At 64.9% G+C, this 57,165-nt stretch carries 50 protein-coding genes and 4 pseudogenes (2 of these 54 running past the window's edge); 30 read left to right on the top strand and 24 right to left on the bottom strand.

What is annotated here, in order from left to right; genetic code table 11:
- Positions 1 to 359, bottom strand: the 5' portion of a protein-coding gene (locus ALC15_RS25850) for a flavin-containing monooxygenase (RefSeq protein WP_050629694.1). It extends 1,276 nt beyond the left edge of the window; 359 of the gene's 1,635 nt are visible here — the first part of the coding sequence; the start codon lies at positions 357 to 359; its stop codon lies beyond the left edge, outside the window.
- Positions 360 to 588: 229 nt separating this feature from the next.
- Between ALC15_RS25850 and ALC15_RS25845 the strand changes: the two genes are divergently transcribed.
- From ALC15_RS25845 to ALC15_RS46505, 10 genes and pseudogenes are all read left to right on the top strand, one after another.
- Positions 589 to 1,812, top strand: coding sequence for a cytochrome P450 (locus ALC15_RS25845; protein WP_050629693.1), 1,224 nt, complete (start codon positions 589 to 591; stop codon positions 1,810 to 1,812).
- A gap of 64 nt (positions 1,813 to 1,876) precedes the next feature.
- On the top strand, positions 1,877 to 3,478 hold the full coding sequence (locus tag ALC15_RS25840; protein WP_050629692.1) for a GMC family oxidoreductase: 1,602 nt from the start codon (positions 1,877 to 1,879) through the stop codon (positions 3,476 to 3,478).
- Positions 3,479 to 3,485: 7 nt separating this feature from the next.
- Positions 3,486 to 3,935, top strand: coding sequence for a hypothetical protein (locus tag ALC15_RS25835; RefSeq protein ID WP_050629691.1), 450 nt, complete (start codon positions 3,486 to 3,488; stop codon positions 3,933 to 3,935).
- 80 nt (positions 3,936 to 4,015) lie between these two features.
- Positions 4,016 to 5,036: pseudogene (locus ALC15_RS25830) on the top strand (S1C family serine protease).
- A 336-nt stretch (positions 5,037 to 5,372) separates the two neighbouring features.
- A complete protein-coding gene (locus ALC15_RS25825) occupies positions 5,373 to 5,576 on the top strand; it encodes a CsbD family protein (RefSeq protein WP_028341777.1) in 204 nt (67 codons plus the stop codon).
- 69 nt (positions 5,577 to 5,645) lie between these two features.
- Positions 5,646 to 5,825: a DUF2934 domain-containing protein gene (locus ALC15_RS25820; RefSeq protein WP_050629690.1), complete on the top strand. Its 180-nt coding sequence runs from the start codon at positions 5,646 to 5,648 to the stop codon at positions 5,823 to 5,825.
- A gap of 267 nt (positions 5,826 to 6,092) precedes the next feature.
- Positions 6,093 to 7,559, top strand: coding sequence for an anaerobic sulfatase maturase (locus tag ALC15_RS25815; RefSeq protein WP_200914696.1), 1,467 nt, complete (start codon positions 6,093 to 6,095; stop codon positions 7,557 to 7,559).
- Positions 7,560 to 7,681: 122 nt separating this feature from the next.
- Positions 7,682 to 9,087: pseudogene (locus ALC15_RS47955) on the top strand (arylsulfatase); the annotation flags it as partial.
- Complete coding sequence (locus ALC15_RS47660) at positions 9,070 to 9,786, top strand: alkaline phosphatase family protein (RefSeq protein ID WP_347336318.1); 717 nt, start codon at positions 9,070 to 9,072, stop codon at positions 9,784 to 9,786. The pseudogene ALC15_RS47955 and the gene ALC15_RS47660, both read left to right, overlap by 18 nt.
- Positions 9,783 to 10,133: a hypothetical protein gene (locus ALC15_RS46505; protein WP_244486261.1), complete on the top strand. Its 351-nt coding sequence runs from the start codon at positions 9,783 to 9,785 to the stop codon at positions 10,131 to 10,133. Before ALC15_RS47660 ends, ALC15_RS46505 begins: the two co-directional genes overlap by 4 nt.
- 303 nt (positions 10,134 to 10,436) lie before the next feature.
- On the opposite strand, the gene ALC15_RS25805 is transcribed toward ALC15_RS46505, so the two are convergent.
- From ALC15_RS25805 to ALC15_RS25785, 5 genes and pseudogenes are all read right to left on the bottom strand, one after another.
- Positions 10,437 to 11,216 carry an alpha/beta fold hydrolase gene (locus ALC15_RS25805; protein ID WP_050629688.1) on the bottom strand — a complete coding sequence of 260 codons (780 nt, stop codon included), beginning with the start codon at positions 11,214 to 11,216 and terminating at the stop codon, positions 10,437 to 10,439.
- Between the two features lie 4 nt (positions 11,217 to 11,220).
- Positions 11,221 to 12,515: pseudogene (locus ALC15_RS25800) on the bottom strand (O-acetylhomoserine aminocarboxypropyltransferase).
- A 44-nt stretch (positions 12,516 to 12,559) separates the two neighbouring features.
- Positions 12,560 to 13,864: a nicotinate phosphoribosyltransferase gene (gene pncB, locus ALC15_RS25795; RefSeq protein WP_050629687.1), complete on the bottom strand. Its 1,305-nt coding sequence runs from the start codon at positions 13,862 to 13,864 to the stop codon at positions 12,560 to 12,562.
- Positions 13,865 to 13,924: 60 nt separating this feature from the next.
- Positions 13,925 to 17,426 (bottom strand): annotated as a pseudogene (locus ALC15_RS25790) (molybdopterin cofactor-binding domain-containing protein).
- 29 nt (positions 17,427 to 17,455) lie between these two features.
- A complete protein-coding gene (locus tag ALC15_RS25785; RefSeq protein WP_050629686.1) occupies positions 17,456 to 17,923 on the bottom strand; it encodes a (2Fe-2S)-binding protein in 468 nt (155 codons plus the stop codon).
- Positions 17,924 to 18,199: 276 nt separating this feature from the next.
- Here ALC15_RS25785 and ALC15_RS25780 point away from each other — a divergent pair, with 276 nt between their 5' ends.
- From ALC15_RS25780 to ALC15_RS25745, 8 genes are all read left to right on the top strand, one after another.
- Complete coding sequence (locus ALC15_RS25780) at positions 18,200 to 19,648, top strand: hypothetical protein (protein WP_050629685.1); 1,449 nt, start codon at positions 18,200 to 18,202, stop codon at positions 19,646 to 19,648.
- A complete protein-coding gene (locus ALC15_RS25775; RefSeq protein WP_094194096.1) occupies positions 19,645 to 20,553 on the top strand; it encodes a UPF0280 family protein in 909 nt (302 codons plus the stop codon). The genes ALC15_RS25780 and ALC15_RS25775 overlap by 4 nt, the downstream gene beginning before the upstream one ends.
- A gap of 16 nt (positions 20,554 to 20,569) precedes the next feature.
- Complete coding sequence (locus ALC15_RS25770) at positions 20,570 to 21,154, top strand: amino acid synthesis family protein (protein ID WP_050629684.1); 585 nt, start codon at positions 20,570 to 20,572, stop codon at positions 21,152 to 21,154.
- 28 nt (positions 21,155 to 21,182) lie between these two features.
- Entirely contained in the window at positions 21,183 to 22,382 is a 1,200-nt protein-coding gene (locus ALC15_RS25765) for an ABC transporter substrate-binding protein (RefSeq protein ID WP_050629683.1), read from the top strand.
- Positions 22,383 to 22,618: 236 nt separating this feature from the next.
- A complete protein-coding gene (locus ALC15_RS25760) occupies positions 22,619 to 24,508 on the top strand; it encodes an ABC transporter permease (RefSeq protein WP_050629682.1) in 1,890 nt (629 codons plus the stop codon).
- On the top strand, positions 24,505 to 25,296 hold the full coding sequence (locus ALC15_RS25755) for an ABC transporter ATP-binding protein (RefSeq protein WP_050629681.1): 792 nt from the start codon (positions 24,505 to 24,507) through the stop codon (positions 25,294 to 25,296). Before ALC15_RS25760 ends, ALC15_RS25755 begins: the two co-directional genes overlap by 4 nt.
- Complete coding sequence (locus ALC15_RS25750; RefSeq protein ID WP_018270449.1) at positions 25,293 to 25,997, top strand: ABC transporter ATP-binding protein; 705 nt, start codon at positions 25,293 to 25,295, stop codon at positions 25,995 to 25,997. The genes ALC15_RS25755 and ALC15_RS25750 overlap by 4 nt, the downstream gene beginning before the upstream one ends.
- A gap of 16 nt (positions 25,998 to 26,013) precedes the next feature.
- Positions 26,014 to 26,469 (top strand): MarR family winged helix-turn-helix transcriptional regulator, encoded by a 456-nt coding sequence (locus ALC15_RS25745; protein WP_050629706.1) that lies wholly within the window; start codon positions 26,014 to 26,016, stop codon positions 26,467 to 26,469.
- A gap of 154 nt (positions 26,470 to 26,623) precedes the next feature.
- Here the strand turns inward: ALC15_RS25745 and ALC15_RS25740 are convergent, their stop codons facing one another.
- Positions 26,624 to 27,820, bottom strand: coding sequence for an amidohydrolase family protein (locus ALC15_RS25740; protein WP_050629680.1), 1,197 nt, complete (start codon positions 27,818 to 27,820; stop codon positions 26,624 to 26,626).
- Positions 27,821 to 27,993: 173 nt separating this feature from the next.
- On the opposite strand from ALC15_RS25740, the gene ALC15_RS25735 reads away from it, so the two are divergent.
- Positions 27,994 to 28,767, top strand: coding sequence for a ferredoxin--NADP reductase (locus ALC15_RS25735; protein WP_050629679.1), 774 nt, complete (start codon positions 27,994 to 27,996; stop codon positions 28,765 to 28,767).
- Positions 28,768 to 28,914: 147 nt separating this feature from the next.
- Here the strand turns inward: ALC15_RS25735 and soxA are convergent, their stop codons facing one another.
- The 8 genes from soxA to ALC15_RS25695 all read right to left on the bottom strand — a co-directional run bounded on the left by soxA (position 28,915) and on the right by ALC15_RS25695 (position 36,442).
- On the bottom strand, positions 28,915 to 29,688 hold the full coding sequence (gene soxA, locus ALC15_RS25730; protein ID WP_050629678.1) for a sulfur oxidation c-type cytochrome SoxA: 774 nt from the start codon (positions 29,686 to 29,688) through the stop codon (positions 28,915 to 28,917).
- On the bottom strand, positions 29,685 to 30,005 hold the full coding sequence (soxZ, locus tag ALC15_RS25725) for a thiosulfate oxidation carrier complex protein SoxZ (RefSeq protein WP_050629677.1): 321 nt from the start codon (positions 30,003 to 30,005) through the stop codon (positions 29,685 to 29,687). The genes soxA and soxZ overlap by 4 nt, the downstream gene beginning before the upstream one ends.
- On the bottom strand, positions 30,005 to 30,466 hold the full coding sequence (locus ALC15_RS25720; RefSeq protein WP_050629676.1) for a SoxY-related AACIE arm protein: 462 nt from the start codon (positions 30,464 to 30,466) through the stop codon (positions 30,005 to 30,007). The genes soxZ and ALC15_RS25720 overlap by 1 nt, the downstream gene beginning before the upstream one ends.
- Before the next feature lie 8 nt (positions 30,467 to 30,474).
- Entirely contained in the window at positions 30,475 to 30,903 is a 429-nt protein-coding gene (gene soxX, locus ALC15_RS25715) for a sulfur oxidation c-type cytochrome SoxX (RefSeq protein ID WP_050629705.1), read from the bottom strand.
- Between the two features lie 13 nt (positions 30,904 to 30,916).
- Complete coding sequence (locus ALC15_RS25710) at positions 30,917 to 32,191, bottom strand: NAD(P)/FAD-dependent oxidoreductase (protein WP_050629675.1); 1,275 nt, start codon at positions 32,189 to 32,191, stop codon at positions 30,917 to 30,919.
- Between the two features lie 57 nt (positions 32,192 to 32,248).
- Positions 32,249 to 34,429, bottom strand: coding sequence for a xanthine dehydrogenase family protein molybdopterin-binding subunit (locus ALC15_RS25705; protein WP_050629704.1), 2,181 nt, complete (start codon positions 34,427 to 34,429; stop codon positions 32,249 to 32,251).
- A 10-nt stretch (positions 34,430 to 34,439) separates the two neighbouring features.
- On the bottom strand, positions 34,440 to 34,889 hold the full coding sequence (locus ALC15_RS25700; RefSeq protein ID WP_050629674.1) for a (2Fe-2S)-binding protein: 450 nt from the start codon (positions 34,887 to 34,889) through the stop codon (positions 34,440 to 34,442).
- A gap of 155 nt (positions 34,890 to 35,044) precedes the next feature.
- The gene (locus ALC15_RS25695) at positions 35,045 to 36,442 is read right to left on the bottom strand and encodes an MFS transporter (RefSeq protein WP_050629673.1); all 1,398 of its coding nucleotides are present in this window, start codon (positions 36,440 to 36,442) and stop codon (positions 35,045 to 35,047) included.
- 401 nt (positions 36,443 to 36,843) lie between these two features.
- Here ALC15_RS25695 and ALC15_RS46500 point away from each other — a divergent pair, with 401 nt between their 5' ends.
- The 4 genes from ALC15_RS46500 to ALC15_RS25680 are packed head-to-tail and all read left to right on the top strand — an operon-like array spanning position 36,844 to position 40,787.
- Positions 36,844 to 37,608, top strand: coding sequence for an ABC transporter permease (locus ALC15_RS46500; protein ID WP_244486259.1), 765 nt, complete (start codon positions 36,844 to 36,846; stop codon positions 37,606 to 37,608).
- A gap of 2 nt (positions 37,609 to 37,610) precedes the next feature.
- Complete coding sequence (locus ALC15_RS46495) at positions 37,611 to 38,618, top strand: ABC transporter permease (RefSeq protein ID WP_244486258.1); 1,008 nt, start codon at positions 37,611 to 37,613, stop codon at positions 38,616 to 38,618.
- A 24-nt stretch (positions 38,619 to 38,642) separates the two neighbouring features.
- Entirely contained in the window at positions 38,643 to 39,668 is a 1,026-nt protein-coding gene (locus ALC15_RS25685) for an ABC transporter substrate-binding protein (protein WP_244486257.1), read from the top strand.
- A 15-nt stretch (positions 39,669 to 39,683) separates the two neighbouring features.
- A complete protein-coding gene (locus ALC15_RS25680; RefSeq protein WP_050629672.1) occupies positions 39,684 to 40,787 on the top strand; it encodes an ABC transporter ATP-binding protein in 1,104 nt (367 codons plus the stop codon).
- A 7-nt stretch (positions 40,788 to 40,794) separates the two neighbouring features.
- On the opposite strand, the gene ALC15_RS25675 is transcribed toward ALC15_RS25680, so the two are convergent.
- The 3 genes from ALC15_RS25675 to ALC15_RS42165 are packed head-to-tail and all read right to left on the bottom strand — an operon-like array spanning position 40,795 to position 42,605.
- Entirely contained in the window at positions 40,795 to 41,775 is a 981-nt protein-coding gene (locus ALC15_RS25675; RefSeq protein ID WP_050629671.1) for a Bug family tripartite tricarboxylate transporter substrate binding protein, read from the bottom strand.
- Between the two features lie 42 nt (positions 41,776 to 41,817).
- Entirely contained in the window at positions 41,818 to 42,138 is a 321-nt protein-coding gene (locus ALC15_RS42170) for an IclR family transcriptional regulator (protein WP_244486264.1), read from the bottom strand.
- Positions 42,096 to 42,605, bottom strand: coding sequence for an IclR family transcriptional regulator (locus tag ALC15_RS42165; RefSeq protein ID WP_050629669.1), 510 nt, complete (start codon positions 42,603 to 42,605; stop codon positions 42,096 to 42,098). The genes ALC15_RS42170 and ALC15_RS42165 overlap by 43 nt, the downstream gene beginning before the upstream one ends.
- Positions 42,606 to 42,722: 117 nt before the next feature.
- Here ALC15_RS42165 and ALC15_RS46490 point away from each other — a divergent pair, with 117 nt between their 5' ends.
- Genes ALC15_RS46490 through ALC15_RS25650 form a run of 5 tightly spaced genes read left to right on the top strand, consistent with a single transcriptional unit; the run spans position 42,723 to position 47,826 of the window.
- Positions 42,723 to 43,040: an acyl-CoA dehydrogenase family protein gene (locus ALC15_RS46490; RefSeq protein ID WP_244486256.1), complete on the top strand. Its 318-nt coding sequence runs from the start codon at positions 42,723 to 42,725 to the stop codon at positions 43,038 to 43,040.
- Positions 43,037 to 43,543, top strand: coding sequence for an acyl-CoA dehydrogenase family protein (locus ALC15_RS46485; RefSeq protein ID WP_244486263.1), 507 nt, complete (start codon positions 43,037 to 43,039; stop codon positions 43,541 to 43,543). Before ALC15_RS46490 ends, ALC15_RS46485 begins: the two co-directional genes overlap by 4 nt.
- A complete protein-coding gene (locus ALC15_RS46480) occupies positions 43,513 to 43,965 on the top strand; it encodes an acyl-CoA dehydrogenase family protein (protein ID WP_244486255.1) in 453 nt (150 codons plus the stop codon). The genes ALC15_RS46485 and ALC15_RS46480 overlap by 31 nt, the downstream gene beginning before the upstream one ends.
- 47 nt (positions 43,966 to 44,012) lie before the next feature.
- Positions 44,013 to 45,833, top strand: coding sequence for a flavin-containing monooxygenase (locus ALC15_RS25655; protein WP_094194093.1), 1,821 nt, complete (start codon positions 44,013 to 44,015; stop codon positions 45,831 to 45,833).
- A 49-nt stretch (positions 45,834 to 45,882) separates the two neighbouring features.
- The gene (locus tag ALC15_RS25650; protein WP_050629668.1) at positions 45,883 to 47,826 is read left to right on the top strand and encodes an alkyl/aryl-sulfatase; all 1,944 of its coding nucleotides are present in this window, start codon (positions 45,883 to 45,885) and stop codon (positions 47,824 to 47,826) included.
- A 166-nt stretch (positions 47,827 to 47,992) separates the two neighbouring features.
- Here ALC15_RS25650 and ALC15_RS25645 read toward each other — a convergent pair whose 3' ends face one another.
- The 6 genes from ALC15_RS25645 to ALC15_RS25620 form a co-directional block, all read right to left on the bottom strand.
- The gene (locus ALC15_RS25645; protein WP_050629667.1) at positions 47,993 to 48,697 is read right to left on the bottom strand and encodes an ABC transporter ATP-binding protein; all 705 of its coding nucleotides are present in this window, start codon (positions 48,695 to 48,697) and stop codon (positions 47,993 to 47,995) included.
- On the bottom strand, positions 48,690 to 49,439 hold the full coding sequence (locus tag ALC15_RS25640; RefSeq protein ID WP_050629666.1) for an ABC transporter ATP-binding protein: 750 nt from the start codon (positions 49,437 to 49,439) through the stop codon (positions 48,690 to 48,692). The genes ALC15_RS25645 and ALC15_RS25640 overlap by 8 nt, the downstream gene beginning before the upstream one ends.
- 10 nt (positions 49,440 to 49,449) lie before the next feature.
- On the bottom strand, positions 49,450 to 50,436 hold the full coding sequence (locus tag ALC15_RS25635) for a branched-chain amino acid ABC transporter permease (RefSeq protein WP_050629665.1): 987 nt from the start codon (positions 50,434 to 50,436) through the stop codon (positions 49,450 to 49,452).
- Positions 50,436 to 51,305 (bottom strand): branched-chain amino acid ABC transporter permease, encoded by an 870-nt coding sequence (locus ALC15_RS25630; RefSeq protein ID WP_050629664.1) that lies wholly within the window; start codon positions 51,303 to 51,305, stop codon positions 50,436 to 50,438. The genes ALC15_RS25635 and ALC15_RS25630 overlap by 1 nt, the downstream gene beginning before the upstream one ends.
- Before the next feature lie 16 nt (positions 51,306 to 51,321).
- On the bottom strand, positions 51,322 to 52,575 hold the full coding sequence (locus ALC15_RS25625) for an ABC transporter substrate-binding protein (RefSeq protein WP_050629663.1): 1,254 nt from the start codon (positions 52,573 to 52,575) through the stop codon (positions 51,322 to 51,324).
- Positions 52,576 to 52,877: 302 nt separating this feature from the next.
- Complete coding sequence (locus ALC15_RS25620; RefSeq protein WP_050423402.1) at positions 52,878 to 53,945, bottom strand: glycosyltransferase family 4 protein; 1,068 nt, start codon at positions 53,943 to 53,945, stop codon at positions 52,878 to 52,880.
- A 313-nt stretch (positions 53,946 to 54,258) separates the two neighbouring features.
- Between ALC15_RS25620 and ALC15_RS25615 the strand changes: the two genes are divergently transcribed.
- Together ALC15_RS25615 and ALC15_RS25610 are read left to right on the top strand one after the other, a co-directional pair.
- Positions 54,259 to 56,022: an ABC transporter ATP-binding protein gene (locus ALC15_RS25615; RefSeq protein WP_050629662.1), complete on the top strand. Its 1,764-nt coding sequence runs from the start codon at positions 54,259 to 54,261 to the stop codon at positions 56,020 to 56,022.
- A gap of 84 nt (positions 56,023 to 56,106) precedes the next feature.
- A protein-coding gene (locus tag ALC15_RS25610) for an amylo-alpha-1,6-glucosidase (protein WP_050629661.1) crosses the window boundary here: on the top strand, positions 56,107 to 57,165 show its 5' portion. 1,143 nt of this gene lie beyond the right edge of the window; only the first 1,059 of its 2,202 coding nucleotides appear in the window; it begins with the start codon at positions 56,107 to 56,109; its stop codon lies beyond the right edge, outside the window.

The raw sequence follows: 57,165 nt of genomic DNA, 5'->3' as shown, positions 1-57,165 counted from the left end.
GTAACGCGGCTCTCGAACTGGATGTCGCGGCGCAGGTCGAATTTGTCAGCGACGAAATTGCAGTAGCGCAGGGTCTCGGGCTGGCCGGCAAAATGCTCCGACCATTCCCATTCCTGCAACAGCTCCTTCGAGAACGAATAGCCGTAGGAATAGCTTTCGGAATCGAAGCGCGCGCCGGGATAGCGGTTCCAGTACCAGGTGCCGCCGACGCCGGTGCCGGCCTCGAACACCCGTGCCGTAAGCCCAAGCTCGCGCAGCCGGTAGAGCTGGTACATGCCGGACAGGCCGGCGCCGATGATGATGACATCGTAGTCCAGCGCAGCCGTCTGGGCGCTGTTGTCCTGGCGCGATGCGGCCACCTGTCGTTGCTCCCTAAGTTGATTGCCGGCAAGGCTAGCCGGTCTTGCTGCTACCGACAAACATCGGAGCGCGGGGCTGCCATCGCGATTTGCCTGGGGCTGCCTGCCTGCATTCCGCGCGGCGGACGGTTCGCCGCGCGGCTTTACTCGGCCGCGGGATACCCGCTATCGTCGGCCCGACAAGACGATCGCCCGCCAAGCGGCGACGGAACCAGACGGGAGTGAGGCGATGGGAGAGGCGCTGCGTAGGCCGACACCGATCGATGTCAGCAATCCCCGGCTCTATCAGGACGACACCTGGCGGCCGCTGTTCGCGCAGCTTCGCCGCGACGACCCCGTGCATTATTGCGAGGCTTCACCTTACGGCCCGTACTGGTCGGTGACGCGCTACGACGACATCTTCGCGGTCGAACTGGATCACCAGAACTACTCCTCGGCCTCCGAGCTCGGCGGTATCCAGGTCGCCGACCAACCGAAGGGGCAGGAGCGGCCGAGTTTCATCCGCATGGATCCGCCCGGCCACACCGCGCAGCGCCGCACGGTGGCGCCGATCGTGGCGCCGTCGAACCTCGCCAATTTCGATGCCTTGATCCGCCAGCGCACCTCCGCCGTGCTCGATGCATTGCCGCGCAACGAGACCTTCGACTGGGCCGAGCGGGTCTCGGTCGACCTCACCAACATGATGCTGGCGACGCTGTTCGACTTTCCCTCGGAGGACCGCGCCAAGCTGACCTGGTGGTCGGACGTCGCGATCGCCAACATCGAGTCTCCCGACGCGGTGGTGCATTCGGAGGCCGAACGCACCGCCGAACTGATCAAGATGGGAGAATCCTTCCGCAAGCTATGGGATGCGCGGGTTGACGCAGCTCCGACCTTCGACCTGATCTCGATGCTGGCGCATTCGCCGGCGACGCGGAATCTGGATGCGCGCGAGTTCATCGGCACGATCGGGCTTCTGATCGTCGGCGGTAACGACACCACGCGCAATTCGATGTCGGCCGGGCTGATGGCGCTATGTGAGAACCCCGCGCAGTTCGAGCTGGTCCGCGCCAGGCCGGAGCTGATCCCGAACCTGGTGTCCGAGACCATCCGCTACCACACGCCGGTGCTGCACATGCGCCGCACGGCGCGCAACGATGTCGAGCTTGCCGGCCGTCATATCAAGAAGGGCGACAAGGTGGTGATGTGGTACATCTCCGGCAACCGCGACGAGGACAAGATCGAGCGCGCCGACGAATTCATCATCGACCGCGCCAAGCCGCGCCAGCATCTCGCCTTCGGCGCCGGCATCCACCGCTGCGTCGGCGACCGCCTCGCCGAGCAGCAACTCCGCATCCTCTGGGAGGAGGTTCTGGCGCGCGATCTGCGTTTTGAGATCATGGGCCCACCGCAAAGGCTCTATTCCAATTTCATCCGCGGTATACGAAGCTTGCCGGTGAGAATCGTCAATTGAGCCGCCGGCCCCGTCATTGCCATCTTCCTCGCAATGACGGAAAGCGAGCCACCAGGAAATAACAATGAAGAACGATCCCGTTGACGTCCTGATCATCGGCGCCGGCGCCTCCGGTGCCGCAGTGGCCTGGAGCCTTGCCGATACCAAGATGCACATCCTCTGCCTCGATCAGGGCGGCTGGATGAATCCGGCCGAATATCCGAGCACGGGCCGCGACTGGGAGGCCAAATTCTACGGCGAGTGGTCGTCGAGCCCGAATGTCCGCAAACGGCCCGAGGACTACCCGATCAACGACGACAATTCGCCGATCAAGGTCGTCAACTTCAACGCCGTCGGCGGCTCGACCGTGATGTACACCGCGCACTGGCCGCGGCTGCATCCGTCCGACTTCAAGGTGAAGACGCTCGACGGCGTCGCCGACGACTGGCCGATCGATTACGACGCGCTGACGCCGTTCTTCGAGGAGAACGATCGCATGATGGGCGTCTCGGGCCTGTCCGGCGACCCGCTGTCGCCGCTCAGCCACCCGCCGATGCCGCCGCAGCCGCTCGGGCTGTCAGGCCCGCTGCTCGGCAAGGCCCTGAACAAGCTCGGCTGGCACTGGTGGCCGTCGGACACCACGGTCGCGACGATGGATTACGAGGGCAGGGCGCGCTGCATTAATCTCGGCCACTGCACGCCGGCCTGCGCGCAGGGCGCCAAGGCCTCGACCGACATCACCTATTGGCCGCACGCGATCCGCGCCGGTGTCGAGCTGAAGACCCATTGCCGGGTGCGCGAGATCCTGACCAACGAGCACGGCATGGCCTCCGGCGTCGTCTATTACGACAAGGACGGCGTCGAGCAATTCCAGCCCGCAGAGGTCGTGATCATCGCCTGCAACGGCGTCGGCACGCCGCGGCTGCTGCTCAATTCGGTGTCGGGGAAATTCCCCAATGGCCTCGCCAACTCATCCGGCCTTGTCGGCAAGAATCTGATGTTCCATCCCTATGCGCAGATCTACGGTTTCGTGAAGGAGCCGACCGACAGCAACCGCGCGCCGCCGACCTGCCTGTGGAGCAAGGAGTTCTACGACACCGATCTGTCGCGCGGCTTCGTCCGCGGCTACGGCATCCAGTTCGGCCGCGGCGCCGGGCCGGTATTCGAGGCGGTCGCGAGCGAGCAGAAGGGCATCCTGCCCTGGGGCAAGGATCATCACCGCGTGTTCCGCAGGCTGAACGGGCATCGCCTCGCGGTCTCGGCGATCTGCGAGGATCTGCCCGAGGAACACAATCGCGTCACGCTCGATCCCGTGCTGAAGGACAGCCATGGCATCCCTGCGCCGAAGATCGACTACACGATCTCGGCCAACAGCCGGAAGATGATGGACCACGCGCTGGCGCGCGGCCGGGAAGTCCTCGATGCCGCCGGCGCCACCGACATCTGCATTAACGATCCGATCCCGTGGGGCGGCTGGCATCTGCTCGGCACCGCGCGGATGGGCACGGACCCTTCGCGCTCCGTGGTCAACGAATGGGGCCGCTCGCACGATGTGAAGAACCTGTTCATCGTCGACGGCAGCATCTTCGTCACCTCGGGCGGCGTGAACCCGACCTCCACCATCCAGGCCCTCGCGCTCTACATCGCCGACCAGATGAAGCAGCGCCTCGCCAATCTGTTCGATTGAGTCCGACATGTCCGATGTAAAACAACTGACCGCAGCCCAGCGCGCCGATCTCCGCACCGTCGCCGCGATGATCGTTCCCGAAAGCGCCGAGTACAGAGTTCCGGGCGCGGACGACCCCGCGATCCAGGCCGACATGCTGGCGACGCTCGGCCGCGACACCGCGCTGGCGGCGCAGGCGCTGGATCATCTGGCGCAGCTTGCCGGCAAGCCGCTCGCCGAGCTCGACGAGGCCAGGCGCGATGCGGTGGCGCAGGAGTTTCGCAAGCACGGCGGTGCTGCCGCAGCGACGCTCGTCCGCGTCGTGCTGCAATGCTACTACCGCGACGACCGCGTGCTGCGCTCGCTCGGGCTCGAGCTGCGCGCGCCATTCCCCAAGGGTCACGTGCTGCCGGAGGGCGACTGGTCGCTGCTCGATCCGGTGAGGGAGCGGGGCGGCACGCTGCGGCGGGCGACCTAGCCAGCCGGGCAGGTGCCGAGCGTAACCACTTGCAGCAGCGGGAGCCGGTCACCATCTGAGGGGACCAAAGGACTCTCGCCATGTTGGATTTTACCTCAGATACCGCCGGTGACAGGCCGTCACTGCGAACGGCCGATGCTGCCCGGGAGGATGACCGGGTCTTGCTGGATGCCTATTCCAATGCCGTGATCGACGTCACCGACCGGGTCGGCCCCGCCGTGGTCCGGGTCGAGACCGGGCCGAAGGCGCGCAATGCGCGCGAGCGCGGCGGGCTCGGCTCGGGCATCGTGATCTCGCCCGACGGGCTCGTCGTGACCAACAGCCATGTGGTCGGATCGTCGAAGGAGATCCGGCTGCGCGACACCGAGGGCTTCGTCACCGACGCCCATGTGCTCGGCGTGGATCCCGACACCGACCTCGCATTGCTGCGGGCCAATGGCGCGCGCGATCTGCCTTACGCCTCGCTCGGCAATTCCAAGACGCTGCGGCGCGGCCAGCTCGTGGTCGCGATCGGCAATCCGCTCGGCTTCGAATCGACGGTCACCGCCGGCGTGGTGTCGGCGCTCGGCCGCTCGATCCGCTCGGTCAGCGGACGGACCATCGAGGACGTGATCCAGACCGACGCCGCGCTCAACCCCGGCAACTCGGGTGGGCCGCTGGTGTCGTCGAAGGGCGAGGTGATCGGCATCAACACTGCGATCATCAACGGTGCGCAGGGCATCTGCTTTGCGGTCGCCAGCAACACCGCGCAATTCGTGCTGTCGGAGATCATCCGCCACGGCCATGTCCGCCGCGCCTATATCGGCGTCGCCGGGCAGACCGCGCCGGTGCCGCGGCGGCATGCGGTGCTGGCCGGCGCGAGAACAAGATGGGTGCGTTGTTGATGCAGATCGAGCCGGACAGCCCGGCGGCGCGCGCGAGCCTGTTGCCGGGTGACGTCGTGATCGGGCTCGACGGCGTCGAGATCAACGGCGTCGACGACCTGATCCGCGCGCTCGATCACAGCCGGATCGACCGCACCTTGTCGATGGACATCCTGCGCCTCGGCCGCCTGCGCGCGATCGAGATCCACCGATCGGGAGGAAGCCGGCGAAGCAATGAGCGTTACTCTATCCGCGTGCGAGCTGCACCCTCTTCCCTTGTGGGAGAGGGTGGCGCGATCGAGCGCAGCGAGATGAAGCCGGGTGAGGGGTTCTATCCGCGAGTTCATCTGTGGAGATAACTCCTCATCCGCTAGCCACGGGCGTACGATCCAGATTTCTGTCGCAATGTCGCAAGATGGACGGCAGCTGATTGCCTTACCTCGCCGACTGAGTGAGGCGTTCCTATGTTCACTTTGAAACACAACGTCCCTTGTAGCCAATGTGACGCAGCGTCGGTAGGAACGACCATAGCCAAGCCTAGTTGCCTATCCATTACTCGCAAAGGAGGCTAGCGATGGATTGGAATCGCGTTGAAGGCAACTGGAAGCAGGTTAAGGGCAAGGTCAAGGAGCAGTGGGGTAAGCTGACTGACGACGATCTCGACGTGATCGCCGGCAAGCAAGACCAACTTGAAGGTCGGCTGCAGCAACGTTACGGTTACGCCAAGGACCAGGCGCAAAAAGAAGTAAACGACTGGTACGGTCGCCAAAAGTGGTAAAACCCGGAGGGCCCTGTGTAAGGCAGGGCCCTTCGCTTTTCAGAATCGGGGCTATTTCCGGAGCAATTGATGTCGGGGCCAACTGAACAAGAGATTCGTACGAAAGCATATCAACTCTGGAAGGAAGCTGGCGAGCCGGCTGGCAATATGGATACGTTCTGGTACCAGGCCGAGAAGGAGCTGCTGCTGAAGGAAAGGTCCGAGCTCGGTGACCCTCCGCCTGGATTGACGGATAACCTTCCGATTTAGGCCAGCTCCAGTCAGGCACTCCTCTTTCGCCGCTGCTCGCTATCGACCCGCGGAAACAATACCCGGCGATCGTGCATGGGGCACAGACAACGAAGCGAACTGAAGCCGGGTGAGGGGGCAATCCGCGAGTTCACCTGTTGAGAGAACCCCTCATCCGTCGCGGATTGCGTCCGCGCCCCCTTCTCCCACAAGGGGAGAAGGAAGGGGAGTTCGCGGCAGCGCTATTGCAGTGCGGTCTGCAACTCGTCGGGCTACGCGACCACCATCATGTGGCAGGCACCCGCAGCCGCGCCGTCGAGACGGTACGATGCGCAGTTTGACTTAAATCAAAGCTATCCCACGTGCTTTGACGCTTGCTGGGGCGTCCAACGCCTCGCAATTTGGCCAGCCGGTCCCGCCATATCGTGGCCTGACAGGAGGCGCCGGCCACTGCTGGGTAGCAACGGACTTCGGTTGAGCGCTATGGCAGACAAGTACAGCATCCCGCAGCAGCTCGGCGCCAAAGCTCGGCGGTCTTTTCATGTCATGGCGAAGCCCGCCGGTTCGACCTGCAACCTCGACTGCCAGTACTGCTTCTATTTGAGCAAGGAACGGCTGCCAAAGGGGCCCGGCACTGGATCGATGAGCGATGAGACGCTCGAACTGTTCATCCGGCAGTACATCGAAGGCGTGACCGGTCCGGAGGTGGTGTTCTCGTGGCAAGGCGGAGAACCGACACTACGCGGGCTCGACTTTTTCCGCAGCGTGGTCGCCTTGCAGAAGAAATACGCAAAGCCCAATCAGCGCATCGAAAATGACCTGCAGACGAACGGCGTTCTGATTGACGAAAGCTGGGCCGCGTTCCTCAAGGACAATCGCTTCCTGGTCGGCCTCAGCATAGACGGTCCGCGCGAACTACATGACAAATACCGGGTCAACAAAGGCGGTGCGCCGACTTTCGACAAGGTGATGGCTGCCGCCAATCTGCTGCGCAAGCACGGGGTGCGTTTCAACACGCTCACTTGCGTTCACCGCGGCAATGCTTCACGTCCGCTCGATGTCTACCGCTTCCTCAGGCGCGAACTCGACTCGACTGCGATCCAGTTCATCCCGATCGTCGAACCGAAGGATTTCGAAACGCATGCGCCGCAATCCCGCGACCAGTTGCAATTGCCGATCCTCGGCAGTCCCGAAGCGCGTCCTGGTCACCCTCGTTCCGTCGTGACGGATTGGTCGGTCGATCCCGACGAATACGGCTACTTCCTGTCGCGCGTATTCGACGAATGGGTGCGCAAGGACTTGGGGAAAGTGCTGGTCAGCCAATTCGAGACGCTGGTGGCGCAGCATCTCGGCCTGCCATCGCAAATCTGCATCTACAGCGAAGTCTGCGGCAAGAACGTCGCCATCGAGCACGACGGCTCGCTCTATTCGTGCGATCACTATGTCTATCCCGAACACCGCCTGGGATCGCTGCGTGAGACGCCACTCGACCAAATGGTGTTCTCCCCGACGCAGGTGAAATTCGGCTACGCCAAATCGGAAACGCTGCCGCGTTATTGTCGCGAATGCCCGTTCAAGACAGACTGCTGGGGCGAATGTCCGCGTAATCGCTTGATCCGAACACCGGAAGGCGAGCCTGGGCTGAACTATCTTTGCTCGGGCCTGCGGCGCTTTTTCAAGCACGCGATCCCTGAAGTCGAGCAGATGGTCAGGGACATTCGGCGGGAGGCGAAGTCCGTTCTGCCACGCGCTTGACGGCCGATAACGAGGGTGTCGGCCGGCTACGGCATTGATTTGCGTCAACGACAACAGGCTTGGGACGTACAAACAGGTAGTTCCATATTCTCACACTTGGCCCCGAACCGGAGCAAAAGGCGATGACACGAACAGCGAAGACCGTTGGACTTGGCATCCCGATGCTGATCGTTGGCCTGCTTTCGACGACCGCGCTCGTCGCTGCCCAGCAGGCCGCGCCGGCTGGCATTGTGCTCCCGACCGACCGCACGGTGTTGCCCATTCCGGAGCCTCAGTACCCGCATAGCACTGTGCTGGACGCGCGGAATGCTGTGCCGCCGCCGCGGTTCGAGGTCAAGGCACCAGGTAACGCGCCGAACGTCCTCATTGTGCTGATCGACGATATGGGCTTCGGCCAGTCGAGCGCCTTCGGCGGCCCGATCCGCATGCCGACAGCAGAGCGCCTTGCCAACGAAGGTCTGCGCTACAACGAATTTCATACGACTGCGCTGTGTTCGCCGACGCGTGCGGCGCTGCTCACCGGTCGCAACCACCACACGAACAATTTTGGCTCGATAGCAGAGACAGCCACGAGCTTCCCCGGGCAAACGGGACAACGCCCCAACAGCGTTGCCTCGGTCGCAGAGATGCTGCGGCTGAACGGCTACAGCACCGCGCCTTCGGCAAGTCACACGAAACGGCCGCCTGGGAGGTCAGTCCGTCGGGCCCAACCGACCGCTGGCCGACCCGTCAGGGCTTCGACAAGTTTTATGGCTTTATCGGCGGAGAGACAAATCAGTGGGCGCCGCTGATCTATGACGGCATGACGCAGGTGGAGCCGCCGAAGGATCCGAACTACCACTTCATGACGGACATGACCAACCAGGCGATCAAGTGGGTGCAATCCGAGAAGTCCCTGACGCCTGACAAGCCGTTCTTCATCTACTTCGCGCCCGGCGCCACCCATGCACCGCACCATGTGCCGAAGGAGTGGATTGCCAAATACAAGGGCAAGTTCGACCAGGGTTGGGACAGCCTTCGTGACGAGACGCTGGCCCGCCAAATCAAGTTGGGCGTGGTGCCCGCTGGTACGAAGCTCGCGCGGAAGCCGGAAGCCATCAAAGATTGGAGCGCACTGACCCCGGATGAGAAGAAGGTGTTTTCACGCCAGATGGAGGTTTTTGCCGGGTTTGGCGAGTATGCCGACACCGAGGCCGGGCGACTGGTTGAAGCCATCAAAGCGACCGGTCAGCTCGATAACACGCTGATCTTCTACATCGTGGGAGACAACGGCGCGAGTGCCGAAGGAGGGATGAGCGGTCTCTTTAACGAGATGACCTACTTCAACGGAGTGCAGGAGACGGTCCAGGACATTCTCAAGCATTACGACGAGCTTGGTAGTCCGACCACCTATCCGCACTACGCTGCTGGATGGGCGGTCGCGGGTGACACACCGTTCCAATGGACGAAGCAGGTCGCATCCAGCTACGGCGGTACCCGCAATCCAATGATCGTCCATTGGCCGAAAGGGATCGCGGCAAAGGGTGAGATACGCTCGCAATGGCACCACGTCGTCGATATCGCACCGACGATCCTGGAAGCGGCGGGCCTGCCCGAACCGAAGAGCGTGAACGGAACAATACAGACACCGATCGAAGGCGTGAGCCTGGCCTACACGTTCGCGGATACCAAGGCTGCAAGCAGGCATACGACGCAGTACTTCGAGATTTTTGGCAATCGCGCCGTCTACAGCGATGGTTGGTTGGCCGGCACTGTTCACCGGGCACCGTGGGAGTACAAGCCTCGCGCAACGTTCGAAAATGACAAGTGGGAGCTCTACGATACGCGGTCGGATTTCAGCCTGGCGAATGACCTCGCTGCAGCGAATCCCGACAAGCTAAAGCAGCTGCAAGACGTCTTCTTGACGGAAGCGGTCAAATACCAGGTGCTGCCACTCGATGACCGAACCTTGGAGCGGTTGAATCCCGCTCTCGTCGGACGGCCTGACCTGATGGCCGGTCGCACCTCGCTGACGGTGCACGAGGGAATGACCGGCATGTCCGAGAATGTCTTCATCAACATAAAGAACCGCTCGCATACAATCACCGCCGAGGTGGACATTCCAAAGCAGGGCGCGGACGGCGTCATCTTGGCCCAAGCCGGACGCTTCGGCGGCTGGAGCTTGTACATCAAGGACGGCAAGCAACGTACACTTACAATTGGCTTGGTCTGCAGCGCTACACGGTGACATCGAAACAGGCACTTGCTCCGGGGAAAGCAACTATCCGCTTCGAGTTCGCCTATGATGGCGGTGGAGTCGGCAAGGGTGGAACGGGAACACTCTTCGTCAATGACCAGAACGTCGCCGTCGGTCGGATCGACAAAACCCAGTGCTGTGGCTTTTCGGCGGACGAAGGGACTGACGTGGGAATGGATGAAGGCACGCCTGTCACCGAGGCCTACAAGGTCCCATTCAAGTTTAGCGGCAAGATCGCCGCGGTGACGATTGAATTGAAGGAAACGAAGAGAGCGGACATCGACGCTGCCGAACAAGCTCGCAAGTCAGCGGCGTTGAAGAAGGGATTGTCCGACTGACGACGACCTGATGGCTGCCGGCAAGGTGGGCAAATCCTTATGCGGGCGTCATTTCGGCGCCCGTATGATTTTCCGTGCAGGCATGGTGGGTGAGAATAGTCAGTCGCGATCGCGGTGGACGCCGTACGCTGTTTGTGAAATTTCGGAATAATAGAAGATATCGCTGATTTGCCCGACGTGTCAAGTTGCTTGTCCGGGTGCCGGCGGTCGGCCGGCACCTTTGCATGGGGTTGTTTTCGATATTTTGGGGACTGTCGCTGCACGCCACCTTCTCCCACAGCGGGAGAAGGCTTCGCGGCGGCCCTACTGCAGCGCTGCCAGCAGTTCGTCCGGCGTCTCGACCATCATCATGTGGCCGGCGCCCGGCAGCACGACGGTCCGCGCGTTCGGCGTCGCGGCGGCGAGGGCCTTGCCGGCCTTGGCCGGGGTCATCATGTCGCGCTCGCCGAGGACGAAGGTCGCCGGCACCTTGACCGCGGCAGCGGCCGCGAGCGCGTTTTGGTAGGCGTTGCAGGCGTTGAGGTCGTTGTAGAGCACGCCGGGCTTGGCCTCCTGCAGCACACGCTGCGCGCCCTGGTGCATCCACAGGCCGGGCGCTAGGCTGCCGCCGAGCTCGGCCTTGAAGCCGAGGCCCCAGATCGAGACCATGTCGATCGCGGCGACGTCATTGGCCTCGGCGGCCTTCAGGAGGTCGGGTCCGACCGTCATGGTCGCGGCGGTGCCGATCAGCGCGAGGCCGGAGACCTTGTCGGGATGCCGCGCCGAGGTCTCGATCGCGATCAGCGAGCCCATCGAATGGCCGATCAGCCGCGCCTTCGACGCACCGGCCGCTGATATCAGCGCCGCGATCCAGTCGGCCATCTCGGCGATGGTCGCAAGCGGCTTGCCGGCGGAGCGGCCGTGGCCGGGCAAATCGGGTGCCAGCACGGAATAGCCATGATGGGCGAACCAGCGGCTGTGCAGTGCCCAGGTCGAGGAGTCGAAGCCGGCGCCGTGGATCATCACGACAGCCGGCAGCGATGGGTCGAACGGCTTGCCGCCGGTCGCGATGAAGGTGTCTGCCCCGTTCACTGAAAGCTGCATGGCCTTAAGTCCTTTGCGAGGCGCGCAGCGCCTGGCCGAGATCGTCGGTGATATCGTCGGCGGTTTCGATGCCGACCGACAGCCGCACCAGCTCTTCGCCGATGCCGGCGGCCTTGAGCTGTTCGGCGTCCATCTGCTGATGCGTGGTGCTGGCGGGGTGGATCACCAGCGTCTTGGCGTCGCCGACATTGGCGAGATGGCTGATCAGCTTCAGCTGCTCGATGAACTTCTTGCCGGCGGCGCGGCCGCCCTTGATGCCGAAGCTGATGATCGAGCCGGCGCCGCGCGGCAGCAGCTTCTTGGCCAGCGCGTAGTCCGGATGCGTCTCCAGCGACGGATGCAGCACCCAGTCGACCGCCTTGTTCGCGGTGAGGAAATCCAGCACCTTATGGGTGTTGCTGACGTGGCGGTCCATGCGGACGCCGAGCGTCTCGATGCCCTGCAGCAGCTGGAACGCATTGGTCGGCGACAGGCAGGCGCCGAAATCGCGCAGGCCCTCGGTGCGGGCGCGCATGATGAAGGCGGCCTTGCCGAACTGCTCGTCGAAGACGATGCCGTGATAGCCGGCATAGGGCTCGGTCAGCTGCGGGAATTTGCCGGAGCCGCGCCAGTCGAACCGGCCGCCGTCGACGATGACGCCGCCGATCGCGATGCCGTGGCCGCCCATCCACTTGGTCGCCGAGTTCATCGTGATGTCGGCGCCGAGCTCGATCGGCTGGCTCAGATACGGCGTCGCGAAGGTGTTGTCGATCAACAGTGGGATCTTCGCATCATGCGCGACCTGCGCCACCGCAGGGATATCGAACACCTCGAGGCCGGGATTGCCGATGGTCTCGCCGATCACGAGCCTTGTGTTCGGCCTGATCGCGGCGCGGAATTCGTCCAGCGCGCGCGGCTTCACGAAGGTCGTGGTGATGCCGAACCGCGGCAGCGTATGTGCGAGGAGATTGATGGTGCCGCCATAGAGTGAGGCGGAGGCGACGATATGGTCGCCGGCGTGAGCAGGGTTGCGATCGCAAGATGCATCGCGGCCATGCCGCTCGCGGTGCAGATCGCGCCGACGCCGCATTCGAGCGCGGCGATGCGCTCCTCCAGCACCGCGGTCGTCGGGTTGGAGATCCGCGTGTAGATATGGCCGGCGCGTTCCAGGTTGAAAAGCGCTGCGGCGTGGTCGGCGTCCTGGAACACGTAGGACGTGGTCTGATAGATCGGAACCGCGCGTGCGCCGGTTAAGGGATCGGGCCGCTGGCCGGCATGCAGGCTCAGGGTTTCGAAGGCAGGCGGCTTGGGTGCGGGCATGCGAAGCTCGTCAGGTCAGTCGATGAAAATGGTGAGTCCGAAGATTAGACGTGAACTGCGGTGCGAACGCGGCCGACATTGCCGAACACGCGCAAATAGCGCTCGACCTCCGAGGGGATGCCGGTCGCCTTCTCCGGATTGTCGGAGAGCTTCACGGCCGGACGTCCGTCGACCGACGTCACCTTGCAGACGATCGAGATCGGATCGAGCTCGGCGGTGCCGTCGGGGGCGCAGCCGACGAAATCATTGGTAAGGTTGGTGCCCCAGCCGAAGCTGACGCGCACGCGACCCTTGAAGTGATGGAATGTCTCCTCGATCGAGCCGACATCCATCGCGTCGGAGAACACCAAAAGCTTCTCCTTCGGGTCGCGGCCCTTCTGCTTCCACCATTTGATGATCTCTTCGCCGGCGGTGATTGGCGGCGCGCTGTCGGGACGAAACCCGGTCCAGTCGGCGACCCAGTCCGGCGCGTCGCGCAGGAACGGCTTGGTGCCGAAGGCGTCGGGCAGCGCGATCAGGAGGTTGCCGCCATAGGTGTGGCGCCACTGGTCGAGGATGCGATAGGGCGCCCAGCGCAGCGCCTCGTCGTCATTGGCGAGCGCCGCGGCGACCATCGGCAGTTCGTGCGCGTTGGTGCCGATCGCCTCGAGGTCGTTGTCCATCGCCAGCAGCACGTTGGAGGTTCCGGTGAAGGACGGGCCGAGGCCTTCCTTCACCGCCTCGACGCACCAGCGCTGCCACAGGAAACCGTGGCGGCGGCGCGTGCCGAAATCGGACAGCCGCAATCCATCCAGCTTGCGCAGCCGTTCGACCTTGGCCCACAGCTTGGCCTTGGCGCGGGCGTAGAGCACGTCGAGCGCGAAACGGCCATAGGTCTTGGTGGCAGCGCGCGAGCGCAGCTCGTTGAGGATCGCGAGTGCCGGGATCTCCCACATCGTGGTGTGGGTCCACGGGCCGTGGAAATGCAGCTCATACTGGCCGTCGACCTTGTGCAGCTCGTATTCGGGCAGGCGGAAGGTCGAGAGCCAGTTGATGAAATCGGGCGAGAACATCTGGGTCTTGCCGTAGAACGTGTTGCCGGCGAGCCAGATCAGTTCCTTCTTGGAAAAGCGGATGGTGCGGGCGTGGTCGAGCTGGGCGCGCAGCTCGCCCTCGTCGATGACCTCGGCGAGCTTGATATGGGTCGAGCGGTTGATCACCGAAAAGGTCGTGCGGGTGTCCGGATAGCATTCCCGGATCATCTGCAGCATCAACAGCTTGTAGAAATCGGTGTCGAGCAGGCTGCGCACGATCGGGTCGAGCCGCCAGCCGTGGTTGTAGGTCCGGGTCGCGATATCTGTCACGGTCATGCGGGAACTTAGCCTGCCCCGCGCCGCCCGCCCAGTGGGTATCGGGCGGAACATGGCAGGTCAGCGCGCTATGGTCTGCCGTATACGGCCGACCGTGGCGGCGAGATCGGTCCAGGCTGGCTTGCCGGGGGCAAACTGGCTGCGGAGGAAGGAAGCAAGCTCGGCGACCTGGCCGTCGCTCATGCTGTCCTTGAAGGCCGGCATGTAGCCGAGGTCGGTCACCGCTGGCTTGGCGATGCCGTGCAGGATCACCTGGATCAGATTGTCGGGCACATCGCTGTGCAGATTGCTGTTCAGCGCCAGCGACGGCCGGCTGCCGAACAGCGGCGGGCCGCCGACCTCATGGCAGACCGCACAGGCGCCTTGGTAGATGCGGGCGCCGCCGAGGCGGCGGTGGTCGCAGTGGTCGTGGTCTCGAGCCGCGCGGCAAGGGCATCGTGGGCAGAGCGGTCGACGGGCGTGTTGAACGAGGCGAGGTAGACCGCCATCGCGCGGATGTCCTGGTCGGGCAGTGCCGCGAGTTCACGCACGACCGGCGCCATCGGCCCCGCCGCAACGCCGTGCAGGCGGGACTCGCCGGTGCGCAGATAGGCGTACAGCTCGTCCTCGCTCCAGGGGACCGGCGCCTTCGACAGCGAGGTCAGCGCCGGCGCCTCCCAGCCCTCGGCGAAGCCGCCGGCGAGATAGGCCGCTTGCCGTTCGGCGCCGAGCGCATTGCGCGGCGAATGGCAGGCGCTGCAATGGCCGAGGCCCTCGATCAGATAGGCGCCGCGATTCCAGGTCGCCGATTTCGATGGATCGGGCTGGAATATCTGCGGCTGATGGAACAATGCATTCCATCCAGCGAGCAGCGGCCGCAGGTTGAACGGAAAGGCGAGTGCGTTTGCCGGCGTCGCCGCGCGCACCGGCGCCTGCGCCATCAGATAGGCATAGAGCGCCTGCAGGTCGGCATCACTGGTCCTGGCGAAATGCGTGTACGGGAATGCCGGGTAGAGATGGCGCCCGTCGCGATGGATGCCTTCGCGCATCGCGCGCTCGAACGCGGGATAGGACCAGGCGCCGATCCCGGTGTCGACATCGGGCGTGATGTTGGTCGTATAGATGGTGCCGAACGGCGTCTCCAGCGGCCGGCCGCCGGCATTCGCGACGCCATGCTCTGAGGTGTGGCAGACGGCGCAGGCGCCGAGTGCCGCGAGCTCCTTGCCGCGCGCGATCGTTGCCGCAGAATAGACCGAAGCATCGGGCCGGGCGATCGGCGCGATCGCGCGCCAGGGCAGTGCGGCCGCGCCGATCCCAATCGCCGCGGCGAAGAGTGCAGCAATGCCGGCGAGCATGCCGCCACGCTTGGCCAAGGGATTCTGCCATCGATTGAGGTCAGCTGGCTGCACGGGCGGCGCTAGCGATGCGGGCGCTGCGGGCTGTTCGCCGTGCAACCCCTTCAGGATACGCTCCGGCGTGAACGGCAACTCGCGGAAGCGGACGCCGGTCGCATCATAGATCGCATTGGCGATCGCGGCCGCACTCGGCACCGAGGCGGATTCGCCGACGCCGAGCGGCGGCTGGTCCTGCCGCGGCAGCATCAGCACGTCGATCTTGGGCAGCTCTGGAAACTTGATGATGGGGTAGGCGCCCCATTCCCGCGCCGCTACCGCGCCGCGCTCGAAGGAGACTTCCTCCATCAGCGCGCGGCTGGTCGACTGGATCACGTTGCCTTCGATCTGGTGCCGCACGCCGTCCGGATTGATCATCAATCCGGAGTCCTGGCCGGCGACGACACGGGTCACGCTGACATCGCCGGTCGCCTTGTTGACGGCGACGTCGGCGATCCACGCCGACCATGCCGCGCCGTAGCCGGGAAACTTGCTGTGCACGTACAGCGCATAGGCAAAGCCGCGGCCGCGCACGATATCGCCTTCCGCTTCCGGTTCTTGCCGTATCGGGCGGGGTGTCCAGCCGGCGCGTTCGGCGACTGCATTGACGAGATCGATCGCGCGCTTGTCTTTCAAATAGCGCAGCCGGTATTCGATCGGGTCGACCTCGGCCTCGGCGGCAAGCTCGTCGATATAGGATTCATGCGCAAAGGTGTTCGGCAGTGCCGAGACGCCGCGAAACCACGACGCGCGCACGATCGGCGGCATGTCGTTGGCGATCACGCGCATGTTCTCGTAGTCGTAGGGCGGGATCGCTGTGCGGTCGCCCATCTCGAACACGGCCGCTTCAGGCGCGATCCGTCCGGTGAGCAGCAGCGCCAAGGTCGGCGCGCCGTTCGACGGGTAGCGCGTGGCAAAGTCATAACCGGCGACGCTGCCGTCGGCGTTGAGCCCGCCGTTGACGTCCATCAGCTGCGCGGTGCCCTTCGGCTCCCACGCATGCTCCTGCTCGCGGGTGAGCTGGACGCGTACCGGGCGGCCGACCGCGCGCGACAGCAGCAGTGCATCGGCGGTGACGTCGTCGGCGCAGTTTCGGCCGTAGCAGCCGGCGGCCTCCATCCGGATCACGTCGATCTCGGATTCCGGCCGCTGGATCAGGAGCGCCAGGTCGCCGCGCAGGATGTGCGGGTTCTGGGTGCCGGACCAGACCCGGATCGCGTCCTCGCCGTAGTCGGCGACCGCGCAGGACGGGCCGATCGAGCCGTGCATCTGGTAGGGCCAAATGTAGGTCCGTTGCATCGGCTTGGCCGCCGCCTTGATCGCGGCATCGACATCGCCCTTGTCGATCAGCTGCCGCGGCGTCGATGGACTGGCGCGCAGCGCCTGCTCGATATCGGAGAGGTCGGTCAGATCAGGTCCCGGCTTCCAGCTCACCTTGAGCTGCGCGGCGGCCTTGATCGCATTCTCCTCACGCTCGGCGACGACGCCGATGAAATCGCCGATCCGCACCACCGCGACGAGGCCGGGAATATCGTGCACCGAGGCTTCATCGACCGCGATCAGGCTGGTGCCGACGAACGGGCCGGCATCGACCCCGGCATAGGGTGGACGCACGACACGGCCATGCAGCATGCCCGGCACGCGCACATCATGGACATAGACCAGCTCGCCGGTGGCTTTCGCCGGCAGGTCGACGCGCGGCACCGACTTGCCGACGACCGAATAGGCGCTCACCGCCTTGACCTGAACGTCGTCGCGAGCTCGAGCCGAATGGTCTCGTCCGCGATCAGCTCGCCATAGCTGACGCTGCGGTTGTCGTGACCGCGGATCAGGCCGTCCTCGATCGTGAGGTCACTGGCCGGCAGCTCCAGCCGCTCGGCCGCGCGCGCGAGCAGAAAATGCCGTGCTTGCGCGGCGGCCTTGCGCAGGGGAACGGCGGTGATCTGGATGGTCTCGCTCGCGATCGTCGCGCCCTGGTTCGGCACCACAGCGGTGTCGCCGAGGATCACGACCACGCGGGCAAAGGAGACGTCGAGCTCTTCGGCGACGATCTGGCCGAGCGCGGTGCGAATGCCGGTGCCGAGATCGACATGGCCGTTATAAGCGTTGACCGAACCGTCTGACGTGATGGTGATGAAGGTCTCGAAAGCGCCTTCCGCACCCAGCACTGCGGGGCGAATGACCGATAGCATGCCGCGTTTGGAGTGCTCCGGACCCGCCATCAATCGCGCGCCTCAAGCGCGTGGCCGGCGGCACGCATCGCTGCGCGGATGATCTCGATATGGGCGCCGCAACGGCAGAGATTGTAGCGCAGCGCTTCCAGCACCTCATGCTCGGAAGGACTTGGATTGCGCGTGAGCAGCGCCTTGGTGGTGATGATCATGCCGTTGAGGCAGTAGCCGCACTGTGCGGCCTGCTCGCGGATGAAGGCATCCTGCACCGGATCGGGATGCTCGCGGGTGCCAAGTCCTTCGAGCGTGACGATGCTGCGCCCCGCGCAGCCCTCGATCGGAATCACGCAGGCGCGCGCGGCGACGCCGTCGATCAACACCGCGCAGGCGCCGCACTCGCCGAGCCCGCAGCCATATTTCGGTCCGTTCAATGCGAGGTCGTTGCGCAGCACGTAAAGCAATGCGGTGTCGGGAGCGGCGTCGACATCATGATTCCTGCCGTTCACGGTCAGGCGCATTGCCCCGGTTCTCCCCTGATGTTTGCGCTGCAACGTCAGCGTCCAATCGCGGGCGAGGATAACGTTTGTATACAAACGTGCAAGCGGCGGCATGCCGCGCTGCAGCGAGTGCACGCTTTATGAACAGGGTGCGCAAGCGAATGGCAGGGTTTGATTGCAAAGGCCGCTTGACAGGCTTGAGGCCCGCGCGCAGGATCATTCGTATACGAACGATATAGGCAGAGAGGCGGAAGCGCAGTATGATCGACCGCCACCACAAGTCCAGGCTTGGTCACGATGGCTGACACAATGACCGTCGCCGCCGGCGACAAGATCCGCTGCGATGCCTGTCCGGTGATGTGCTACATCAAGCCGGGCGCGGCCGGCGCGTGCGACCGTTATGCCAATCATGACGGCACGCTGGTGCGGGTCGATCCGCATGTCGTGCTGGAGCGCACCGTCTCGCATGGCGGCAAGCTGGTGCCGTTCCAGGTGAGCGGCGACTGGGATGGCAAGATCGTCAGCCAGCCCGACCTCTTCGTCACCGCGATCGGCGCCGGAACCACCTATCCGGACTACAAGCCGGCGCCCTTCATCGTGTCGTCGGAAGTCGACGGCGTCGACATGGTCACCGTGGTGACTGAGGGCATTTTCTCCTATTGCGGCGTCAAGGTGAAGATCGACACCGACCGCTATCTCGGTCCGGAGACCGCGACCGTGCGCGCGGATGGCGAGGCGGTCGGCCATGTCACGACCAGCGAATACGGCTCGCAGATGCTCTCGCTCGGCGGCGTGCATCATCTGACCGGCGGCTCCAAGAAGGAAGGCCGCGTCACTTGCGACACGCTGATGGACCTCTCCAACTGCAAGGCGGTCGAGTTGACCATCGACGGCGGCGCCAGTGTCGTGGTGCAGGCGGGCAAGCCGCCGATCGTCAACGGCGTGGCGGAAGAGCGCATGCGGGTCGGCTGCGGCTCGGCGACCATCGGCATGTTCGCCAAGCAGTGGCACGGCAAGGTCGATGAGGTCGTGGTGGTCGACGACCATATCACTGGCGTGCTCAGCGAGCACCAGGCCGGCAAGCTGCTCGATATCGCCGACACCGGCATCAAGATGAAGGGGAGGCGCTCGACGCCCGGCCGCTATTTCCAGGTCGCCGATCCCGGCACCGGCTGGGGCGGCACCAACATTTCCGATCCGCTGTCGATCCTCGGCCCCTTCAATGCCAAGGAAGCGCGACCGGGTTTGACCATGCTGATGGTTTCGACCACCGGCGAGCACGCGTCATACTACGTGCTCGACGAGGCCTTGCGGCCGGTCGAGACCGAGATGCCGGCCGACCTCAGATTCTCGGTCGAGCGCATCCAGGAGAATTGCGAGCCGGCGTTGTGCACCGTGCTGTTCATGGGTGGCGCGGGCGGATCGCTGCGCGCTGGCGTCACCGACAATCCGGTGCGGCTGACCCGCTCGGTCAAGGATGCGCTCACAAGGGTGACCAGTGGCGGTGCGCCGGTCTATGTCTGGCCCGGCGGCGGCATCACCTTCATGGTCGATGTCACGCAGATGCCGGCCGGAGCTTTCGGCTACGTGCCGACGCCGGCGCTGGTGGCGCCGATCGAGTTCACGATGAAGCTGTCGGATTACGCGGCACTCGGCGGCCATATGGATTATGTCCGGCCGCTGTCATCGCTGCGCGACAGCGCCGACATCCGGCCGGTGCCGTATCTTCCCGGGCGGCGCGCATGACGCGGCTTCCGCAAATCGCGCTTCTTCCTGACGGCAAGCGGCTGCATTTGCAGGATGGGCCCATTGACTTGATCATCGAAGCCAAGGGCAGGGATGCGGATGTTCGGTCCGCCTATCAGGCGGCGGCGGAGCGCTTTACCGGTCTGCTCGATGAACTCTGCACTGAACTCGCCGAACTGCGCAGCGCGGCGGGTCCCGATCGCTGCCTGCTGAAGGGCGTCGTCGCGCGGCGTATGCATGCGGCGGTCGCGCCGTTTGCCACCGATTGCTTCATCACGCCGATGGCCGCGGTCGCGGGCTCGGTTGCCGAGGAAATCCTCGGTGAGATGCTGCGCACAACGACGCTCGATCGCGCCTATGTCAACAATGGCGGCGACATCGCGCTGCATCTCGGCGAGGGCGAACAATTCACCGTCGGCCTGATGGATCGGCCGGACCGCCACGGTGTGATGCGCACGATGTCGGTCGATGCCGACATGCCGGTCCGCGGAATCGCGACCAGCGGCCGCCACGGCCGCAGCTTCTCGCTCGGCATTGCCGACGCCGTCACAGTGCTGGCGCGGACGGCGTCGCGGGCCGACGCGGCTGCGACCGTGATCGCCAATGCGGTCGATCTGCCTGATCATCCCGCGATCATGCGCGTTCCGGCCAACGAATTGCAGCCCGACAGCGACCTCGGCGGGCGACCGGTGACGCGCGATGTGGGGCCTTTGGCGGACCACGAGATCGACCGGGCGCTCGAGGCGGGGGCGGCACGGGCGCGGATGCTCCTGATGTCGGGATTGATCGAGGGCGCGGCATTGCGTCTACTGGGCGAAACGCGGCTTGTTGGTGCAACTGGGGACGGCACGCCGGCGTCGCACGCGTTTCAGGAACCAACGATAGAGCACATGCTGCAGGCATGACCGGGAGCGAGGCAAGATGAGCGCCGTCATTCGCAAGATCGTCACCGTGGTCGAGGAGACCCATCTGGAGATGGGCAAGAGCATCGCACCGCCCACCCGCCGCGCCGCCGCGATCGCCGTGATCGAAAACCCCTTTGCCGGCCGCTATGTCGAGGACCTGTCGCCGCTGATCGCGATCGGCGAGGAGCTCGGCGAATTGCTGTCGAAGCGGGCGGTCGCCGCGCTCGGCATCGACGGCGCCAAGGCGCATAGCTACGGCAAGGCCGCCGCGGTCGGCGAGAATGGCGAGCTCGAGCACGCGGCCGCGATCCTGCATCCGAAGATGGGCGCGCCGGTGCGCAAGGTGCTCTCGAAGGGCGCGGCGCTGATTCCGTCCTCGAAGAAGCGCTCCGGTCCCGGCACCACGCTGGATATTCCGCTCGGGCACAAGGACGCGGCTTTCGTGCGCAGCCATTTCGACGGCATGGAAGTGCAGATCAACGATGCGCCGCGCGCCAACGAGATCATGGTCGCGGTGGCGGTGACCGACAGCGGCCGGCCGCTGCCGCGGGTCGGAGGGCTGACGGTCGACGAAGTCAAAGGCGAAGACGGATTGCGATAATCTCTTTGAAGAAAAACTGGAGGACGGGATGCGTGGTTATTTCGTAGGGGCGGGATTGGCGATCGCGGTCGCGACCATGGCGACGCAGGCTATGGCGCAGGCCGAGATCAAGATCGGCGAGATCAACTCGTATTCGCTGCTGCCGGCATTCACCGAGCCCTATCGCAAGGGCTGGCAGCTCGCGGTGGAGGAGATCAATGCGGCGGGCGGCATCAACGGCAAGAAGCTCGTCGTCATCTCCAAGGATGATGGCGGTAAGCCGGCGGATGCGCAGACCGCGGCGAACGAGCTGGTGTCGAGCGAGAACGTCGCGATGCTCACCGGCACGTTCCTTTCCAATATCGGTCTGGCGGTCTCTGACTTCGCCAACCAGAAGAAGGTGTTCTTCCTCGCCGCGGAGCCGTTGACCGACGCGATCACCTGGTCGAAGGGTAACCGCTACACATTCCGCTTGCGGCCATCGAACTACATGCAGGCCGCGATGCTGGTGGAGGAGGCGGCAAAGCTTCCCGCAAAGCGCTGGGCGACGATCGCGCCGAATTATGAGTACGGCCAGTCGGCGGTCGCGGTGTTCAAGAAGCTGATGTCGGAGAAGCGTCCCGATATCCAGTGGGTCGACGAGCAGTGGCCGCCGCAGGGCAAGATCGACGCCGGTCCGGTGGTGCAGGCAACTGCCGCGGCGAACCCGGAGGCGATCCTCAACGTCACCTTCGGTGCCGACCTCGTCAAGCTCGTGCGCGAAGGCAACACCCGCGGCCTGTTCAAGGGGCGCACGGTGGTGAGCTTTCTGACCGGCGAGCCGGAATATCTCGATCCGCTGAAGGACGAGACGCCGGAAGGCTGGATCGTCACCGGCTACCCCTGGTATTCGATCAAGACGCCGGAGCACGACGCGTTCCTGAAGGCCTATCAGGCCAAGTACAACGACTATCCGCGGCTCGGCTCGATCGTCGGCTACCAGACCATCAAGGCGGCGGCGGCGATCCTCGCCAAGGCCGGCTCCAGCGATCCGGAGAAGCTGATCGCGGCGGCCGAAGGCATCTCGATGCCGTCGCCATTCGGCGAGATTACCTTCCGCAAGATCGATCACCAGTCGACGCTTGGCGCCTTCACCGGCAAGACCGCGCTGAAGGACGGCAAGGGCATCATGGTCGATACCGCTTATCGCAAGGGCTCGGACTATCTGCCCAGTGATGCCGAGATCGAGAAGATGCGGCCGAAGGATTGATTTTCTTCTCCCTCGCCCCGCTCTTGCGGGGAGAGGGCGTAGGCGGCCTTGGCCGCCGTCTAGAAACAACGCCGATGCGAAGCATCGGCTCCGGTGAGGGGCTGTCTCCGCGAGCGAGTGCGCGGAGAGTTCTCTCCTCACCCGAAACTCAAGCTCGCGCTTGAGTTTCGACCTCTCCCCGCGGGCGGGGCGAGGTGAAGGAAAGTGACGCTTGTAAACTCCAACGCGGACCGTCCATGGCTTTCTATGTCGTCCAGTTCCTGACCGGTCTTGCCAGCGCGGCGTCGCTGTTCCTGGTCGCTTCGGGTCTGTCGATCATCTTCGGCGTGACGCGGATCGTGAACTTCGCGCATGGTGCGTTCTACATGCTCGGCGCCTATGTCGCCTTCACCCTGACCGAGCGCCTCGAAGGCGCGTTCGGCTTCTGGGGCGGCATCGTCATCGCGGCCCTCGTCGTCGCCGCGATCGGCGTGCTGGTCGAGATGGTGCTGCTGCGCCGGATCTACCATTCGCCCGAGCTGTTCCAATTGCTTGCCACCTTCGGCCTCACGCTGATGGTCGAGGACCTCGTGGTGCTGATCTGGGGGCCTGACGACCTGGTCGGTCGCCGCGCACCGGGCTTCAAGGGCGCGATCGATTTCTTCGGCCAGAATATTCCAAGCTACGACCTGTTCCTGATCGTGCTCGGGCCGGTTGTGCTCGGCGTGCTCTGGCTGTTGTTCCAGCGCACCCGCTGGGGCGTGCTGGTACGCGCGGCGACGCAGGACCGCGACATGGTCGCAGCGCTCGGCGTCAATCAGAAATGGCTGTTCACCAGCGTGTTCGCGCTCGGCGTCTTCCTCGCCGCGCTCGGCGGCGCGCTGCAGATTCCGCGCGATGCGGTCAACCACGCGATGGATTTGCGGGTCATCGTCGAGGTCTTCGTCGTGGTCGTGATCGGCGGCCTCGGCAGCATCATCGGCGCCTTCGTCGCGGCGGTGCTGGTGTCCGAGCTCAACGCATTCGGCATCCTGATCTTCCCGAAGATCTCGATCATCCTGGTGTTCCTGGTGATGGCGGTGGTGCTGATCGTCCGGCCGTGGGGCCTATTCGGCAAGCCCGAGGCGCCGGCGCGGCGTACGCCAGGCCTGACCGTCAATCCGTGGCGGCCGCTGACGACGAACGAACGGCTCGCCGCGATCGCCGTCCTTGTCGTCGCCGCCGCGCTGCCCTTCATCGCCGGAAATTATGTGCTCACCGTCGGCTCCGAGATCGCGATCTTCGTGATCTTCGCGGTCAGCCTGCACTTCCTGATGTCGGTCGGCGGGCTCGCCTCGTTCGGGCACGCCGCCTATTTCGGCCTCGGCGCCTATGGCGTGGCGCTGCTCGCCAAGATGGCGGGCCTGCCGATGATCGCCTGCCTGCTGCTCGGCCCGCTGCTCGGGCTGATGGGCGCCGGCGTGTTCGGCTTCTTTGCGGTGCAGCTCTCCGGCGTCTATTTCGCGATGCTGACCCTGGCTTTTGCCCAGATCGTCTGGTCGATCGCGTTCCAGTGGGTGTCGGTCACCGGCGGCGACAACGGCATTCTCGGGGTCTGGCCGGAAAAATGGGCGGCGAGCCCGTCGCATTTCTACTGGCTGTCGCTCGGCATTGCCGCGTTCGCGGTCGTGATCCTGCGCATCATCGTGTTCTCGCCGTTCGGTTTTGCGCTGCGCGCCACGCGGGATTCTCCGCTGCGTAGCGAGGCGATCGGCATCAACGGCAAGCGGATCCAGTGGACCGCCTTCGTGATCGCGGGCACGGTCGCCGGCCTTGCCGGCGCGCTGTTCGCCTATCTCAAGGGCAGCGTCTTTCCCGACAATATGGGCATCTCGCTGTCGGTCGACGCGCTGGTCATGGTGCTGCTCGGCGGCGTCGAGACGGTGTCGGGCGCGGTGGTCGGCGCCATCGTCTACAAGGCGCTCAATATCTGGCTGGTCAGCCAGACCGACTGGTCGAAGCTCGTGCTCGGTGCCTTCGTGGTGCTGATCGTGGTCGCGTTCCCGAAGGGCATCGTCGGCACGCTGGAAGCCCTCATGCACCGGCGGCGCAAATCCTCGTCAGCGGCGTCGCCCTTGCTCACCTCCCGCATCGAGACCGCCGAATGAGCATGGTTCCAACATTGCTGTCGGTCGAGGGGTTGACCAAGTCCTATGGCGGCGTGCACGCGGTGCGCGGCGTCTCGTTCGAGTTGCGCGCCGGCGAGATCCTGGCGCTGATCGGGCCGAACGGGGCGGGCAAGAGCACCTGCTTCGACATGCTCAACGGCCAGAACGTTCCGGATAGCGGCCGCATCCGCGTGCTGGGCGCGGAGACCACCGGCAAGAAGCCGCGCGTGATCTGGCGCATGGGGGTGGGGCGCACGTTCCAGATCGCAGCGACGTTCCCGACCATGACGGTGCGCGAGAACGTGCAGGTCGCGCTGGTCTCGCATGGCGACCAGCTGTTCAATCTATGGACCTCGACCGCGCGTCATGCTCGCGATGAGGCCGGGCGGCTGCTCGATCTGGTCGGCATGGGCGCCTATGCGGAACGGCCCTGCGGCGAGCTTGCCTATGGCGACGTCAAGCGGCTGGAGCTTGCGATCGCGCTGGCGAACCAACCCAAACTGTTGCTGATGGACGAGCCGACCGCCGGCATGGCGCCGCGCGAGCGCGTCGAGCTGATGCGGCTGACGGCGCGGATCGCGCGGGAGCAGTCGATTGGCGTGCTGTTCACCGAGCACGATATGGACGTGGTGTTCGAGCATGCCGATCGTATCCTGGTGCTGAACCGCGGCACGTTGATTGCGGAAGGCTCGCCCGAGGAGGTGCGCGGCAACGCCCAGGTGCGGGCGATCTATCTCGGCGAGGGCCTCGTCTACGACGCGCGGCACCGCGAGGGGGCATCGGCATGAAGCTCACGGTGAAGGACCTCAACAGCTTCTACGGTCCGGCGCATATCCTGTTCGACATCGCGCTCGAGGTCGGCGAGGGCGAGGTGGTGGCATTGCTCGGCCGCAACGGCGCCGGCAAGTCGACCACGTTCCGCTCCATCGTCGGCCTGGTCGAGAACCGTTCCGGCCGCGTGATGTTCGAGGGCCGGGACGTCTCCGATCTGCCGACGCATGCGATCGTGCGCGGCGGGCTCGGCTATGTGCCGGAGGAGCGCCGTATCTTCACGGATCTCACGGTCGAGGAGAATCTCGAGGTCGGCCGGCAGCCGAAGCGGCCGGGCGCGCCGCAATGGGACCGCGAGAAACTGTTCAAGCTGTTTCCCAATCTCGGCGAGATGCGCGGGCGACCCGGCGGGCGCATGAGCGGCGGCGAGCAGCAGATGCTGACCATCGCGCGCACGCTGATGGGCAATCCGTCGCTGGTGCTGCTCGACGAGCCGTCGGAAGGCCTGTCGCCGAAGATCGTCGAGCAGATGGTCGATGCGATCCTGGCGATGAAGAAAGAGGGCGTCAGCATCGTCGTGTCAGAGCAGAATCTGCATTTCGCCCGGCTGATCTCCGATCGCGCCTACATCATCGAGCGGGGCCGGATCTGTTTTGGCGGCACCATGGCGGAACTCGATGCGCGTCCGGATATCCGTGACGCGCATCTGTCGCTGTAAAGGGCGGGGTGGAATGATGGCGAGGAGTGCTGCACCGAAGCGGAGCGTGAAGGCCGCGAAGCCGGGCTACGTGCTGGACGAGCAGATCGGTTTCATCCTCCGCCAAGTGTCGCAGCGCCACGCCGTGATCTTCGCCCGCGAGATCGGCATCAGCCTGACGCCGACGCAATGGGCCGCGCTGTCGAAGCTGTCCGAGGTCGGCGCCTGCTCGCAGAACCAGCTCGGGCGGCTGACCTCGATGGATGTCGCGACCATCAAGGGCGTGATCGATCGGCTGACCGCGCGCGGCCTGACCGAGACCTCGCCCGATCCGAATGACGGCCGCCGGCTGCTGGTGAGCTTGACGCGCGCCGGCCAGCAGATGGCCGACAAGGCCGCGCCGAATGCGCTGGTCATTTCCAGGGAAACGCTGGCGCCGCTCGACGCCAAGGAGCGTGAGACCCTGATGGCGCTGCTGGGGAAATTGCGCTGACGCAAAGGTAGTACCGTCACCCTGAGGTGCTCGCCTCTTTGGCGAGCCTCGAAGGGCGACGGCCCGGCTGTCTCATCGCAGACCTAGCCGGGCCGTGCATCCTTCGAGGCTCGCAAGAGCTCGCACCTCAGGATGACGGGCATCTATCGCCCGCCTACTTCGCGACGATCTCCGGCACCTTGCCCGCGGGCGGGGTGTTGCGGCTGCGCTGGGTGCGGACGATGCCGTCGATGATGGTCATGCCGATGCCCGGGAGATCGCCGAGCTGAACGCTTTCCAGGATATTCTTGCCCGGTGAATGCTGCGCCTTGTCCATCAGCACGAAATCGGCGGAGCGGCCGACTTCGATCAGGCCGCAATCGAGCTCGCGCATCCGCGCGGTGTTGCCGGTCGCAAGGCAGAACGCCAGCTCGGCCGGCAGCTCGCCGAGCGAGGACAATAGCGAGACCATGCGCAGGATGCCGAGCGGTTGCACGCCCGAGCCGGCAGGCGCGTCGGTGCCGAGGATGACGCGGTGCAGATCGCCCATCTCGCGTGCGGTTCGCAGCGTGAACAGCGCCGAGCGCTCATTGCCATTGTGCACCAGCTCCAGCCCGCGCTTGCAGCCCTCGCAGATGCAGCGGATCTGGTCGTCGGGCAGCGCGGTGTGGCCGCCATTGATATGGCCGACCACGTCGGTGTCGGCCTCCAGCACCACGTCCTTGTCGATCAGGCCCGAGCCCGGGATCGACGGTCCGCCGGTGTGGATCGTGCTTTGAATGCCGTATTTGCGGGCCCAGCCGACCATCTTGCGCGCCGTCGGCCCGTCCTTCACGCCACCGAGCCCGACCTCGCCGAGCAGCTTGACGCCGGCGGCGGCCATTTCCTTGAAATCGTCCTCCACCATCTCGCATTCGATCACGGGCGCGCCGGCATGCACCTTCACGCCGCCGGGCCGCAGCGTCCAGAACGCGCGCTGCGCGAAGATCGCCATCGCCTTCACGCCGACCACGTCGCGCGGCCGGCCCGGCATGTGCACCTCGCCGGCGGAGATCATGGTGGTGACGCCGCCATGCAGATAGCTGTCGATCCAGTTGATCTGGTTCTGTCGCGGCGTCCAGTCGCCGGCGACGGGGTGGACGTGGCTGTCGATCAGGCCGGGTGCGACCGTCGTTCCCATGGCATCGACGATCGTGGTGGCGCCTTCGGTGTCGACATCCTTGAAGCGGCCGATCGCTGATATCTTGCCGTTCTCGGCGACGATGGTATCGGCATCCAGGATCGGCCTCTCCAAAGCTCCCGACAGCAATAGCCCGATATTGCGGATCACCAGCTTGCTGGGGCCGGTGGCCTGGGGCGCGTCGTGAGCCATGGGTGTTTTCCTTCTGTTTTCGTTCCGAAATTGCCCGGGAATTTGAGCCCGGCTTGACTTTTCGATCAAGCCGGATTATTCGTTTGTATACGAATGATCGTATACAAACGATCCGGCCGGTCAACGGGGGTCCAAGTCCTCCTCCGCCGCAGCACAAATCAGGGGTTGGTGCGATGAGCAATTTCAACCAGGAAAGCGTCCTCAGCGTTCATCACTGGACCGACACGCTGTTCTCCTTCAAGACCACGCGCAATCCGTCGTTCCGCTTCCGCAACGGCGAGTTCACCATGATCGGGCTCAAGGTCGGCGAGAAGCCGCTGCTGCGCGCCTACAGCGTCGCCAGCGCGAACTACGAGGACACGCTGGAATTCTTCTCGATCAAGGTTCCGGACGGCCCGCTGACCTCGCGTCTCCAGCACCTCAAGGAAGGCGACGAGATCATCGTCAGCCGCAAGGCCACCGGCACGCTGGTCATCGACAACCTCGAGGACGGCCGCAACCTCTATCTGATCGGCACCGGCACCGGCCTCGCGCCGTTCCTGAGCGTGATCAAGGACCCCGAGACCTATGACCGGTTCGAGAAGGTCGTGCTGCTGCACGGCTGCCGCCGCGTCAAGGAGCTCGCCTATGGCGAGATGATCACCGAGACGCTGCCGCAGGACGAACTGATCGGCGAATTGGTGCGCGACCAGCTGATCTATTACCCGACCGTGACGCGCGATCCGTTCCGCAACCGCGGCCGCATCACCGACCTGATCACGTCGGGCAAGCTGTTCGCCGATATCGGCCTGCCGGCACTCGATGCCGCGCATGACCGCGTCATGATCTGCGGCTCGCCGGCGCTGGTCGCCGACACCCGCACGCTGCTGAATGGCCGCGGCTTCGTCGAGGGCAATCACGGCGAGCCGGCCCAGTTCGTGGTCGAGAAGGCGTTCGCCGAGCGTTGATCATCGCGGCGGCTGCCAGCCCCCGCGTTTGCGAAGAGTTCGCGTAGGATTGCGCAGCAATCTTGCGCCGAAGCGAGGAAGCAATCCATCTTCCGGTACAGCCGGGAGCAATGGATTGCTTCGCGTCGCTTGCGATGAGCTGATGTCCTATGGCCTGACCGCCGGCGTCTCCACCGGCATGCCGCGCGCCCGCGTCATCAGATAGAGCTCGAGCTCGACCAGCTCCGGCGAGCCGTAGTCGTAGGCCTGCGCCCGGATGCCGGTGATGCAGGCGCGCAGCCGGCGCTGCAACGATCCGAGCGACTGCCATTCCAGCCGGTAGAGCGGATAGCCGGTCGGTTGCGCTTGCGTGATGGCGCTGCCCGCGAGCTTCTTGTCCCAATTATCGTCGTGGCAGTTGGCGCAGGCCAGGTTGAGCTGGCCTTGTCGCTGGATGAACAGGGCGTGGCCCTTTTCGACGAACGGCGCGATCTCCGGATCGTCACCGGCCGCGATCGGCACGCCGCGCGATTGCTGCGCGACATAGGCTGATAGTGCCAGCAGCTCGCGGCTTTCATAGGCGAACGGCGATGCCTGCTGGTGATCGGCACGGCAGAGGTTGATCCGCCCTTCGAGATCGACGGGCTTTCCGAGTGTCTTCTCGAATGCCGGATAATGCGCAGCGACGCCCTTCATGCTGACCCGCGCATCATCGTGGCAATCGGCGCAGGCCTTGTTTGCGGCGCCGGCCTTGCGCTTCCACAGCGCCTCGCCGTCGAGCACGAACAGCATGCCGGGATTCGCAGTGTCCTCGTCCTGCATCGCCTGGGTGTCCGCGCTCATGAAGCTGTAGCCGGAGCGGCGCTGGTCCAGCGGAATTTCGGTGGCAAGCGTTGTGCCCGCCATTGCCGTCAGCAGCGCGATGCAGAGCGCAATCCTCATTCGACCGTGATCGAAGCCTGTGCGGTCTCCGAAAACCCCTTGTCGCCGATCCATTCGAACTCGAACTTGCCGCTCTCGGTCACCGTGGTGAAGAAGGTGATGAACGGATTGGCGGCGATCGCGGGATAAAGGTCGGCGCGGAACACTTCCGTGCCGTTGAAGCGGCAGGTGAAGCTCGTGATGATGTCGCGCGGCACCACGTCGCCGGACGCGGTGTGGCGATAGCCGGTCTCCATGATGTGCGACATCAAAGTCTTGATCTCGATCACGTCGCCGCGCTTGGCCTTCTTCGGCACGTTGATCAGGGCCGACGGCATCAGATCGCCTCCTCGGTGCAGGCGGCGAGCGTCACTACGACGTCAGCGGTCGCCGACCAGAACGTGTCGTCGGACAACCGCGCGATCGCCGTGACTTTCTGGCTGTCGGCGAGACGGATGCGGGTCGACACCTGCGCCCGGCCGGAACGCGGCCCGAGATAGAAATTGCCGATGTTCGGCTGCGGGTTCTTCTCGTTGAAGACGTGTATGCTCTTGACATAGGCGTCCGCCGTCATCGGGCTTTCGACGCTGACCGTCATCGGCACCGTGTTGCCGTTCTCGACCAACGGCGGGATATCGAGCTTGACCTTGCCGGTCCGCACATTGGCTTCGCCGACGATATTGCGGATCGCCGCCGACAGCATCGCCGGCGTCGCGTCGGCCGGGCGCACGATCACCATCATGGCGGCACCGCCGGTAAGGCTCAGAAACGTTCGCCGGGTGTGGTCCGAATTCGCCATGCTTGGTCCTAGTTCCGCAATGTCACAAGATACGCCACGATATCCTCGATCTGCTCCGCCGACAGGATCGGCTTGTCGCGCCATGAATTACCGACGCGCATGAGCCCCTCGACGCGATAGTAAGACGGCATGATCGTCGCTGCATTGAGATGCGAGGCATCGACCAGCCGGAGCCGCAATTGTCCCTCTGTCCAGCGGCTGCCGCTGCCGGTGAGGTTCGGCGCGAGGTCGCCCTGGAACGCCTGCTCGGGAAATGGGCCGCTGTGGCAGAGGATGCAAGTGGAGGAACGTTCGACGATCAACGTACGGCCGCGGGTGGCGTCGCCCTTGGTTCCCGTCAGCGGCTGCGGGATAGCATCGCCCACCACGGTGTAGGGCCGCAGTTCCTCGGCACCCGCGGGCGCGCAGGCTGCGAACAGGCCCGCGGCAAGCAGCAGCGTGAGAGCGAGCCTAGCCAAAGGCGTCTCCTGTGATGTTCTTGAACCAGTCGGCCGCCTGATCGGCCTCGCGCCGGCGCACCTCGCGCGGCGCATCGACCGGGCTCGTGGTCACCTCGGCCTCGGCATACTGATCCTCTTTCGGCTGATAGATGCCCTTCAGCGAGAATGCGTAGCCGGGGGCCACCGTGTTGTAGCAGGCCCCGTCGAGCCGCGGCATCTCCGGTGCTTTGCCCGCGAGTGAGTTCACGATCGCTGCCGCGCAGGCGCGGCCCTGCGCCGCCGCTGCGGAGGCAGACTTCGGAATCCCGCCGGCAATCGCGGCGTCACCGATGACGTGGATATTTGGCACGAGCTTCGAGGCAAAGCTGACCGGATCGATCGGGCACCAGCTGGTGTGGTCGGCGGCGCCGGCGATCGCGGCGATGCGGCCGGCTCTTTGCGGCGGGATCACATTGGCAACCGCTGCAGTGTAATTGCCGAAGTCGGTGACGATCTCCTTGGTCGCCGGATCAACCGATGTCACCCGTCCGCCCTGCGACAGCGCGATCCGTTCGATCATGCCGGGATAGAGCTCCGCCCAGGCCTTCTCGAACAGCTTCTGCTGCGAGTAATTGTCCTTGGCGTCGAGCACCAGGATCTTCGACTTCGGCTTGTTCGCCTTCAGATAGTGCGCGATCAGGCTGGCGCGCTCGTAAGGCGCCGGCGGACAGCGCAGCGGCGCGGCGGGGACCGCGATCACGACGAGGCCGCCATCGTCCATGGCCTCTAGCTGTCGGCGCAGCAGCATGGTCTGCTCGCCGGCCTTCCAGGCGTGCGGCATCTTTTCGGCGGCTGCTTCGTCATAGCCGGGCAGGGCCTCGAAGTGCATGTCGATGCCCGGCGCGAGCACAAGCCGGTCGTAGGGCAGCGCTGCGCCGTCGGAGAGTGTGATGCTGCGCGCCTGTGCGTCGATCTTGGTGGCCGCCTGCGCGGCGACCGTGATGCCGTCGGCCGCAACCCGGTCGTAGCTGAATTGCTGCGCGGAGAGTTCACGCAGGCCTGCGATCACCTCATTACTGAACGGGCAGGCGGTAAAAGTCTTGTTCGGCTCGATCAACGTGACCTGGAGTTTTGCGTCGAGCCGCCGCAGCGCCCGCGCGCAGGCCGCGCCGCCGAAGCCGCCGCCGATCACGGCGATGCGCGCTGCCGCTTGCGCCAGCGACGGACGCGCCAATGCGGCCGCTACTGCAACGGCAGCGGCGCCACGGATCACATCCCTGCGCGTCTGATGACGCGTGACGGCCATGCACGATAATCCGGAAAAGGGAAGCGGCGGCCGCTCAGGTCGCCGCTTCTGGTTTGATCAGGCGAAGGAGATGTTCTGGTTGCGCAGCGGGAAAGAGCGGATGCGCTTTCCGGTCGCGGCGAAATAGGCGTTGAGCACCGCCGGCGCCGCAACGCCGATGGTCGGCTCGCCGACGCCGCCCCAGAACCCGCCGCTCGGCACCATCACGGCCTCGACCTTCGGCATCTCGTTGATGCGCATCGAGTTGTAGGTGTCGAAATTGGCCTGCTCGATGCGGCCGTCCTTCACGGTGCAGCCGCCGTAGAACAGCGCGCTGAGGCCGTAGACGAAGGAGCCCGCGATCTGCCGCTCCACCTGCGCCGGATTGACGACGTAGCCGGGATCGGTGGAGGCGACGATGCGATGCACCTTGATCTTGCTGCCGTCGGTCACCGAGATCTCGGCGGCGCCGGCAACATAGCTGCCATAGCCCATCACCTGCGCGAGGCCGCGATAGACGCCCTGCGGCGCCGGCGTGCCCCAGCCGATCCTCTCGGCCACGGCGTTGAGCACGGCGAGATGCTTGGGGTGCTTGCCCATCAGCTTGCGGCGGAATTCGAGCGGGTCCTGGCCGACAGCCTGGGCCAGTTCGTCCATGAAGCATTCCATGTAGATCGCGTTGTGATTGACGTTGACGCCGCGCCAGAAGCCCGGCGGGACGTGTGGATTGCGCATCGAATGTTCGACCAGCAGGTTCGGCACCGAATAGCCGATCGCAGCCTCGCCGGATTGCGCGACGCCCTGGAAGGCGGCGGGGTCCATGCCGTTCTGCAAGGCTTCCGGGCGCACCGAGAACAGGATCGATTGGCCCGACAGCCGGTAGTGCAGCGCGACCAGATTATTGTCGGCATCGAACGCGCCGGTCAGCTTGCACTGCGTGACCGGATGATACTTGCCGTGCTGCATGTCCTCTTCGCGCGACCACAATAGCTTGACTGGCGTGCCCGGCATCTGCTTGGCGATCGCTACCGCCTGCCGGACATAGTCGGTCATGCCGCGCCGCCCGAAGCCACCGCCGAGCATCAGCTTGTGGACGTCGACCTTCTCGGCCGGCAGGCCGGAGGCCTCGAGCGCCGCCGCGAACGCCGCCTCGCCATTCTGTGTGCCGCACCACACCTCGCATTTATCAGGCGTGTAGAGCACGGTGGCGTTCATCGGCTCCATCGTGGCGTGGTTCTGGTACGGATAGCTGTAGACAGCTTCCACCTTCTTGGCTGCGCCTGCGATCGCAGCCTTGGCGTCGCCGTTCTGGTTGCCGACATAGGCCGGCTGCGCATTGTCGAGCCCTTCGGCAAGCCACTTTGCGATCGTCTCGCTCGATACCTTGGCGTTGTCGCCTTCGTCCCAGACGATCGGCAGGGCATCCAGCGCGGTCTTGGCGTGCCACCAGGTGTCCGCGACGACGGCAACCGCGCTGTCGCCGACCGGCACCACCTTCTTGACGCCCTTCATGCCTGATATCTTGGCTTCGTCAAAGCTCTTCACCTTGCCGCCGAACACCGGGCAATCCTTGATCGCGGCGTTCAGCATGCCCGGCAGCTTGACGTCGATGCCGTAGATCATCTTGCCGGTGGTCTTGTCGACGGTGTCGAGCCGCTTCAGGCCCTTGCCGGCGATGGTCCAGTCCTTCGGGTCCTTCAGCTTGACGTCGGCCGGCGGCTCGAGCCTGGCGGCGGCTTCCGCGACCTTGCCGTAGGTCGTGGTCTTGCCCGAGGACGTGTGGGTGATGACGCCATTGGAGACCTTGCACTCCGTGGCCGGCACCTTCCACTCGTTGGCCGCGGCCTGGATCAGCATCATGCGCGCGGTGGCGCCGCCCTTGCGGACATAGTCCTGCGAGGTGCGGATGCCGCGGCTGCCGCCGGTCGAGAAATCGCCCCAGGCGCGCTTGCGGGCGACGCTCTGGCCGGGCGTCGGATATTCCGTCGTGACCTTCGACCAGTCGCATTCGAGTTCTTCAGCGACGAGCTGCGCGAGGCCGGTCAGCGTGCCCTGGCCCATCTCGGAGCGGGCGATGCGGATCACCACGGTGTCGTCGGGCCGGATCACGACCCAGGCATTCACTTCGGGCGCGCCATCGGCTGCACGGACCACGGCGGGACCGCCGAACGGCAGATCGAGGCCGAGCGCGAGGCCGGCGCCGGCGGTGGCCGTGCCGATCACGAAGGCGCGGCGATTGAGCTTGACGTGCTGGTTCATGGCTGCCTCCTCACGCGTTCGCGGCAGCATGGATCGCCTCGCGCACCTGCTGGAAGGTGCCGCAGCGGCAGATATTGGTGATGGCGTCGTTGATGTCGTTGTCTGATGGCTTCGGGTTTTCCTTCAGCAGCGCCGCGACGGCCATGATCATGCCGCTCTGGCAATAGCCGCATTGCGGCACGTCGCTGGCGATCCAGGCAAGCTGCACCTTGTGCATCACGCCGCCCGCCGCGAGACCCTCGATCGTGGTGATGTCCTTGCCGGCCACCTCGCCGACCGTCACGCCGCAGGAGCGCATCGCAACGCCATCGACATGCACGGTGCAGGCGCCGCATTGTGCAATGCCGCAGCCGTATTTGGTCCCGGTTAGCCCGACATTCTCTCTGATCGCCCACAGCAGTGGCGTGTCGTCCTCGATGTCTACAGTGGTTGTCTTGCCGTTGATCTTGAGGTTTGCCATCGCTTTCCCCTGAATGGGTCCAATCCTCCGACTGGACTTCAGCACGATGTTGGCCTCGAAACTGGAACGGTTCAAATCAAGAATATGCGCTCGCAGCGCGGAAGAAAGTTGATGCCGCGGTGTATGGTCGCGCCTCTGCGCGCGTTACATGCCTGTCATGTCTTTTGCGGTGAGGCGACGGCCAGACGCAGGAAGCTCATCACGCTGCCGAGCGCGGCAAATCCGGCGCCCAGCGCCAGCGCAACGGTGGCGCCTTCGCGATCGGCCAATGCGAAGCAGAGGGCGGCGAGGGCGGCGCCGGTGGTCTGCCCGGTCAGACGAGCGGTCGCAACGATGCCGCTGGCGCTGCCGCTGCGGTGCGACGGGGCGCTCGACATGATCGCCTTCATGTTGGGGGTCTGGAAGAAGCCGAAGCCGAAGCCGCAGATCATCGTGCGCCAGACGATGTTGGCGACGCTGGGCTCCGCCGGCAGGGTTGCGAGCAGCACCATGCCAAGGCCGAGCAGCAGCATGCCGATGCCGCCGAGGATTCCGGCCGGATAGCGGTCCGACAGCCGGCCGCCGATCGGCGCCATGAAGGCGACCACCAGCGGCCAGGGCGTCATGAAGAAGCCGGTCTCGACCTGCGAGCGATGCAAGATGTCCTCGAAGTAGAATGGCAGCGAGACGAAGGCGAGGCCCTGCACCGCGAATGAGCAGACGGCGGTCGCGGCCGACAGCGCAAAGATCGGTCGGCGGAACAGATCGATCGGCAACATCGGCGCCGGATGATCGGCATGCCGCCGGGTCAGGATCCAGCCGAACACGAGCGCGCCGACGAGCTCGGCGATGACAAGCGCAGGAGTTGCCTTGTGGGCGGCGCTGCCAATGCCGATGATGAACAGGCCGAGACAGGCGCAGGCAAGGGCTGCACCGGTGAAGTCGAAGGCGTGTTTGGCGCGCGGCGTCTTCGGCAGCGTCTTCATGCCGATCAGCAATGCGATGATACCGAACGGAAGGTTGACGGCGAACAGCCAGGGCCAGGTTCCGAGCGCGAGGATTCCGGAGGCGATGGTCGGCCCCAGTGTGAAGGCGGTCGCGACCACGAGCGCATTGTGGCCGAAGCCTCGGCCATGCATCCGGCTCGGATAGACGAAGCGCACCAGTGCGGTGTTGACGCTCATCAGGCCGCTGGCGCCGAGGCCCTGCAAGGTCCGCGCGACCAGAAGGCTCGGCAGTGACCATGCCAGCGCACAGCCGAGTGACGCCAATGTGAACAGCAGCAGGCCGCCGAGATAGATCCGCTGGTGGCCGACGATTTCGCCGAGTGCGCCGAGCGGCAGCAGCGTGGCGACCAGGGCGATCTGATAGACGTTGACGACCCAGACCACCTCGGCAGGGCTGACATGCAGATCGCTCGCGATCGCCGGCAACGCGATGTTGGCGATCGCGGTGTCGAGCGAGGCCATCGCCAGCGCCGTGAAGATCGCGGCCACCGCCCAGCGGCGGGTCTCCCACGGCAATCCATCGGTGATTGGCACCGCTGCCGCGGTGGTCGGGGTCTTCTCGAGCATGTCTGAAACGGTCTCCGGCAAGCCATGTACTACGCCGGCATCGCGTTCCCCAGCCGCGTCATTGCATGATGCGTATGCGAAGAGGCGTTGCCGAGGGCGCCGGCAGGCCGCGCGCAAATCCAGTGTCGTCCCGGCCTTCGCCGTAACGACGCCTGGGAAGGAGCCGCGGGCTTTCATTCTTCTCGGTCGTCTCCGGAATACCGGATCACCCGCATGCGCGGGTGATGACACCGAACAAGCTGTTCGACAGGTTCATTAGACCGCCCAGCTCATGTTCCTTTGCTGTGTCACACAACCGCACGCAGACGACTTTCGGATAGCTTGCGTCACGGGCGCGATCGACTACCCTTGGTATACAAGCAGGCCCGACGTCAGATCGGACCGCAAGAGGGACGAGCGCATTGCACGGACAGGCCGACCGGCGCAGCGAAGCCATGCGAAGCGCCAGCGAGGGAACCCGGCGCCGAGCACTCACCGGCCTCTGGGTCGCGGCATTGCTGGCGATCCTCGGCTTCCTGGTGATCTATCCCGTCTTGATGCTGCTGCTCGGCGCGCTCACCGACACCAATCCGGTGGTCGACGGCATCCGCCTAAGCCTCAGCCATCTGTCGATCGCCAATTTTCTCGCCGTGCTCGCCAATCCGAATGTCGGCGAAGCGCTGCTCAACACGTTGATCGCCTGCGGCGGCGGCACGCTGATCGCGGTCGCGATCGGGCTCTTGTTCTCCTGGATCGTGGTTCGCACCAACACCCCGTTCAAGGGCTTCATCGCCGCAGCCAGCATCCTGCCGCTGTTTGCGCCGCCGCTGGTGGCGGGCGTCGCCTGGGCCATCCTCGGCTCGCCGAAGACCGGGCTGATCAACACGATGTTCAAGTGGATGGGATCGGACCTCCGCATCGATCTCTATTCGATGTGGGGGCTGGTGTTCGTGTTCGGCATCTACTACGCGCCCTATGTCTACATGTTCACCTCGTCGGCGCTGCGCAACATGGACCCGAGCCTGGAGGAGGCCGCGGAAATCTCCGGCGCCAGCCCGCTCGCCACCCTGTTCACGGTGACGTTCCCCCTGATCATGCCGGCGATCGTCTCGGGCATGCTGCTGTCGTTCATCGTGATGCTCGGCATCTACGGCATCCCAGCCGTGCTCGGCGCGCGACCAATCTGAATGTGCTGACGACTTACATCTTCAAGCTCACCAACTGGTCGCCGCCGCTCTACAACACCGCAGCCGCCGTCGCGATCATCCTGATGGTGGTGACCGGACTGCTGGTCTATCTGCAGCAGAAATTGCTCAGCGGGCGCAGCTATACCACCGTCGCGGGCAAGGCATACCGGCCGCGCAGCCTCGATCTCGGGCCGTGGCGCTGGCTCACCTTCGCACTCGGCACCGTGTATCTCCTGATCGTCGTGGTGCTGCCGTCGCTGGCGTTGATCGTTGCGGCCTTCCGCAAGTTCATGTTCATCCGCGATGCAGCCAGCCTGTTCGACATGCGGCAATATTCGTTGATGCATTTCGAGAGCATCTTCGACAATCCGCTGACCTTGAAGTCGATCTACAACGCGATCGAGGTCGGAATCATCACGGCGGTCGTCGGCGGCGCGCTGGCCTTTGCGATCGGCTACACCATCCATCGTACCCGCGTCGCCGGGCGCGGCGCCATCGACCTGATCTCGACGCTGCCGGTCGCGATCCCCGGGCTCGTGGTCGGCATCGCCTATCTCTGGGCCTGGATCGGTGTGCCCGGCGGGCTCTACGGCACGATCTGGATCCTCGCGCTCGCCTTCATCGCGCGCTTCATGCCCGACACCGTGAAGGCGCTGTCGACCTCATTCCTGCAGATCCATCGCGAGCTTGAGGAGGCCGCCTGGGTCTGCGGCCGCGGCATGCTCGGCACCATCACGTCGATTGTGCTGCCGCTGGCGCGCCCAGGCGTGCTGGCCTCGATGACGCTGCTGTTCGTGCTGGCGATCCGCGAGCTCGGCTCGTCGCTGTTCCTCTACACGAGCAACACGATGGTGATGTCGGTGCTGCTGCTCGACTACTACGAAGGCGGCAATATCGGCAAGACCGCGGCCTTCAGCCTGGTGCAGACGGTGTTGCTCGGGGTCCTGATCGGCGGTGCCAACTGGCTGTCGCGCGGGTCCGCGCAACGCAACGTGGCGCGAACCGGATAACAACAAACGAGGGGAGGATTGGCGATGGATAGACGAACCTTCACCACACTGGCGCTGGCAAGCGCGGCGACGCTTGCGCTGGCGCCGGCGGCACGGGCGCAGGAGTTGGGCTCGGCGGAACTGATCGCGGCGGCCAAGTCCGAAGGCAAGCTCGTCTACTACACGGCGAACTTCGCCGAGATCGAACAGCAGGTGATCAAGGCCTTCAACAAGCGCTTTCCCGAGATCACGGTCGAGATGGTCCGTGCGCCCGGCGGCCAACTTATCACCCGCGTGAAGACCGAGGCTGCGGCCGGCAAGCTGATCGCCGACGTCGTCGACCACTCCGATCGCGCGCTGATGCAGCCATTGGAAGATCTGTTCCAGGACTACGCGCCACCGAATGCGGCCGACTACGATCCGCATGCACTGATCTCACCGAAGCTGTGGCCGCGCGCCACGATCGCCTGGTCGATCGCCTACAACACGGAGCTGGTGAAGGATCCGCCGAAATCCTGGATGGACCTGACCAAGCCGCAATATGACAAGCTGATCGGCCAGGTGTTCGCGCAGTCCGGCGGCACCACCTGGACGCGGATCATGTTCGAGCGCGAGGTGCTCGGCGAAGATTATTGGGCGAAGCAGGCGGCGACCCATCCGGTGCTCTATCCCTCGGGCGCGCCGACCGCCGATGCGCTGGTGCGCGGCGAGATCGCGATCGCGCCGCTGCTCTACAACGTAGTCTATCAAAAGAAGAAGGACGGCGCGCCGATCGAGATCTTCTTCCCGCCAGAGGGCTCTCCGGTCAATCCCTATGCGAGCGGGATTCCAAAGACGGCAGCTCACCCCAACGCGGCAAAGCTGTTCCTGAACTGGTGCCTGTCGAAGGAGGGGCAGACCTTCATGATCAAGGAGCTCGGCAATCTCACCTCGTTGAAGGAGCCGCCGGCCTTCCCGGAAGGATTCGATCCCAAGGTGGTCAAGCTCTGGTACCCGAACTTCGACCAGTATGTGAAGCTGCACGCGGCATGGGTCGCCGAGTGGGACAAGACGTTCGGTTATCGGCAATAGGCGACGAGGCAGGCGATGACGGCGACGCTCGAAGTCACCGATCTCAGGAAGCAGTTTGCGATCGGCCGTCCGGCCATCGATGGCGTTAGCTTCAATGTGCCGGCCGGCGAGATCGTGGTGCTGCTGGGGCCATCCGGATGCGGCAAGACCACGACGCTGCGTTGCGTCGCGGGGCTCGAGCATCCGACCGGCGGCGAGATCAGCATTTCCGGCCGGGTGGTCTCCTCGCCGGCGCGCGGCGTCCTGGTGCCGCCGCGTGCGCGCAATCTCGGCATGGTGTTCCAGTCCTATGCGGTGTGGCCGCATATGACGGTGCGGCAGAACGTCAGCTATCCGCTGAAGCACCGCACGGTCGGGCACACCGATGCCGCTCGCATGGTCGAGGACGCGCTGGCGCTGGTCGGGCTGTCAGACTATGCCGACCGGCCGGTGGTGGCGCTGTCGGGCGGACAGATGCAGCGCGTCGCGCTGGCGCGCAGCATGGTGTACCGGCCGCAACTCTTGCTGCTGGACGAGCCGTTGTCGAATCTCGATGCCAAACTGCGCTTGCGGCTGCGCGATGATCTCCGTGTCATCCTCAAGCAGACCGGGATGACTGCGCTCTATGTCACCCATGATCAGGCCGAGGCGGTCGTGCTCGGCGACCGCATCGGTGTCATGCGCGACGGCAAGCTGTTGCAGATGGACACGCCCGACGTGATCTACAATCATCCCGCCGATCTGTTCGTCGCCAATTTCACCGGTGCGACCAACGAGCTTGCCGGCCGGCTGGTCGCATGCCACGGCCGCTACGGCGTGGTCGATTTCGGCGACGGCCGGCAAGGCGAGGTGGCCCTGTTCCAGCCGCTTAATCCCGACGAGAAGGTACGCGTCGCGCTGCGGCCCGAGAACATCGCGATCGGCCGGCCCGATGGCGCCAATACGTTTGCGGCAAAAGTGCTCGACCGCCGATACCAGGGCACCCAGACCGCCTATGGCATCGAGCTGTTCGGCAAACGGCTCGAAGCGATCGAGCTCGGCACCGCCGCGCGTCATCAGGTCGGCGTCGAGGCACAGGTCGTGTTGCCCCGCGAATGCCTGTGGGCCTATCGCGACACCGGGCCCGCGTCTCCTGACTGACAAGAAGTTACTGCAGCGCCATTCCAGACGTCTTGATCACCGTCGTCAGCTTCTGCTGATCGGCCTTCATCAGCGCGGCGAGCTCGTCGAGCGACATCGGCTTGCCCGGAATGTTGGCGAGCGACAGCTGGCGCTGCACGTCCGGGTTCTGCAACGCCTTGTTGATCGCCGCATTGATCTTCGCAAGCAGCGGTGCCGGCGTGGCAGCCGGCAGGTAGATGCCGTACCAGGGCACGTAGGCGGCCTCGGCGAAGCCGGCCTCCGCAATCGTCGGCACCTCCGGCAGGTCGGGGACGCGCTTGTCGGTGAGCACCGCGAGCGGCTTGACGCTGCCGGCCTTGATGTGCGGCAGCGCGAGTTCGAGCGAGACGATCTCGAAATGCATCAGGTTGGTCATCAGGTCGATCAACGCCTGCGGCTGGCCCTTGTAGCCGACATTGGTCAGCTTGATCCCGGCGACCTGAAACAGCTTCTGCGCGCTGAGATCGATCGACGATCCGGTGCCGGGATTGCCGAAATTGAACTCTCCGGGCCGCTTGCGGGCCAGCTCGACGAACTCGCCGATCGTCTTCACCGGCATCGACGGATGCACCAGCGCGACGCTTTGATTCCAGACCGCGAGGCCGACGCAGGTGAAATCCTTGGCCGCGCTCCAGCCGGCATCCTTGTAGAGATCGGGGTTGACCAGCAAAGCGGGGCCGGTGACGAGCCAAGTGTAGCCGTCCGGCTCGCTGCGCGCGACCGCGGCGGTGCCGATATTGCTGTTGCCGCCGGGACGCGCCTCCACCACGACGGTCTGCTTCCAGTCGCGGCCGACCTGCTCGGTCACCGCGCGCGCGACGATGTCGACGATGCCGCCGGCGGGGTAGGGCACGACGATGTGGATCGGCCGGCTCGGGTAATTGTCCTGCGCCTTGGCGCCGGCGCTAACCAGCGGGATGAATGCGATTGCCGCGAGCAGTCGAATGGCGGTTGCGATGCCGCGCATGTCTCCCTCCCCATGTCTGTCGCATCGTCTGCGCGATGCGTCTTAGTCGTTCGCCACCAGTGAGCGGATGCTGCGGGCGAGCCCGAGGATGCGCGGCCCGCATTCGCGCTCGATCTGCTCGGCGCTGAAGCGAAACGAGGGGATGCCGCAATTGACCGACAGGCATTCGCCGGCGGGCGTGCGATACAATGGCGCGGCGACGCCGAAAATCTCGCGACGCCATTCGCCAAGCGAGACCGCGAAGCCGCGCTCGTTGCAGAGCTCGACGTCCGGCAGCGTGCGCCGCTCGACATAGTCGAGCTCCTCGGGGCGTTCGGCCTTCACGCGCGCGACATAGGCGTCGCGTTCCTCCGTGGTGAACAGCGACAGCAGCGCGCGCCCGACCGCGGTCGCGCCAGCGAGGAGACGAAGCCGACGTCAGGCACGTGCGGCACCGCGTCCGTGGTGCGCAGCGTCTCGACATAGATGAAGTCGAGCCCGAACGGCATTGCGATCGACACCGTGCCGCCGGTGTAGGCAGCGAAGTCACGCATCAGGGGGCGCGCGAGCTGACGGACCTTGAGCGACGACAGCACCGGATAGGCAGCGGCAAGCACGCCCAGGCCGAGCACGAAGCGGCCCTTGGCGTCGCGCCTGAGATAGCCGAGCTGCTCCAGCGTGTAGGTCAGGCGCGAAACGGTCGGTCGCGACAGGCCGGTGTGTTCGGCAAGCTCCGCATTCGAGAGTGGACCTGCGTGGTTGCGGAACGCCGCCAGCACATCGAGCCCATGCGCCAGGGTGGTCGCAAAGGACGGGTCGGTCTGGGGTTCGAGCGAGGACAATGCCGCCATGCGAAATAATGGTCCCAAAGAGGCAGAAATGTCAATATATCGAAATGAATTTGCAAATCGTTTGATATGGGCTTATCTGACGCCCAAAGGGACGGTCCCAAAGGGACGGGAGGCGGCATGGATTTCGGTCTGTCCGAGCGATCGGAGCGTTGGCGGCGCGATCTGCTAGCCTTCTTCGAGCAGGAGGTGCTGCCGCGCCATCGCGCCTGGCTCGACCACGTCCGTACCCACAACGACGCGCCGCCCTTCATGGCCGAGATGCAGCAGAAGGCGCGGGCGGCGGGCCTGTGGAATCTCGGCCTGCCTGAACTCGCCGATGATGAGCCGGGCACGCGGCTCTCCAATCTCGACTACGCGCCGCTCGCCGAGATCATGGGACGGCTGTTGTGGGCGCCGGAGGTGTTCAACTGCCAGCGCCCGACGTGCCGAACATGATCGCCTTGCAGGCTTGCGCGACGCCGGAGCAGAAGGCGCGCTGGCTGGCGCCGCTGCTCAACGCCGAGACGCGCTCCGCCTTCGGCATGACCGAGCCTGATGTGGCCTCGTCGGATGCAACCAATATCGCAACCCGGATGGTGCGCGACGGCGATCACTACGTCATCAACGGGCGGAAGTGGTTCATCACCGGCGCCGCGCATCCGCGCTGCAGTTTCCTGATCGTCATGGGTGTGACGGATGCCGGCGCCGAGCGCACCAGCCGGCATTCCTGCATCATCGTGCCGATGGATGCGCCCGGCGTGCGGCTGGTGCGGCGGCTGCGCTGGATGGGCTGCGAGGATCATGTCGCGCCGATCGGCGAGCTCGTGTTCGACAATGTCCGGGTGCCCGCGGAAACCTGCTCGGCGCCGAGGGCGAGGGCTTCAAGGTCGCGCAGGTCCGGCTCGGTCCGGCCCGCATCCACCACTGCATGCGCTCGATCGGGCTCTGCGAGCTTTTGATCGAGCTGATGATGGCGCGCGCCGCGGAGCGCAGCGCGTTCGGCCGCACCGTGATCCAGTACGACACCGTGCAGCGCTGGATCGCCGAATCCCGCGTCGAGCTGGAGCAGGCGCGGCTGCTCGCCTATCGCTGCGCCTGGCGGCTCGATCAGGCCGGCCATCACAGCGCTTGGCGCGACGTCTCGCTGATCAAGGTCGCGGTGCCGGCGATGCTGCAGAAGATCGCCGACCGTGCGATCCAGGTGTTCGGCGCGATGGGTGGCTCCGACGACACGCCGATCCATCAGGCGCTGGCCTGGGGGCGGCTGCTCCGGATCGGCGACGGGCCCGACGAGGTCCATCTGCGGCAGATCTTCCGGATGGAGCCGATGCCGGACTGGTCGATCGCCAACTCGCCCTATCTTGCTGCACATCCCGCCTAAGCGGCGCTAGAGTATCCACCGAAATTTCCTGAACGAGGCGCCTTCCGATGACGATGACCGAGCAAGCCCGAGACGCAAAGCCCGCCGCGATCGACAAAGAGCGGCTGCGCTCGAAATATCGCGAGGAGCGCAACAAGCGGCTGCGTCCCGACGGCAATGACCAGTATCTCCAGATCAAGGACCAGCTCGCGCATTATCTCGAGGATCCCTACACGCCGGTGGTGGAGCGCGCGCCGAAGACCGATCACGTCACCTTCGCTTTCATCGGCGGCGGTTTTGCCGGGCTCGCCACCGCGGCGCGGCTGACCGAGGCCGGCGTCAAGGATGTCCGCATCGTCGAGAAGGGCGGCGATTTCGGCGGCACCTGGTACTGGAACCGATATCCCGGCGCGCAGTGCGACACGGCGTCGATGGTCTACATGCCGCTGCTCGAAGAGACCGGCCACATGCCGTCGGAGAAATACGCGCATGCGCCGGAAATCCTGGCGCACTGCCAGCGGATCGGCAGGCAATTCGGTCTCTACGACAATGCGCTGTTCCACACCGAGGTGACGGGCCTCGGCTGGGACGCGACGCAATCGCGCTGGATCATCCGCACGACGCGGGGCGATGCGTTCACCGCGCAATATGTCGGCATCGGCACCGGCCCACTGCATGTGCCGAAGCTGCCGGGCATTCCCGGCATCGAGCGCTTCAAGGGCCACTCGTTCCACACCAGCCGCTGGGACTACGACTACACCGGCGGCGATCCCAAGGGCGCGCCGATGGACAAGCTTGCCGACAAGCGCGTCGGCATCATCGGCACCGGCGCGACGTCGGTGCAGTGCATTCCGCATCTCGCGCGCGCCTGCAAGGAGCTCTACGTGTTCCAGCGCACGCCGTCGTCGGTCGACGTGCGCGGCAACGGCCCGATCGATCCCGACTGGTTTGCCGATATCGCGACGCCGGGTTGGCAGCAGCGCTGGCTGGAGAACTTCACCGCCAACCAGGCTGGCGGATCGGCAGAGGAAGATCTCGTTCAGGACGGCTGGACCGACTTGTCGAAGCGGATCCGCGCCAAGGTGATGCTGCTGCCGCGCGAGCAGCGCACCCTTGAAAACATGCGGGCGGTGTTCGAGGATTCCGACTTCGAGAAGATGGAGGAGATCCGCAACCGGGTCGACACCATCGTTCGCGATTCCGGCACCGCGAAAAACCTCAAGGCCTGGTACGGCCAGCTCTGCAAGCGGCCATGTTTCCACGACGCCTATCTGCAGGCGTTCAACACGCCGGGCACCCACCTGGTCGATACCGACGGCAAGGGCGTCGAAGAGATCACCGAGAACGGGATCGTCGTCGCGGGCAAGGAATACAAGCTCGACTGCATCATCTACGCGTCCGGCTTCGAGGTCGGCACCGAGTATAAGCGGCGGGCGGGTTTCGACGCGACGGGCCGCGACGGCATCAAGCTGTCGGAGTATTGGGGCGAGGGCATGCGCACCAAGCACGGCATCCATGTCCATGGCTTCCCGAACCTGTTCTTCGTGCAGCCGACGCAGGGCGCCAATCTGATCTCCAACGTGCCGCATAACCTGACCGAAGCGGCGCGCACCATCGCCCTGATGGTCGGACACGCGCAGGACAACGGCTTCAAAGAAATCGAGGTCAGCAAGGACGCCGAGGACCGCTGGGTCGAACTGCTGCTGACTGCGGTCGGCCGGATGATCGGCGGGCCTGATTGCACGCCCGGCTATTACAACAATGAGGGACGCGAGCCCGGGCCGGCGGCCAAGCTCAATGTCGGCTATCCGGCGGGCGCGCTGGCCTACTTCAAATATATCGACGAGTGGCGCCGCAGCGGTGAGTTCGAAGGCGTGCAATTCCGCTGAGCGGTGCACGATCGGGACTGATTTCTGCCCAACGAGGGAGTGCCTGAGTATGACCCAGACAACCGCAGGTGAGACGTCGCACGAAGGTCCGAAGGCGGCATCCGCGCCGGTCATCGCGCAGCACGAGGCGACGCTGAAGGCGCTGCCGTTCTCCGATACGCGTGACTTCGATGACGCCGCGCGCGGCTTCCTCGGCACCATCGAGCATGCGCGCATCACCTCGGCGCAGGGGCGGGTGGTCTGGAGCCTCGAGCCCTACGGCTTCCTGTCCGAGGAGAAGGCGCCCGCGACCGTCGATCCGAGCCTGTGGCGGCAGTCGCGCCTCAACATGCATCACGGCCTGTTCGAGGTGGTGCCTGGTGTCTACCAGATACGCGGCCTCGACATCGCCAACATGACGCTGATCGAGGGCGACAAGGGCGTGATCGTGGTCGACACGTTGACCTCGATCGAAGGTGCACGCGCTGCAATGGAGTTGTATTTCCAGCATCGCGGCAAGCGGCCGGTCGCCGCCGTCATCTTCACCCATACCCACACCGATCATTGGGGCGGCGCGCGCGGCGTGGTCGACGACGCCATGCTGGCGGCGGGCGTGCCGATCATCGCGCCGAACTTGTTCATGGAGCACGCGGTCTCCGAGAACATCATCGCGGGACCGGCGATGCTGCGTCGTGCGCAGTATCAGTTCGGGCCGTTCCTGGCCAAGGGCGTGCGCGGCCATGTCGATTGCGGTCTCGGCAAGACCATGGCGGCGGGCGGCGTGGCGCTGCTGCGGCCGACCGACCTGATCATCGCGACCGGCGACAAGCGCGTGATCGACGGCGTCGAGTTCGAATTCCAGATGGCGCCGAACAGCGAGGCGCCCGCGGAGATGCACTTCTTCATCCCGCGCTACAAGCTCCTGAACCTCGCGGAGAACTGCACGCACAATTTCCACAACCTGCTGCCGTTCCGCGGCGCCGATGTGCGCGATGCGTTGGCCTGGTCGAAATATCTCGGCGAGGCGCTGCAGATGTGGGGCGGCAAGGCGGAGGCGATGTGCGGCCAGCATCATTGGCCGGTGTGGGGGCGGGAGCGGATCGACACCATGATCCGCGAGCAGCGCGACCTCTATAAATATGCGCACGACCAGACCATCCGGTTGATGAACCACGGCCTCAACGCAGCCGAGATTGCCGAGACGATCCGGCTGCCGCAGAGCTTGGAGGGCGCCTGGCACGGCCGCGGCTATTACGGCCATATCCGCCACAATGTGAAGGCGATCTACCAGAAGTATCTCGCTGGTACGACGCCAATCCCGGTCAACCTCGATCCGCTGCCGCCGGTCGAGGCCGGCCGGAAGTATGTCGAGTATATGGGCGGCGCCGACGCGATCCTGAAACGCGCCGCGGCCGACTTCGCCAAGGGCGAGTTCCGCTTTGTCGCGCAGGCCGTCAGCCATCTCGTGTTCGCCGAGCCGGACAACCAGGCGGCGCGCGCATTGCTGGCCGACACGTACGAGCAGCTCGGCTACGCGGCTGAGAGTTCGACCTGGCGCAATGCCTATCTGTTCGGTGCCCAGGAGCTGCGGCAGGGCATGCCGAAGACGCCGCCGCGCTCGCCGATGCCGCGCGAGACGCTCGCCGCGCTGCGCACTGAGCAGCTCTGGGACGTGCTCGGCATCCGCCTCAACGGTCCCAAGGCCGAAGGCAAGCGCATCGTGTTGAACTGGAGCTTTACCGACACCGGCGAGAGCTTCGTGCTCAATCTCGAGAACTCCGCCCTAACCTACGTCAAGGGCGCGCAGGCGGCCGATGCGCATGCCAGCTTCACGCTGGCGCGCAGCGTGCTCGACGAGGTGATCGCAAAGCTGACCACGTTCCCGGAAGCGGTCGGTGCTGGCAAGGTCAAGGTATCCGGCGAGCCGCTGCGGCTCGGCGAGTTGATGATGCTGATGGACGAGTTTCCGCGGATGTTCGAGATCGTCGAGCCGAAGCGGACGGTGGTGAGGTAGAGCCGTATGTGCCGAATGTTGACCGTCACCCTGAGGAGCGCGCTCTTGCGCGCGTCTCGAAGGGTCGACGGCCTCCGGCCGGGCCGTGAATCCTTCGAGGCGCGCCCAACGGTGCAAGTGCACCGCAAGGCTCGCACCTCAGGATGACGGGTTGTTGAGTGCCGATTCAAATTCCGAGATATGCCGCCTGCACCTGCTTGTTGTTGGCGAGCTCGGCGCTGCTTCCCTGCATGATCACGTTGCCGCTTTCCAGCACATAGGCGCGCTGCACCAGTGACAGCGCGCGGCTGACATTCTGCTCGACGAGCAGGATCGCGGTGCCCATCTTGTGGATCTCGCCGATCTTCTCGAAGGTGACATCAGTCATGACGGGAGCGAGCCCGAGTGACGGCTCGTCCAGCATCAACAGGCGTGGCTTCAGCATCAGCCCGCGGCCGACCGCGACCATCTGCTGCTCGCCGCCGCTCATGGTGCCGGCGAGCTGCTTCCTGCGGTCGGCGAGCCGCGGGAAGATGCTGTAGACCAACTCCATCGTGCGTACGCGATCTGCTTTCGCCTTCGGCGTATAGGCGCCGATCTCGAGGTTCTCCTGCACCGTCATCTCGGGAAACACCTGGCGGCCTTCCGGGACATGCGCGATGCCGAGCTCGGGGATCCGGTAGGGCGGGAGCGCGGCGAGGTCGACGCCGTCGAAGGTGACCTTGCCCGCGAACAGTTTGACAAGGCCGGAGACCGCGCGCAGCGTCGTGCTCTTGCCGGCACCGTTGGCACCTAACAGGCCGACGGCTTCGCCCTCGCCAATGGAGATGCTGACATCGGTGATGGCGGGGACCGAGCCGTAGCTGGCGCTGACGCGGGCGAGCTCAAGCATGGGCGTCTCCCGGCGCCGGCGGATGTACGTAGGAACCGAGATAGGCGCGGATTACCTCCGGATTCTCCACGATCTCCTTCGGCGCGCCCTCGGCGATCTTCTGGCCATGGTCGAGCACCACGATGTGGCGGGCCACCGCCATGATCGCCCGCATCACATGCTCGACGATCACGATGGTCAGGCCGCTTGCGGAGAGTTTCTTGACCAGCGCCACCGCCTGATCGATCTCGGCCGGGTTGAGCCCGGCCATCACCTCATCAAGCAGCAGGATCCTGGGCTGCGTCGCCAACGCGCGGGCCATCTCCAGCCGGCGCTGGTCGATCGTTGTGAGGTCTTTGGCCGGGGTCTGCTCCTTGGCGCCGAGGCCGACGAACTCGATCGCCTCGCGTGCCTTCTTTTGCGCGGCGGCAATGTGGCGGTCGCGCAGGAAGGCGCCGGTCATCACATTGGCGAGCACCGTCATCGCGCCGAACGGTTTGGCGACCTGGAAGGTGCGGGCCATGCCGAGCGCGCAGACGTCATGTGGCTTGAGACCCACGACCTCATGACCGAAGGCGAGCACCGAGCCGGAGTCCGGCCGGTGAAATCCCGTGATCAGATGAAAGCTCGTGGTCTTGCCGGCGCCGTTTGGCCCGATCAGCGCGACCGTCTCGTTCTCCTGTACCGTGAAGCTGACGTCCTGCACGGCGCGCAAGCCGCCGAAGCGCTTGCTGAGGCCCTTGATGACCAGTGCTTCTGCCATCGGGGCGACCTCAGGCGCGTGCCGGCTTGCGCCGGAGCGTGCGGTGATAGACGTCGGTCGCAAACCCGATCAGCCCGGTCGGCCGCCACAAGATGACCGCCATCAGGATCAGGCTGTAGACCGTGAGCTGGATGCCGCCCACCGAGCTGCCGAGCCAGCTCTGCAGCAGCGCCGAGGTGGTTTCCAGCAGCACGGTGCCGATCACGGGGCCCCACAGCGTGCCGATGCCGCCGACGATCGACACCAGCGCCGCCTCGATCGAGACGTTGAAGCTGAACGCGGTCGCGGGATCGATGAAGTAGATGTACTGGGTGTAGAAGGTGCCGGCGAGCGCGGTCAGGAACGCGCTGATCATGTAGATGTCACGCTTGATCTTCGGCGCGTTGACGCCGACCGCCTCGGCGGCGTCCTCATCCTCGCCGATCGCGACGAGGTAGTAGCCCATCCAGGATTTCTCGATCCTGTGGGTGATCCACAGCCCCACCACGAGCAAGCCGAGCACGACGTAGTAATACGACGACTTCTCCTCGAACTGCATCATCAGCGGCGCGCTGCCGAGGTTCGGAATCGTGGTGCCTTCGGCGCCCCAGGCGAAGTCGCGGAACTTGAGGAAGATCAGCATCAGCACCTGGGCGGTCGCGATCGTCGCGATGGTGAAGTAGGGGCCGCGCAGGCGGAAGCAGAGCCAGCCGATCGGCAGGCTCGCCAGCATTGCCACCACGCCGCCCGCGATCATCCCGATCCAGGGCGAGATGCCGTAGTTCACCTGCATGATGGTCGAGGTGTAGGCGCCGAGGCCGAAATAGGCGGCGTGCCCGAGCGATAGCTGCTTGGCATAGCCGCCCATCAGGTTCCAGGCGACGCCGATGAACGAGAACAAGAGAATGCGGATGAAGATGTCGATCGCAAACGACGAGGTGACGAGCTGCGGCAAAGCGAGCATGACGACGGCCCCGACCGCCAGCCACAGCCATTTCATGTTGCCTGAGGTCTGCATCAGCGGCCCCTCCTGGCGCCAAGGCCGCTCGGCCTGAAGGCAAGCGTCAACAGCAGCAGCGCGAACACCACGATGAGGCCGGAATCGGCGCCGACGAACTGGATGCCGAGCGATTCCGCGATACCCATCATCAGGCTCGCGACCAGCGCGCCCATCACATTGCCGAGCGTCCCCATCACGACCGCGACGAACGCCATCAGCACGAACACCTGGCCGACAAATGGATAGGCCGAATAGAACGGCATCAGGAGCGAGCCGGCGGCGCCTGCGAGCGCCAGCGCGGTGCCGAACGCCACCGCGAACACGCGGTTGGGATTGATCCCCATCAGCATCGCGACGTCGCGGTTCTGCGAGGCGGCGCGCATGGCGCGGCCGAGATCGGTGGTGTGCAGGAACACCCAGAGCAGGCCGCTCAGCGCCATCGCGACCGCGAAGGCGATCAGCTTTGCCACGGGAATGTACAGCCCGCCGATGTGCCAGGCCGCATCCGAATAGGAGGTGTGGACGGTGCGGTAGTTGGCGCTGAACAGCATCAGCGAGAGATTGAGCAGCAGCAGCGACAGCGCGAAGGTCAGGAAGATCTGCGGCATGTCGTTCGGCCCGAGCACCCTGCGGATCAGGAAATGCTGGAGCAGCACGCCGGCGAGGAACAGCACCGGCATCGAGACCACCAGCGAGACCAGCGGATCGATGCCGAACTGGGTGGCGAGGAAGAACGAGATGTACATCCCGAGCATCACGAACTCGCCCTGGGCGAAATTCACGATCTTGACCACGCCGAAGATCAGCGTGACGCCGATGCTGACAAGCGCGTAGATGCCGCCGATAAGCAGGCCGTTGATCACGGCCTGGGCCAGTGTCTCCCACATGCGATGCGACCGCGGCTCAGGTCTTCATCAGCGGGGCGCGGGCGTCTTCCTTGGGGAAGATGCTGGCAAGATCGGCATTCTGCCACTGCACGCCGACCGGGCGGCCATAGACATTTTTGCCGTCGGGGCCGAACTTGACCTTGCCGCCCGGCGCCATCGCCGCATAGCCGGAGGAGACGTCGAGCGTCGAGAGCGCCTCGCGCACCTTCTTCGGATCGGCGGAGGCGGCGCGCTCCAGCGCGTCGGCCAGCATGAAGGTCTGCGCGACCAGGCCGCCGGCATATTCGAAGGCGAACTCGCCGGTGCGCTTCTTGAATTCGGCGTTGACCTTCTGCGCATCATCGTTGACGTCGTGGTTCCAGTGCGCGACGCCCTGCAGCCCCTCGGCGGCCTTGCCGACATTCTTGTAGAAGTCCGGCATCACGAAGCCGCCCGAGCCGCCATTGATCGCGATGTCGAGCCCGACCTGCTTCACGGTGCGCACGATCAGGATGAGATCGTTGAGGTAGGACAGCGAGAACAGGGTATTGGCGCCGGAGGCCTTGACCTTGTTGATCAGCGGGCTCGCATCGGTGAAGCCGGCCGAGTAGGGCTCGAACATCACGATCTCGACGCCTTCGCCCGGCGCCAACTCCTTCAGCCCGTTCGAGGTCGAGGTGCCGAACGCGGTGTTCTCGAAGATGACGGCGACCTTGGCCTGCTGGCTGACGAGCTTGGCCATCTGCAACTGCGCCTTGGCGAATTGCGAGGCGCGCGCGAATGGCGTGAAAGTGTAGCTGCGTCCCTTATTGAGTTGGTCGGAGCTCGATCCGGTGATGATCGGAACCCGGGCGCGCTCGCAGACCTCGCTCGCGATCAGGGTCAGGGCGCTGGCGTAGCAGCCGTGGATCGCCGACAGCTTGTTGCCTGATATCAGGCGGTCGGTCTCGGTCCGCGTCACCGTGGTGTCGCTCTGCACGTCGGAGACGATCAGGTTGAGCTTGGCACCGCCGAGCGACTTGATGCCGCCGGCCTCGTTGACCATGTCGACGGCGAGCTTGGCCGCGGCAACGCAGCCGGTGCCGATCTGCGCCATGCTGCCCGTGCTCGGATAGAGCGCGCCGATGTTGATCGGATCGGCGGCCCAGCCGCGCAACGGCACGGCGCCGAATGCGCCGGCGGCGAGCGCGCCGCCGGTCCTGGCCAGGAATTTGCGGCGGTTCAGCTTTGTTCGTGAGGCCTTAGTCGGCACGGCATTATTAATGGCCGACGGCTTGCGGTCCCCTGTCATGGCGTTCCCCCTGTGCGACCACGGCACGGTTGCTCCGTCCGCTCGCTTATTATTTTTTGCTCAAGCGGGGCGCATAAGAGCACGTAATCCGCCAATCGCAAAGGCGATATCGGTCGGGTTCACACGGAGGCGGGCGAGGGTGGGTGCGTCGCAGCAATCACGCGGCGCGCGCATGCGGATCGCTTCACTGTGCGGGAGTTGCCGCCGGGGATGACGGTATTATTGACAATCGAATGACCCAACGGACCGGCACGGACATTGCCGGCCGGCCCGCCGGATCATTCGATCGGCCGCTGCAACGGCTATTCCGCGCTCGCCACCAGCTTGAAGCGCGGCTTGGCTTCCATCAGGCTGCGATAGGCGGCGAGATAGTCGAGCGCCATGCGGCGCGCGGTGAAGCGGGTCTCGAACTGCTTGCGGATCGCGTCGCGATTGAGCGTCGAAAGCCGGCCGACCGAGGAGATCGCGCTGATCTCGTCCTCGACGATGAAGCCCGTCAGGCCATCCTCGATGATCTCCGGCACCGAACCGCGGTTATAGGCGATGACAGGCGTGCCGCATGCCATCGCTTCGATCATCACGAGACCAAACGGCTCCGGCCAATCGATCGGAACCAGCAGCCCGATCGCGCCGCTGAGAAAATCAGGCTTCTCGCGGTCGCTGATCTCGCCGATGAATTCGACCAGCGGATTGTTCGTGATCAACGGCTTGATCAACTCGTCGTAATACTCTTGGTCGGCGCGATCGACCTTGGCTGCGATCTTCAGCGGAATGCCGCAGCGGGTCGCGATCTTGATCGCGCGATCGACGCCTTTCTCCGGCGCGATGCGGCCGAGCACGGCGAGATAGGATTGTCTGGCCGGTTGCGGCGTCAGCAGATTTTCCGGCAGGCCGTGATGGATGGTGCGCACCCAGTGCGCTTGCGGAACCGGCCGCCGCTGCGCGTTGGAGATCGAAATCACCGGGATCTTGGAGAAGGTGTTGAAGACGGGCTGGTGCTCCGGCAGGTCGAGCCGCCCGTGCAACGTGGTCACGAACGGCGTCGGTTGCCGTGCGAACAGCGACCACGGGTAATAGTCGAGATGGCAGTGCAGGAAGTCGAACTCCTCGTCGTCGGCTTTCTGCCGCACGCGCTCCAGCATCACCATGTGCAGCGCGTTGGGGTCGCGGACGGAGCCGTCGAGGCGCAGTGCCTTCGGCCAGGTCGCATCGAGCTTCGCGGAGGTCTGTGAATCGCCACTGGCGAATAACGTCACGTCATGTCCAAGTGTTACAAGTTCTTCGGTCAGCCAGTGCACGACCCGTTCGGTGCCGCCGTAGAGCTTGGGGGGTACAGCCTCCGTCAGCGGGGCAACCTGCGCGATGCGCATTCTCCGTCTCCTGTTTGTAATGTGGAATGAACTACCCTCAGCCCTCTGGTGGCACCGACATGCCAAAGACGGGAACGTTCTCGCACGTGCGAGGTTCCTTAGGTGTGGGAGATCTGCCGCTTCTTTCTTCCATCACACTGTGGTCTTGCTGATGCCATCACGCTCCAACAGGTTTTTGCCGACGCCAGCGTTGCAAAATTGTTGCGCAGTGATGGCCGCATCAAGGAATCCAACCGCCGCCCTTCACGTCATCGTGCACGAGAGCTTCGACTAAAATTTTCTCGTTCACCTTCAACAGCTTTTGCAGGACGTCATGGACCATCTGTCAGGATACGCGCATCGTCCGTTCCCCTTTGTGCTGCGCTATCTGCGCCGGCGGCTTCCGTCGCATGTTGTAATCTTGTCGGCTGTCGTCGCAGCGGTTGCCTGTTCGGTGGGCACGCAGTACGGCGTGAAGAATCTGGTCGACGCGTTGTCGGCCAGTCCGTCGGCCGCGAATGGCGTATGGCTGGCATTCGCTCTGCTCATGTCGCTGATCGCAGCCGACAACTTCCTGTGGCGGATCGCGAGCTGGACCGCGAGCTACACTTTCGTCAGCGTCACCGGCGACCTGCGCCGCGACATGTTCCGCCATCTCACCGGCCACGCGCCGAGCTATTTCACGGATCGGCTGCCGGGCATGCTGACCAGCCGGATCACCGCAACGTCGAACGCGGTGTTCACGGTGGAGAACATGTTCGTATGGAATGTGTTGCCGCCCTGCATCGCCACCTTCGCCGCGATCACCCTGGTTGGAACCGTCAGCGTGACAATGTCAGCAGTGCTGATCCTGATCGCGGGAACCATGGTGGTTGCGATGTTCCGCATGGCCGCCGCCGGCAGGCCGCTGCATGACGATTTCGCCAACAGAGCAGCCGCGGTCGACGGCGAGATGGTCGACGTCATCAACAATTTGCCGCTGGTGCGTGCGTTCTGCGGTCTCGGCTATGAGCACGACCGCTTCGACGCGACCGTCAATCGGGAACTCGTCGCGCGCGGCCGTTCCCTGCGATATCTCGAAAAGCTCCGCCTCGTTCACGCTGCTGTGACCGTGGTCCTCACGATCGCAATGCTGGCCTGGGCGCTCTCGCTCTGGCAGCAGGGTCAGGCCACCACCGGCGACGTCGTGCTGGTGTGTACGCTCGGCATCTCGATCCTGTCCGCCACCCGCGATCTCGCCGTCGCGCTGGTCGACGTCACCCAGCATGTCGCGCGCCTCACCGAGGCGCTGGCGACCCTGTTGCAGCCGCACGAGCTGAAGGACCATCCGGAGGCCGAGGCGCTGGTGAAGAGCGGCGCGGCGATCGCCTTCAACAACGTCTCGTTCCGCTACCCCGGCGGCCTCCAGGTGTTCGAGCGCTTCAGCCTGCGCATCCAGCCCGGTCAGCGCGTCGGCCTGGTCGGCCAGTCCGGCGGCGGCAAGTCAACACTGTTTACCCTTCTGCAGCGCTTCTACGATGTCGAGCAGGGCCACATCACGGTCGATGGCCAGGACATCTCGCGCGTCACCCAGCAGAGCCTGCGTGCGGCGATCTCGGTGGTGCCGCAGGACATCTCGCTGTTCCATCGCTCGATCCTGGAGAACATCCGCTACGGCCGGCCGGACGCCACCGACGACGAGGTGCTGCGGGCGGCGATCGCCGCGCGCTGCGACTTCATCGAAAGCCTGCCCGAGGGTATGAACACCATCGTCGGCGATCGCGGCGTCAAGGTCTCGGGCGGCCAGCGCCAGCGCATTGCGATCGCGCGCGCGTTCCTGAAGGACGCGCCGATCCTGCTGCTCGACGAGGCCACCGCGGCGCTCGATGCCGAATCCGAGGAGGCGATCCGCGAGGCGTTGTCGCGCCTGATGCGCGGGCGTACGGTGGTGGCGATCGCGCATCGTCTCGCGACGCTGCGCAGCTTCGACCGCGTGGTCGTGCTGCAAGGCGGGCGGATCGTCGAGGACGGTCCGCCCGATATCCTGGTGAAGGGAAGGGGTCCCTACCGCGACCTCGTGGCGCGCGAAATGGGCCGCCTCTCCACCAGCGCGGCCTGATCCCCGCGTCATCAAGCCTGTGCTTGCGTTCCCGTGCGTTCGTTGAGCCCGGAATCGAGCTGAGAAAGGTCGCCAGAGGTTCAGATGGCAGCTGACGTCGTTACGCAGATCATCACCGCTCGTACCGCTGAGCATGTCGCCGAGTCGCCGTTCTACATTCCCATGACCGGGCCCGCGGCGCGGCCGCGGCGCTCGCTCAAGCATGACGACACCTTCATCGTGCTCGACAGCCATGGCGATATCGGCGCCTCGGCCGGCGGGCCGGACGGCCTGTTCAACGCCGACACGCGCTACCTCGCGCGGCTGGAAATGGTGCTGGAGGACGTGCAGCCATTGCTGCTCGGCTCCAACATGCGCGACGACAATTCGGCACTGACGGTCGATCTGACCAATTCCGACGTCTATCGCGACGGCCGCCTGACCTTGCAAAAGGACACGCTGCACATCGTGCGCTCGATCTTCCTGTGGCGCGGCACCGCCTACCAGCGCATCGGCCTGCAGAACCACGGCGAGCATGCCGCGAGCTTCGATCTCACGCTGCTGTTCGACAATGATTTCGCCGACCTGTTCGAGGTGCGCGGCGAGCGGCGGCCGCGGCGCGGCATCGGTTCGAGCAAGTTGCTCGGGCCGACCGACGTGGTGCTGGAATATTGCGGCCTCGACGAGCAGACTCGGATCACCGCGCTGCATTTCGATCCGCGGCCGACCCGGCTGTCGGTCAACGCCGCGACCTATCATTTCGAGCTCGAGCCCGCGCAGGTCACCTCGCTGTTCGTCGCGGTGTCCTGCAACAAGCCGATCATGCAGAAGCCGGTGCCGTTCTTCCGCGGCCTCCTGGCGCATCGCCGCGAGATGCGCAATTCCTCGGCTGGTGCGGCCTCGATCGAGACCTCGAACAATATTTTCAACGAGGTGCTGTGCCAGGCGATGGCCGACCTCAACATGCTGATGACGGAAACGCCGCAAGGCCGTTACCCCTATGCCGGCATTCCCTGGTATTCGACGACATTCGGTCGCGACGGGCTGATCACCGCGTTGCAAATGCTGTGGGTCGATCCGCGGATCGCCAAGGGCGTGCTGAAGCGGCTCGCGCTGTTCCAGGCCAAGGAGGTCGATCCGCTGGCCGACGCCGCGCCGGGCAAG

Origin of the sequence: Bradyrhizobium viridifuturi, assembly GCF_001238275.1 — a bacterium.
GTDB classification, from domain to species: domain Bacteria; phylum Pseudomonadota; class Alphaproteobacteria; order Rhizobiales; family Xanthobacteraceae; genus Bradyrhizobium; species Bradyrhizobium viridifuturi.
The sequence above is the reverse complement of the archived record's forward strand: the minus strand, read 5'-3'. Positions and strand labels throughout refer to the sequence as shown.

Bases quoted from the DNA above. Each gene is read 5' to 3' on its own strand.
- ALC15_RS25845 (WP_050629693.1), top strand. From the start codon at position 589: ATGGGAGAGGCGCTGCGTAGGCCGACACCGATCGATGTCAGCAATCCC.
- ALC15_RS25840 (WP_050629692.1), top strand. From the start codon at position 1,877: ATGAAGAACGATCCCGTTGACGTCCTGATCATCGGCGCCGGCGCCTCC.
- ALC15_RS25835 (WP_050629691.1), top strand. From the start codon at position 3,486: ATGTCCGATGTAAAACAACTGACCGCAGCCCAGCGCGCCGATCTCCGC.
- ALC15_RS25825 (WP_028341777.1), top strand. From the start codon at position 5,373: ATGGATTGGAATCGCGTTGAAGGCAACTGGAAGCAGGTTAAGGGCAAG.
- ALC15_RS25820 (WP_050629690.1), top strand. From the start codon at position 5,646: ATGTCGGGGCCAACTGAACAAGAGATTCGTACGAAAGCATATCAACTC.
- ALC15_RS25815 (WP_200914696.1), top strand. From the start codon at position 6,093: ATGTGGCAGGCACCCGCAGCCGCGCCGTCGAGACGGTACGATGCGCAG.
- ALC15_RS25805 (WP_050629688.1), bottom strand. From the start codon at position 11,216: ATGCAGCTTTCAGTGAACGGGGCAGACACCTTCATCGCGACCGGCGGC.
- pncB (WP_050629687.1), bottom strand. From the start codon at position 13,864: ATGACCGTGACAGATATCGCGACCCGGACCTACAACCACGGCTGGCGG.
- ALC15_RS25785 (WP_050629686.1), bottom strand. From the start codon at position 17,923: ATGCGCCTGACCGTGAACGGCAGGAATCATGATGTCGACGCCGCTCCC.
- ALC15_RS25780 (WP_050629685.1), top strand. From the start codon at position 18,200: ATGGCTGACACAATGACCGTCGCCGCCGGCGACAAGATCCGCTGCGAT.
- ALC15_RS25775 (WP_094194096.1), top strand. From the start codon at position 19,645: ATGACGCGGCTTCCGCAAATCGCGCTTCTTCCTGACGGCAAGCGGCTG.
- ALC15_RS25770 (WP_050629684.1), top strand. From the start codon at position 20,570: ATGAGCGCCGTCATTCGCAAGATCGTCACCGTGGTCGAGGAGACCCAT.
- ALC15_RS25765 (WP_050629683.1), top strand. From the start codon at position 21,183: ATGCGTGGTTATTTCGTAGGGGCGGGATTGGCGATCGCGGTCGCGACC.
- ALC15_RS25760 (WP_050629682.1), top strand. From the start codon at position 22,619: ATGGCTTTCTATGTCGTCCAGTTCCTGACCGGTCTTGCCAGCGCGGCG.
- ALC15_RS25755 (WP_050629681.1), top strand. From the start codon at position 24,505: ATGAGCATGGTTCCAACATTGCTGTCGGTCGAGGGGTTGACCAAGTCC.
- ALC15_RS25750 (WP_018270449.1), top strand. From the start codon at position 25,293: ATGAAGCTCACGGTGAAGGACCTCAACAGCTTCTACGGTCCGGCGCAT.
- ALC15_RS25745 (WP_050629706.1), top strand. From the start codon at position 26,014: ATGGCGAGGAGTGCTGCACCGAAGCGGAGCGTGAAGGCCGCGAAGCCG.
- ALC15_RS25740 (WP_050629680.1), bottom strand. From the start codon at position 27,820: ATGGCTCACGACGCGCCCCAGGCCACCGGCCCCAGCAAGCTGGTGATC.
- ALC15_RS25735 (WP_050629679.1), top strand. From the start codon at position 27,994: ATGAGCAATTTCAACCAGGAAAGCGTCCTCAGCGTTCATCACTGGACC.
- soxA (WP_050629678.1), bottom strand. From the start codon at position 29,688: ATGAGGATTGCGCTCTGCATCGCGCTGCTGACGGCAATGGCGGGCACA.
- soxZ (WP_050629677.1), bottom strand. From the start codon at position 30,005: ATGCCGTCGGCCCTGATCAACGTGCCGAAGAAGGCCAAGCGCGGCGAC.
- ALC15_RS25720 (WP_050629676.1), bottom strand. From the start codon at position 30,466: ATGGCGAATTCGGACCACACCCGGCGAACGTTTCTGAGCCTTACCGGC.
- ALC15_RS25710 (WP_050629675.1), bottom strand. From the start codon at position 32,191: ATGGCCGTCACGCGTCATCAGACGCGCAGGGATGTGATCCGTGGCGCC.
- ALC15_RS25705 (WP_050629704.1), bottom strand. From the start codon at position 34,429: ATGAACCAGCACGTCAAGCTCAATCGCCGCGCCTTCGTGATCGGCACG.
- ALC15_RS25700 (WP_050629674.1), bottom strand. From the start codon at position 34,889: ATGGCAAACCTCAAGATCAACGGCAAGACAACCACTGTAGACATCGAG.
- ALC15_RS25695 (WP_050629673.1), bottom strand. From the start codon at position 36,442: ATGCTCGAGAAGACCCCGACCACCGCGGCAGCGGTGCCAATCACCGAT.
- ALC15_RS25685 (WP_244486257.1), top strand. From the start codon at position 38,643: ATGGATAGACGAACCTTCACCACACTGGCGCTGGCAAGCGCGGCGACG.
- ALC15_RS25680 (WP_050629672.1), top strand. From the start codon at position 39,684: ATGACGGCGACGCTCGAAGTCACCGATCTCAGGAAGCAGTTTGCGATC.
- ALC15_RS25675 (WP_050629671.1), bottom strand. From the start codon at position 41,775: ATGCGCGGCATCGCAACCGCCATTCGACTGCTCGCGGCAATCGCATTC.
- ALC15_RS42165 (WP_050629669.1), bottom strand. From the start codon at position 42,605: ATGGCGGCATTGTCCTCGCTCGAACCCCAGACCGACCCGTCCTTTGCG.
- ALC15_RS46490 (WP_244486256.1), top strand. From the start codon at position 42,723: ATGGATTTCGGTCTGTCCGAGCGATCGGAGCGTTGGCGGCGCGATCTG.
- ALC15_RS46485 (WP_244486263.1), top strand. From the start codon at position 43,037: ATGATCGCCTTGCAGGCTTGCGCGACGCCGGAGCAGAAGGCGCGCTGG.
- ALC15_RS46480 (WP_244486255.1), top strand. From the start codon at position 43,513: ATGCGCTCGATCGGGCTCTGCGAGCTTTTGATCGAGCTGATGATGGCG.
- ALC15_RS25655 (WP_094194093.1), top strand. From the start codon at position 44,013: ATGACGATGACCGAGCAAGCCCGAGACGCAAAGCCCGCCGCGATCGAC.
- ALC15_RS25650 (WP_050629668.1), top strand. From the start codon at position 45,883: ATGACCCAGACAACCGCAGGTGAGACGTCGCACGAAGGTCCGAAGGCG.
- ALC15_RS25645 (WP_050629667.1), bottom strand. From the start codon at position 48,697: ATGCTTGAGCTCGCCCGCGTCAGCGCCAGCTACGGCTCGGTCCCCGCC.
- ALC15_RS25640 (WP_050629666.1), bottom strand. From the start codon at position 49,439: ATGGCAGAAGCACTGGTCATCAAGGGCCTCAGCAAGCGCTTCGGCGGC.
- ALC15_RS25635 (WP_050629665.1), bottom strand. From the start codon at position 50,436: ATGCAGACCTCAGGCAACATGAAATGGCTGTGGCTGGCGGTCGGGGCC.
- ALC15_RS25630 (WP_050629664.1), bottom strand. From the start codon at position 51,305: ATGTGGGAGACACTGGCCCAGGCCGTGATCAACGGCCTGCTTATCGGC.
- ALC15_RS25625 (WP_050629663.1), bottom strand. From the start codon at position 52,575: ATGACAGGGGACCGCAAGCCGTCGGCCATTAATAATGCCGTGCCGACT.
- ALC15_RS25620 (WP_050423402.1), bottom strand. From the start codon at position 53,945: ATGCGCATCGCGCAGGTTGCCCCGCTGACGGAGGCTGTACCCCCCAAG.
- ALC15_RS25615 (WP_050629662.1), top strand. From the start codon at position 54,259: ATGGACCATCTGTCAGGATACGCGCATCGTCCGTTCCCCTTTGTGCTG.